The following is a 55,366-nucleotide window of genomic DNA, read 5'->3' on the forward strand; positions in this document are numbered from 1 at the left end:
AAATCCTGACCATCAGCCAGCGGTACGATCTGGTCGTCCTGTCCCCAGACCACAAGCGTGGGGATGGTGATGCGTGTCATCTGCTCATCGAGGAAGGTCGCCGGGTCATTGATGTTATGAAGCAGGCTGTCCTGTGTGTACTGCGTGCCTTCGGCAAGACGGGTTTCGAAAGCGTTTTCCACCACCGCGTCGGTAATCAGGGCATGGTTGTGGAACAGCGTGCCCAGTCCGGTGCGCGTGCCTTCGATGGACAGGGCATGGCTGAAGGGCGGTGTGCCCTTGCTGAATAGACTCCGGTGGCCCGCCGCATCGGTCAGCACCAGCTTTTCGGGGCGGAGCATGGCGGGATTGTTTTCCGCCTCGACGGCATACAGACCCGCAATCCAGCCACCCAGCGATTCACCGGCGAGCATGAAATGCGTGACGTGGCGGGCTTTCAGGAAGCCATCAAGCATATCCACCCATGTCTGCACCCCGTAGGCGATCATGGGCTTGGCCGACTGCCCGAAGCCAAGCTGGTCCATGGCCAGAACATGGTAATGCCGGGCCAGTTCAGGAATGACCTTGCCCCAGTCGAAACGGGCATTGCTGCCCAGACCATGCACCAGAACCAGGTCAGGTCCGTGTCCCGCTTCGATAAAGCGGATCGTCTGCCCATGTACCTGGACGGCCTGCATGACATCAGCTGCCTGCGCGTGTGGCACGGTGCATATCGTGCCGCAGGCCAGCGCAAGGGCTGCCGTCAGGCGGCGGATCATTTTGGGGATCATATCATTCCATCCTTTTTCCTGCACCACGGATGTGCCGTGGCCATGGCCTTACCCGTCAGGAAAATAGGGGATCGGACGCAGGCCGCCCACCAAAATCATACCGGAACGGGAATGACATGGCGACCGCCCTGCCCCGCGCGTTCAGGCGGCATCCCGGCCTATGCCGGGATGGTTGTTTCCTCCTGCGCCAGCCGGACCAGCGCCGTCAGCACCTTGCGTGCCTGCGTGATGCGCTGGACGTTGGTCATTTCGCGTATGATCGCAAGCTTGTGGTCGGGCCGCAGGCGGACATTGGCTTCCTTCTGCTTCGCAATCCATGCCACCAGCCCTGCCGGGTTGGCGAAGGTATTGCCACGGAACTGGATAACCATACCTTTCGGCCCGGCCTCCAGCCGTTCCACTCCGGCCTCGCGGCACATGCGCTTCAGGGTGACGACATCCAGCAGGTTGCGCACCTCATCTGGCAGCGTGCCGAAGCGGTCCACCAGTTCGGCTTCCATCGCCTCGACTTCCGCATCATTGGCCAGCGCCGCGATGCGGCGGTACAGGCCAAGGCGGACCGGCAGGTCGGTGACATAGGTATCGGGGATCAGCACCGGCAGGCCAAGGATGATGTTGGGCGTCCAGTCACGGTCCTGCAGCCTGCGCCGTCCTTTTTCCGTGCGCAGGTCGGCCACCGCGTCTTCCAGCATCTGCTGGTACAGCTCGATCCCCACCTCGCGGATATGGCCCGACTGTTCATCGCCCAGCAGGTTGCCCGCACCGCGCAGGTCAAGGTCGTGGGATGCCAGCGTGAAACCTGCCCCCAGCGTATCCAGCGTCTGCATGACTTCCAGCCGTTTCTGCGCTGCCGCCGACAGCACATGCGTCTGGGGCCACGTAAGATAGGCATAGCCGCGCTGCTTGCCACGTCCCACGCGCCCGCGCAGCTGGTACAGCTGACCCAGACCGAACATATCGGCGCGGTGAATGATCAGCGTGTTGACTGCTGGCATGTCCAGACCGCTTTCCACAATGTTGGTGGACAGCAGGATGTCATATTTCCCGTCACTGAACTCGGTCATCACCCGTTCCAGCTCGGTTGGTGTCAGGCGGCCATGGGCCTGTACCAGCCGGGCATCGGGCACGATTTCATGCAGGCGCGCGGCCATGCGGTCCAGATCCTCGATACGCGGCACGACGCAGAAGACCTGCCCACCACGGAAGCGTTCGCGCTGGATCGCCTCGCGGATCACCACGCTGTCGAACGGCATGATGAAGGTGCGCACCGCCAGCCGGTCGGTGGGCGGAGTGGCGATCAGGCTCATTTCCCGCACGCCGGTAAGCGCCAGCTGCAGTGTGCGCGGCAGTGGCGTTGCGGAGAGTGTCAGCACATGCACGTCCTCACGCAGCGCCTTCAGCTTTTCCTTATGCGCCACGCCGAAATGCTGTTCCTCATCGACGATCAGCAGGCCGAGATCGGCAAATTTCACTGTCTTGGCCAGTAGCGCGTGCGTGCCGATCACGATATTGACCGTGCCATCAGCCAGCCCCTTGCGCACGGCGGTGGCTTCCTTGCCCGTGACCATGCGTGAAAGCTGCGCCACCTTGACCGGCAGCCCGGCGAAGCGGGCGGAGAACGTGCGGTAATGCTGGCGTGCCAGCAGCGTGGTCGGCACCACAACCGCCACCTGTGCACCCGACATGGCGGCAACAAAGGCGGCCCGCAGCGCAACTTCGGTCTTGCCAAAACCCACGTCGCCACAGACCAGCCGGTCCATCGGCCTGCCCGACGCCATGTCATCCAGCACGTCGGCAATGGCGCGGGACTGGTCCTCGGTCTCGACAAAGGGGAAGCGGGCACAGAACTCGTCCCACAGCCCATCCTCGGGCGTAATGGCCGGGGCCTCGCGCAGGGCGCGCGCGGCGGCCGTGCGGATCAGTTCACCCGCCATGTCGCGGATGCGCTGTTTCATCTTCGCCTTGCGCGACTGCCACGACACGCCACCCAGCCTGTCCAGCGCCACATGGGCCTGATCCGAGCCGAAGCGGCTGAGCAGTTCGATATTCTCCACCGGCAGGAACAGCTTTTCATTGCCGTCATAGATCAGGCGCAGGCAGTCATGGGGGGCCGTGCCCACCCCGATCGTCTCCAGTCCGTCATAACGGCCGATGCCGTAATCCTGATGGACGATCAGGTCGCCTTCGGCAATTTCGGAGGCTTCGGAGATGAACTGGTCCGCCTTCTTGCGCCGGCGCGGCGGGCGGGAAATCCGCTCACCCAGCAGGTCCTGCTCGGATACGAAGGCCACGTTATCGGCCACGAAACCGCGTTCCAGCCCCAGTGTCAGCAGGCCCACGGTACCGGGCTTCAGCTTCTGCGCGTCTTTCCATGTGGCGAATGTCTGGACCGGCAGGCGGTATTCACGCAGCAGCACGCCAATCCGCTCGCACGATCCCCGGCTCCAGGCCGTGACATAGGCGCGCCTGCCCGTCTGGGACCATTCCTCCACCTTCGCATGCAGCATGGGAAAGACGTTTTCACGTCCGTCGGTCACGGTTTTGGCGAACATCTGTCCCGGCCTGCCGCCCGCGTCCATGCCGGGCGCGCCATCGGGCTGGGCGAAGGGCATGAACACCACGGCCTTGTGGCCCGCAATCATTGCATCCCAGCCCTTGCGGTCGAGATACATGAGGTGCGGCGGCAGCGGGCGGTATGGTACTTCGCCTTCCCGCGTCGGCTGCCTGCGGGCGTCATAATGGTCCGCGATCATTTCCAGCCGGGTGACCAGCACCTCTTCCGCCTGGTTGGCCAGCGATATGGACACGCCGGGCAGATAGTCCACCAGCGTTTCCATCTGTTCGTGGAACAGGGGTAGCCAGTGCTCCATTCCCGCGTGCCGCCTGCCGTCCGATATGTGCTGGTACAGCGGGTCATTGGCCGCGGCCGGGCCAAACAGGTCGCGCCAGCCGGTGCGAAAGCGTGAGATGCTGGCGGGATCAAGGCTGAAATCCGCCACCGGACGCATGGTCAGGCTATCGATCTTCGCGGTCGAGCGCTGGGTGCCGGGGTCAAAACGGCGGATGTTCTCCACCTCGTCACCAAACAGGTCAAGGCGCACGGGTTCGCTGTCGCCTGCGGGGAAAATATCAAAAATGCCGCCACGGGTCGCGAACTCGCCCTGGTCCATCACCGTGTCGGTGCGGTTGTAGCCATGCGCGATCAGCAGTTCCATCAGGAATGGCGCATCAAGGCTTTCACCCGTCTTGATGGTCATCGACTGCCCGGCAAAGGCGGCGCGTGGTGCGACACGCTGCACGATGCCCATCACCGTGGTCAGCACGATGCGGGGCGCCGTGGTCTTTTCCAGCAGACGGGTCAGCGTTGCCACCCGTTCCGCCACGATGGCGGGATTGGGGGAAACGCGGTCATACGGCAGGCAGTCCCAACCCGGAAAACGCAGGATTTCCGCCTTGGGTGCAATGAAGGCCAGCAGGTCCGCGATGCGCGCCATGGAGGCATCATCGCGGCAGACATGCAGCACGGGGCCGTCATGTTCCCCTACCCTGCGTGCCAGCAGGAAAGCGTCATACCCATCCGGCACGCCCCATACGGGAAGCGGTGCGCCGGGTGCGAGTGAGAAACCTGCCGTATCGTTCATTTTCCGCCCCGGATCGCAGCAAGCCGCGCGGGATCGGTGGCATCGGCCATGATTTCCTTCATCATGGGGGTATTCAGTTCGTCCGGCACCGGGCGACGGCCGCTCAGCCAGTCCGCAAGGTCGGCATCCGGCAGGTCCATCACCGCTTCCAGCGCATCAAGCTGGGCTTCGGTCATGCCTTCCAGCCGGGGGGCGACAAAGCCCCCGATCAGCACGTCGGTTTCGTGTGTGCCGCGATGTGTGGCGCGGTAATATATCTTGCGCCGTCGTGTATCGAGGCGCGAGAGATCAGGCGTTCTGGCTTCCATTGCGTTCCACCCATGATGGTTGTGTTTTGTTCCGTAACGCAGGTGTCCTATAGCCGTCACGCGGGCATCTGTCAGCCCGCATGACAAGCATGCCACCCCGCAGGATGAACCACCGCGTGTCCGATACCGCCTCCCCGTCCGTCAATTCCCTTCTTGCCCCGCTGCTTGCGGGCGTGGAGACGCTGAAGGGCGTGAAGCCCGCCACCGCCAGGCTTCTGGCGCGCGTGGCGGGTGGCGGCCGGGTGATCGACCTTCTGTTCCACCTGCCGGAATCGGTGGTGGACCGGCGGTATCGCCCCACCCTGCGACAGGCCGGGCCGGGACGCGTGTGTACCCTGCATGTCACGATTACGCGCGTTGTGCCGCCCGCACCCGGCGGTGGTCGGGGCAAGCGGCCGTGGCGGGTTGTCGTGACCGACGGCACGGCGGATGCGGACCTGGTGTTCTTTTCCCCTCATCAGGTCCGCAGGCTGGAAGCGGGACAGGAGATATGCGTGTCGGGCACGCTGGAACGCTTTGGCGACCGGCTGAACATGGCTCACCCCGATTACGTGGTGCCTGCCGCCCGTATGGCTGAAATCCCGCTGCTGGACCCGGTATGGCCGCTGACGGCGGGGCTGTTCCCCAGTCAGGTGCGTGCTGCCGTGCGGGCGGCGTTCGATGTCTTTCCCCCCCTGCCCGAATGGCAGGACGCCAGTGTGCTGAAACAGCGCAGGTGGCCGGGGTTCGAGGCGGCGCTGCGCACGCTGCACCGCCCGTGTGACATGCCCGACCTGCTGGAAGGTGACGCGCTGGTGGCCGCGTCCGAACGTGCCCGTGCCCGCCTTGCCTGTGATGACCTGCTGGCGCAGCAGGTATCCATGGCGCACGCGCGCAGGCTGAACCGGCTGCGGCCGGGGCGCGCGGTGGTGGGTGATGGCAGCCTGCGCCGCATTGCCCTGTCGCGCTTCGGCCATGAACCCACTACGGCGCAGATCCGCACGCTGGCGGAAATCGATGCCGACCTTGCTGCCCCCCGGCAGATGACGCGCCTGCTGCAGGGGGATGTGGGCGCGGGCAAGACGCTGGTTGCGCTGCTGGCCATGCTGGCGGCGGTGGAAGCGGGCCACCAGGCGGCCCTGATGGCGCCGACCGAAATACTGGCCCGCCAGCATCTGGCCACTTTCCGCAGACTGTCCCCCGTGCCGGTCGCGTTCCTTAGCGGCAGCGTGAAGGGCAAGGCCCGGCGCGAGGCGCTGGCCATGATCGCCGATGGCACGGCGCGGCTGGTGATCGGCACCCATGCGCTGTTTCAGGACAGCGTGGTGTTCCATGACCTTGCTCTGGCGGTCATTGATGAACAGCACCGTTTTGGCGTGGAGCAGCGCGCGATGCTGGGGGAAAAAGGCCCGCGCACGGATGTGCTGGTCATGACGGCCACCCCTATCCCGCGCAGCCTGCTGCTGACGCAGTGGGGGGACATGCTGGTCAGCCGGCTGGATGTGAAGCCCGCGGGGCGCAAGCCGGTGCGCACGTCGCTGCATGCGCTGTCATCCATGGAGGACCTGCTGGCGGGACTGGAGCGTGCGCTGGCGCGTGGGGCACGTATATTCTGGGTCTGCCCGCTGGTGAGCGAGAGCGAGACGAGTGACATCGCCGCCGCCGAGGCCCGCCACGCCGCCCTGTGCGCCCATTTTGGCGAGGGGGCCGTGGGGCTGGCGCACGGACAGCAGGACATTGCCGTGCGCGAACAGGCCATTGCCGATTTCGCGGCGGGAAAGACCCGTATCCTTGTGGCGACGACCGTGATCGAGGTTGGCGTGGACATACCCGATGCGACGGTCATGGTCATCGAGCACGCCGAACGTTTTGGCCTGGCGCAACTGCACCAGTTGCGCGGGCGCGTGGGGCGTGGGCAGGCGGAATCCTACTGTCTTCTGCTGCATGACACCGCACTGGGACAGACCGCGCGGCGCAGGCTGGCCCTGCTGCGTGAGACGGAGGACGGGTTCCTGATCGCCGATGAGGATTTCCGCCTGCGCGGCGGCGGGGATCTGACGGGGCGGCGTCAGTCCGGACTGCCGGACCTGCGGCTGGCCAGTCCGCTGCATGTGGACATGCTGCTGCGGCTGGCAGCGCAGGATGCACGGCGGATTGTCGATACCCCGCCGGCAGACGCCCCGCCTGCGCTGCGTGCGCGGCTGCCCGCCATCAGGTTGCTGCTTGAACTGTTTTCGCGGGCACAGGCGGTGCGGGCGATACGCGCGGGATAGCGGGCGGCCTGATCCCCAGTTCGACTGCGGCCTGCGCAAGGTAGAAGGTGGCGTACAGGTCCAGCGCCTCGGGCGTCTGTTCCATACGGGCGCGCAGCACCGCGCCTTCCCACCCGATCCAGAAATAACGCGACAGCCGGGTGCAGGCCTGTTTCTGCGTGGTGGAGGGATGCGGGCCACATGCCGCCAGCAGGCAGTCGGTCACGCGCTGTTCCCATCCCTCCAGAATCGTCAGGAGCATGTTGCGGAACGAATCGGGTAGCGTGTCGATTTCCTGCCCCAGGTTGCCAATCAGGCAGCCACGGCGGAAATTGTAGCGGATCATGCCCGCGCGGGCGTCGTGCATGAAGTTGAGCAGGCGCTGCAGCGGCGGCGCTGCAGCGTCCTTCAGCCACAGGTCCAGCTTGGTGTTGAAATACGTGGCATAGCTGTCAATCAGCACGTGCCCGAAATCTTCCTTGCTGCTGAAGCAGTAGTAGAACGACCCCTTGGAGATTCCGGTGGCGTTCAGCACGTCATCCACGCATGTGGAAGAAAATCCTTTTTCCGTCAGCAGTCCGACGCCCGCCCGTACCAGCATGGCCCGCGTGCCTTCGGGCGCACGGGCGATTTTGGGCGGGCGGCCACGACCTCGACGTGGGGGGGATGTATTGGACATGGATCGTTTTCTTACCTGTATGGGGGCATATGAATCAGGGTGTTGGTGCCGATAATGTGCGAATGCGAATGGAAATCAAGAATAATTCCTGAATTTAATCCGCATCTTTTTCACGACTTTTTGCATCCCTGCCCCTCACAAACCGTTCACAGATGAAAATTCGTGTGGAAACCAACGGCGGGAATATGCTTTGGTGTTGTTGATGCCGATGCGATTTATGCTAGGATCACCGTAGGACAGAGGATGTTTTCCTGAGCCGCGCCGCCTAAACAACGGTCAACGACATACAGGCAGTCTCTATTCTGCAAACGTGCTTTCATTCGGTGATGCCCCACAGGGCAGCCACCACCTAGACCTCGGGATTACGACCGTTGAGAAGTAACAGGACCGACCGCAGCTCCCGCTCCCCGCGCCGCGGCGGGTTTGACGATGATTTCATGTCGTCGCCTTCATTTGGTGATCGCGGCGCTCCGCCGCCGCGCCGTTCCTTTGGTGGTGGAGGTGGTGGTCCCCAGATCGTCGCATCCGGCCCGGAAATCAGCGCCACTGTAAAGTGGTTCAACAGCGAAAAGGGCTTCGGCTTTGTCGAGCTGTCGGACGGGTCGGGTGACGTGTTCCTGCACGCCAATGCCCTGAACCCCACCGGGCATGCGACAGTTGCGCCGGGTACCACGCTGGTGGTGCAGATCGGTCAGGGGCCCAAGGGCCGCCAGGTCGCAGGCGTACTGTCCGTCGACGAAAGCACGGCGCAGCCCGAACGCCCCCGCAGCGGCGGCTTTGGCGCAGCGCCTGGCGCGCGCGGTGGCTTCTCGCGCTCCGGTCGTCCTGCCCCTGACCTGTCGCATGCGCAGGATATGCGCGGCACGGTCAAGTGGTACAACGCGACCAAGGGCTTCGGCTTCATTACGCCGGAAAACGGTGGCAAGGACATTTTCGTCCATGCTTCCGCGCTGGAACGCTCGGGCCTGTCCGGCCTGACGGAAGGCCAGACGGCGAACGTGCAGGTTGTCGAAGGCCAGAAAGGCCCCGAAGCAGCAGCGCTGTCGGTGGACTGATCCTCCCTGCCCTGTCCCATCCCGCCACATGGCGGGTGTGGGAATGGTAAACGGATAGAATGAAAACAGGGCCATCCCGGCTGGGGCGGCCCTGTTTTTTTGTTATGTGGTCCTGTCTGGGTGGGCATGCCGGCCAGCGACAGGCAAGCCCGAAGCGCGTGGGGGACGGATCAGTAATCGCTGCCCTTGTTACGGATCAGGCGGGCCTTGTCACGCTGCCAGTCGCGATCAGCTATGGCCTGTCGCTTGTCGGCTTTCTTGCGTCCCTCGCCCACGCCCAGCGTCAGCTTGGCAAGGCCACGGCTGTTGAAATGGATGTCCAGCGGCACAAGGGTCACGCCACTGCGGGCGACTTCCCCCAGCAGCTTGTCCACCTGTTTTTTGTGCAGAAGCAGCTTGCGTGGCGCACGTGGTTCAAACCGCGACAGCACACCGCCCTGATATTCGGGAATATAGCTGTTGATCAGCCATATCTCTCCATTTCGTTCACCGGCGTAGGCTTCGTTGATGGTGGCGCGGCCCATGCGCAGGCTTTTGACCTCGGGGCCCTTGAGCACAATCCCCGCTTCCACCGTTTCCACAATGGTATAGTTGAAACGGCCCTTGCGGTTCTGGGCTGCGATCCCGGTCGAGATCATGCCGCTGCCCTTGTTCCTGGCTGCCATGGGGTTAATCCAGCAGCCCGACGGCGGAGAGGGCATCCTTGACCTTCTGCCTGCTGGCATCGCTCAACGGGGCGAGTGGCAGACGGCATGTCTCCCCCATCAGGCCCAGAACGCTTGCGGCGAACTTGACCGGGACAGGGTTGCTTTCGCAGAACAGTGCGTCATGCAGCGGCAGCAGCCGGTCCTGCAGTTCCATCGCGTCCATCACATGGCCGTCGTTCCAGCTCTGCTGCACCTGTGCGCATAGGGCGGGCGCCACATTGGCGGTCACGCTGATGCAGCCGTCGCCACCGGCGGCCAGGAAGGAAACGGCGGTGCCGTCCTCGCCCGAAATCTGGTTGAACGGCTTTTTCACCGCCCGGCGCACCAGCAGCGGACGCAGCAGGTTGGCAGTGGAATCCTTCACGCCAATGATATTGGGGTGTTGCGCCAGACGCGCCATGGTCTCCACCGAAATGTCGATGACCGAGCGGCCGGGAATATTATACAGGATAAGCGGAATGCTGATGGCATCCGCCACGGCCATGAAGTGGCGGTATACCCCTTCCTGCGTCGGTTTGTTGTAGTAAGGTGTTACCACCAACACGCCCGATGCCCCGGCCTGCTGGGCCTGCTGGGCCATGGCAACGGCTTCCGCCGTGCTGTTGGACCCCGCGCCTGCAATGACGGGCACGCGCCCCGCCACGGATTTTATGGTGAATTCCACCACCTTGGCATGTTCATCATGCGTCAGGGTCGGGCTTTCGCCCGTTGTGCCGACCGGAACCAGGGCGGATGCGCCCTGCTGGACCTGCCAGTCGATGAATCGGCCCATGGAGGGCAGATCCAGCGATCCGTCCTCGTTCATGGGGGTAATAAGGGCGGTAATGGAACCCTTGAACATGGTTGTTTCCACCTGGATCCTGTGTCGTGGCTATGCGTGTGCCGGTGGGTCCGGCACGTTGTTTCCTGTGGCCTGTCCCGGGCATGGGGCAGGCCGGACCGTTATATAGACAATGGCACGGCGGGCAAAACATGCCCGCCATGTCCAGTCCCGTCAGGGTGTATGCCGGAAGGGCGATGCGGGATAGACGCCCAGGATCTCCTGCTGTTCCGAAAAGAACGAAAGTTCATCCAGCGCGCGGGCCAGCGGGGGGGCCTCGGGGTGGCCTTCCACGTCCATGAGGAACTGCGTGGCCGAAAACGATCCTTCCAGCATGTAGCTTTCCAGTCGTGTCATGTTCACGCCTGCCGTGGCAAGGCCGCCCAGCGCCTTGTACAGTGCGCCCGGCTGGTTGTTGACGCGGAACAGCAGCGTCGTCATGAAGCCCGGCCCGGCCGGTGGCAGCGTGTCGGGCCTGCGCGAGGCGATGTAGAAGCGCGTGGTATTATGGGCGGCGTCCTCCACATTGCGACGCAGGATTTCAAGGCCATTGAGCTCTGCAGCAAGCGACGACGCCACGGCCACATCTTCCTTGCGGCCCCATTTGCGCACCATTTCGGCAGCGCCCGCGGTATCGAATTCCACCACCGGGTCCAGCCCCAGTTCACCAATGATGCCCCGAACCTGCGCCATGGCCACGGGATGGGTATGCACCCGCCGCGCATCCGCCAGCGTGCTGCCGGCTATGCCCAGCAGGCAGTGCTCCACGCGCTGGAAATGTTCTCCGACGATAAACAGTCCCGCTTCGGGCAGCAGCGCGTGAATGTCGGGCACACGTCCCGCCAGGCTGTTTTCACATGCCAGCATGGCCAGTTCGGCCTGCCCGTCATGTACGGCGGCAATGGTCTGGGCAAAGGTCTGGCATGGCAGCGTGGTCCAGCCAGGCCGCGCCTGCCGGCAGGCCAGGTCCGAATAGGCGCCCGGCCGTCCCTGAAAGGCGATGATGCGTTCGCCGCTCATGCCATGTTCCCCAGTGTCGCCCGCGCGCGTTCAAGGTCTGCGGGTGTATCAACGCCAAAAGGTGCGGTAGTGATCCGCGCACACCCCATGGTCAGGCCCGCTTCCAGCGCGCGGAGCTGTTCAAGCTTTTCACGTTTTTCCAGACCGCTTTCCGGCAGACTGACAAAGCAGGCCAGTGCCGCGCGGCGGTAGGCGTATATGCCGATATGGTGCCATAGCGGCCCGTCCCCCCATGGAATGGGCAGGCGGGAAAAATACAGCGCGCGCGCCACCTGTGCGTCTGGTGCGAAAGTGCAGGCGACCTTGACCACGGATTGCGCGGCTGCTTCCGCCCCATCGCGCACGGGGGCGACAAGGGTTGCGATGTCGGTTTGCGCATCCGCCAGCGGGCGCAGCACGTCACGCAGGTTCTGCGGGTCTACCCCCGGCAGGTCGCCCTGCAGGTTTATGACCGTGTCATGCAGTCCCTGCGGATCCAGTTGCTGCAGGGCCTGCCATATGCGGTCGGACCCCGAGGGAAGCGCCGGGTCGGTCAGGACCGCCGTGCCGCCAGCGCGTTCCACCACATCGGCGATGTCACGGTCTGCCGTGGCCACGGCCACGGGGCCGATATCGGCTGCACGCGCGCGGTCAAGCACATGGACGATCATGGGACGGCCGGCAATGTCGGCAAGCGGTTTGCCCGGCAGCCGGGTCGAGGCCATCCGGGCCGGAATCAGGACAATGGGGTTCATGGGATCTGGGTCTGGGCCATCCGTAATCTGTGGCGGCGGCGGGGGCCGTCCGCTGCCGTGCGTGCTTCACACAGGGCGCGCAGCAGTCTAGGTAAGGAGCGGTTTTCATGCAACCGTATGGGAAGGACGCCCGATTTCATGGACAGTGTACGCCTAAACCAGATCGGGGCAGCCTGCCTCTTCGCAGCGCTGGCGGTGGGTGCCAGCTGGGGTGTTGCCCGTACCGCCGTGCCCGAACCGGTGCCTGCGAAGCCCGGCGTGGCCATCCCGCATCCCGCAGCCCCGGCGGGTGCGTCGATCGATGATCTGGTCGCCAGGGCCAGCGTGGAAAAGGGGCATGCCATTGCCGACCGGCAGTGCGCGATGTGCCACAGCCTTGCGCCACAGGGGCCTTCCATTATCGGCCCGGCCCTGTTTGGTGTGGTTGGCACGCATGTCGGTGATATTCCGGGGTATGAGTTCTCGGATGCGCTGAAGACCCACAAGGACGAGACATGGAACAACACCACCCTGTCCACCTGGCTGAAATCCCCCGCTGATTATGCGCCGGGCACCAAGATGTCGTTCCCGGGCATTGAATCGGAAACCGAGCGTGCGGACCTGATCGCCTACCTCAACTCCCTCAAGCCGGAGCCGCGGTAATGACCGCCCTGCCCGCTGCCTTCCCGCGCGATGCGGTGCTGGAGGCGGCGATGGCCGCCGCCGACGTGGCGCGCACCGTGGTGCTGCCCTTTTTCCGCCGGGGTGTCCGCGCGGATGAAAAAAGCGATGCCAGCCCCGTCACCATAGCCGACCGCACGGCGGAACGCGCGATTCGGGCCGTACTGTCCGAACGCCTGCCCGGTTTTGGCGTGATGGGGGAGGAATTCGGGCTGGAACGCGGCGAAAGCCCGTATCGCTGGGTGGTGGATCCGGTGGATGGCACGCGGGCCTTCCTGACCGGGCGTCCGACCTTTGGTACGCTGATCGCCCTGCTGCACGACAATGTTCCGGTGCTTGGCGTGATTGACCAGCCCGTGACGGGGGAACGGTGGATCGGACTGCGTGGTGAAACCACGCGGTACATGTCCGCCCTGCCCGGCACGCCTGCCACGCGCGCATGCGCCGATGTGGGACATGCAGAACTGTCATGCACCGCGCCAGAGATCCTTGATGCGCCCCACCGGCCCGGCTTTGACGTACTGGCCGCCGCCGTCAGGCGGACAAGCTGGGGCGGTGACTGTTATGCCTATGGCCTGCTGGCGCTGGGGCAGATCGACATTATTGCCGAATGTACCATGAAGATATGGGACTGGGCAGCGCTGGTGCCGGTGGTGGAAGGGGCCGGCGGCCGCATGACAGACTGGTCGGGTCAGCCGCTTCGCGCGGATGGCGATGGCACGGTTCTGGCGGTAGGGGACGGCGCCCTGCTGCCCCGTGTGACGGGGCTGCTGTCGCGTGGCATTGCCATAAAGTAACGGCGCTAAATGATCTTTCCCCCTAGCGGGGGCACGGGCAATCGGATAGGGACGACCCACCTTGACCGTACAGAAGCGGGAGCACGCGACATGACCAGCCAATCCAACGGACATCTTTCCCTGCCCAAGGACAAGATACGCATCCTGCTGCTTGAAGGCATCCATGACAGTGCCGTCAGGCTGCTGAAGGAAAATGGATACGAAAACGTAACCCGCCTGAAAACGGCGCTGGAGGGCGATGCCCTGCAGAAGGCGCTGGAAGGCGTGCATATCGTCGGGATCCGTTCACGCACGCAGCTGACGCGTGAGGTGATCGAAAAGGCCGACCGCCTGATCGCGATTGGCTGTTTCTGCATCGGTACCAATCAGGTGGACCTGAACGCTGCGCGTGAGGCCGGTATTCCGGTCTTTAACGCGCCGTACAGCAACACGCGTTCGGTCGCCGAACTGGTCATGGGCGAAATCGTGATGCTGATGCGCCGCATCTTCCCCAAGTCGGAGGAATGCAACGCCGGGATCTGGAAAAAGTCCGCCACCAACAGCTGGGAAGTGCGTGGCAAGACGCTGGGGATCGTGGGGTATGGCTCCATCGGTTCGCAGCTGTCCGTCCTGGCCGAAGCCTTCGGCATGCGCGTGTTCTATTACGACGTGATCGACAAGCTGGTGCATGGCAATGCAACGCCGGTCGATACGCTGGAAACCCTGCTGGCGCAGAGCGACGTGGTCAGCCTGCATGTGCCCCAGACGCCGGAAACGGCCGGCATGATCGGTGAGGCCCAGATTCGCGCGATGAAGAAAGGGTCGTTCCTGATCAACAACGCGCGCGGCAACGTGGTGGATCTGGATGCGCTGGCCGCTGCGCTGAAGGACGGCCACCTGCTGGGTGCCGCGATTGACGTGTTCCCCAAGGAACCGAAGGCGGCGGGCGAGGAATTCCAGACCCCGCTGCGTGGTCTGGACAACGTGATCCTGACCCCGCATATCGGCGGTTCCACGGCGGAAGCGCAGGAACGTATTGGCGTGGAAGTGGCGCGCAAGCTGGTGGAATATTCCGATGTTGGTTCCACGCTGGGGGCGGTCAACTTCCCCACCGTGCAACTGCCGGAAAACCCGCACGGGACACGCTTCATGCATGTGCATAAAAACGTGCCGGGCATCATGCTGCAGATCAACGAGATATTCTCCTCCGAAGCCTGCAACATCACCGCGCAGTACCTGCAGACGGCGGGTGAACTGGGTTATGTTGTTGTCGAGGCCGACACCGGCCGCGACGTGGAAAAGGACAACCGTATCCTTGACCGCCTGCGTGAACTGAAGGGCACCCTGCGCGCCCGGCTGCTGTACAAGCAGCAGTAAAATTAACCTATTGATAAAAGTGTAAAAGTTTTTGGGTGCCGCCTTTTTTAAAAGCGGCGTCACCCTGAACGACCGATAAGGGGGCATGCCATTGGGCGCGCCCCCTTATTTTATGGACAAAGTGTCTGGTGGCGGATGTCACCAGTGGTCTTGTCACATCAGCCCGCTGCCTCAATAATAACGGTATCGTTATATATTGGGGGTGCAATGCCTGTCATTTCCCGACGGTCCGTTCTGGGTGGTGTCGCCATGCTGCCATGGGCAGGCGGGCGCGTGGCAGCGGCGCGGCCGGTTCGTCTGCCTCTGGCATCGGCGCTTGCCGCCGATCCATTGCGACCGCAATATCACCTTATTGCTCCCTATGGCTGGATGAATGATCCCTGTGGGCCCGTCTGGGTACGGGGGCGTTATCACATGTTTTATCAGTGGGGGCCGGACAAGGCCGCGTTTGGCGATATTCACTGGGGGCATGCGGTCAGTACGGACCTTGTGCACTGGCGTAACCTGCCTGCCGCACTCACCCCCCAGCCCGGCGGCCCCGATGCGCAGGGCGTGTTCAGTGGCTGCGTGGTGATCGATGGTGCACGGGCGGTGGCGTTCTATACCGGGATCGAGCCATCCGTGCAGTGCATGGCTACGTCCGATCTGGACATGATGCACTGGACGCGCCACCCCGAACCCGTGATCGCGACCCCGCCCGAAGGACTGCAGGTGGAAGGCTTCCGCGATCCGATGGTGTGGAAAGACGGGACGCGGTGGTGCATGGTGCTGGGGGCGAATGTCCATGCTTCCCCCATGGGGCCAGGTGGTGTCGTGCTGCTGTATGACAGCCCCGACCTGCTGACATGGACCTATCGCAGGATCCTGTATGGGCCGACCCACATTGCTGGCGGATATGATGATGCGATGGAGTGTCCGGACTTTTTCGCGCTAGAGGCTTCTCAGGTTCTTGTCTATTCGCTGGGTGATACCGTTTACGCAGCCGTTGGCACGTTCGGGCAGGACAGGTTTCACGTCCGCCATGTTGCGCCGCTGGGCTACGGGTTGTTCTATGCCGCGCGGACCATGCTGGATGCGGATGGCCGACGCGTGGTGTGGGGCTGGATCCCTGAAAAACCGGGACGGGCCAAGACGGCCATGCAGGCGGGCTGGAACGGGGTGATGTCCCTGCCCCGCGTCATGACCATCGGTGAGGATGGTCTTGCGCGGGTGGTCCCCCATCCGGCAATTGCAATGCTGGAAGGGCCGGTCTTCATGCAGGGTGCCGGGCATGAACCGGGGCATACGGACGGACCGAATGCCCGTATCCGCGTATCTTTTTCCGGGCAGGCGCCGGGACGGATCATTTTTGGTGGTCGGGATGCCTTCCTTGATCTGGATTACGATCCCTACCGGCCCGGGCGTGAACTGATTGCCAATGGGGATGCGGCTCCCCTGCCCCTGGCTGATCACAGCACACTTGATATTCTGGTTGATGCATCGGTTATAGAAATCTTCGCATCCAGCGGGATCGGCCTGAGCACCCGCGCCTATGGTGACCCGGCGGGACCATTCGTGCTGAAAATGCAGGGTACGTTCGAAAGCGCATCCATACAGGCGCGGCGCATGACCCCTATTTCCCCCGACCGACTGACGGCGGACCCGGAACCGACAGGCGGCTAGGGGCCGCCAAGGAAGGTCTGGTCGTGCCGCTTCAGGCGGGTATGGCGCTGTATGTCGGTTTCCATCACGCAGGCCATGAGCAGCGCAATTACCCAGCCGATCCCGGTCATGCCCGTAGCGCAGTTCACCACTGCCACCACCGCCGCGTTATGCACACCGCGGCGACATGCAATGAACGTTGGCAGCAGGAACAGCACCATGCTTCCCGCCAGTCCGAAGGCCAGTACCAGAAGGACAGCCGTGCCGATTTCCAGCCCCGTGCCCTGTATGGACTGCCAGCCACGGTAGACCTCGTAAGTGGAGGGAACATGGATATTCATAGCACTTCATGCTAACCCTAAATACAGGCGTGCCGCCACATCATATCGCGCGCTGGGCACCGGCGTGCAGCATGAACATGTCGGTCGGATCCAACTTGTCAGGGTTTTTTTTACAGTGCGCAGTCATGTGTGCCCCGATGGGGACAACCTGTGATCTGGGGTGATTTCCAGGCGGTGATCCAGCTGTCAGCCGGATTGAATGTCGCCATCCTCAGTTTCGTCGATATCAGCCTGCCCGCCATAAAGGAGCGCAGGCGCGTCTTTGCCAAGGCCCGGCAGGAACTGGAACTGCACCGCAGCGGCACAGACCACCAGCACCCCGATGACGCGGAGGAATATGCCACCGCCGTGCAGGAAATGGATCGGAAGCTGTTCCTGTTATGGCAGGAATCCTCCACCTTCATCCGGGAGGAGGAATCCCTCATCCGGTCCACCGGCGTGCTGGGCGTGTTCGGTGCGGTGCTCAGCCTGGGGCTGTTATGGTACTCGGCCGAGCATTACGGCGGAATCATATCGCTGATGGGACGGGTACTGATCATCCTGTCCTTCTGCTCGCTGCTGGGTGCCTTCCTGATAAACTTCATGACCGCGTCGCAGGCGGGCGTGTTTACCAAGAAGTGCAATTCCATCCGTGAGGAAATGCACAAGCGCCTGTAGCCTATCCCCGTGCGGTGCGCGGGCGCATGCGCCACACGATACGCGTGCCCTGCATCATGAATACCGCCACCAGGCCGATCCCGTTGCCGCACCACAGCCCCGATGGTCCCATGCCGTGACGGAAGGCAAGGTAGACCCCGCTGGGGAAACCAATGCCCCAGTACCCGATAACAGCCAGTACCATCGGCACTGCGGTATCACCCTGCCCGCGCAGGATGCCGGTGGTGATGACCTGCACCGCATCTGGAATCTGGAATGCCGCCCCGACCAGCAGAAGGCCCAGCGCCATGCTGACCGCCTGTGTGTTTTCGGGCAGCGACATGTTCAGGTAGAGGCTAATGATGGCATGCCGCCCCAGCGCCATTCCCAGTGTCATGACGGCCGCCACCGCAATGCCCAGCAGCATGGCCGCCCATGCCGCACGCCGCATCATGGCCGGGTCGCCCCGCCCGGTCCAGTAGCCGACACGGATGTTACATGCCTGCCCCAGCGCCATGTACACCACGAAGCACTGGACCCCTATTCCCAGCATGATCTGGAATGCTGCCAGCGCGCTGTTGCCAAGGCGTGCGGCCTCAAGGCTGTTGGCCTGGAAGAGCGAGACCTCCGCCATGGCGGCTGCCAGCATCGGCAGCCCGGTGCGCAGCAGCGCAAGCGTATGTCCCCATTCATGCGCGCGGGGACGCAGCACCGTGCGCAGGTCCGGCCTGCGGGCCACGAAGGCCAGCATGATGAACGGCATGCACCATAATGTCGTGACCGTGGCGATGGCCGATCCATACAGCCCCAGCGCAGGCAGCCCGAACCAGCCATGGATCAGGGTTGCGTTCAGCACCCCGTTGACCACCGTGATGCACGGCATGACGCGCATGAGGATGCCCTGCGCCCCCATGACTGGCAGCGCAGTGGTCACGATCCCCTGCCCCAGCAGGGCGGGCGGCACGGCCCACATCAGGATATGGACGAAATGGACGACGGGCGCGCGGATGGCCTCGGGCTCGTTCATCCATGCCAGTAGCCGGTCAACATGCCACAGGCAGAACAGTTCGGGCATGCACAGGGCCAGCGCCACCGCCAGCATGGATGTCATGATGGTGCCCAGGCTGGCGTGGTCCTGCCGTCCGCGCGCCTGTGAAAGCAGGATGCCGCCCGCCTCGATCATGGCGGCAAGGATGGCATTGAGCGTGAAGAACGTGCTCGTCGCCAGTCCCCCGATCGCCAGCGCCGATGCGCCCAGCCCCCCCAGCAGTACGTCATCGGTCGCGCCCATCAGCATCTGGACAAACTGTGACAGGCCCATCGGTCCCGCGATGGCAAGAATGGAGCGGAATTCCGTCCCGAATGCGTGTGGTGAACGCGTCATGCAATCCTACTGTCAGCCATGCGGCATGGTTATGTCTGCCGTACGGTATCTGTGGGGGGTTTATATCATTCCGTCGCATGCCGCCAGCATATGGGGATCATGATTGACACATCATGCTTTCCACGTCACCCGTACCGCATGGACGGATCGGCAGACGGCATGCGGCAGGCGCGTGGTGGCGGATTTGCGGGGCATATGCATGCATCGTGCTGGCCCATCGCTCCCCTTGGGGCATTGGTGGACTGTCTGGATGCAGGCCGCGTACCGCTCAATCGCGCGCAGCGGGCGCGTTGTCCGGGCACCGTGCCCTATCATGGCGCCAGTGGTGTTGCGGGATATGTGGGCCGGGCGCTGTTTGATGGGCCGCTAGTGCTGCTGGGCGAGGATAGCGCTCCCTTTTTCGATTCCGTGCGTGATGTCGCGTTTTTCCATGATGGCCCGTTATGGGCGGGCAATCATGTGCATGTGCTACGTCCGTGGATAGGGGTGGATGGGCGTTTCCTGGCGCATGCGCTCAATACCCTGTCCTATGCCGCGTATGTGGACGGCACAACCCGCCCCAAGCTGACCCGCGCACGGATGAACAGCCTGCCGGTACCCTGTCCGCCATTGCCGCACCAGCGTGCCATTGCCGAGGCGCTGGACCATCATCTGGACCGGATCGACCGGCAGTTGCGCGAACTGGACGTGCAGGCGATGACGGCCAGTGAATACACGCAGGCGGCCATCCATCATGCGCTCCTGCCCTCTGGCGCGGCATGGCCCGGCCCCGTGCCGGCCGGCGGGACCATCCGGCCCTTGGGCAGCGTGTTTGACATCGTGGGCGGGGGCACGCCCGCCACGGGCAACGCGGCCTGCTGGGGACATGACGTGGCATGGCTGACGCCTGCCGACCTGCCTGCCGGGCCGCCTGCATGGGTGGATCATGGCGCGCGGAGCCTGTCTGCCATGGGGTTGGCTGCCTGTCGTGCCGCGGTGGTGGAAGCGGGCGCACTGGTTGTCTCCACCCGTGCCCCGGTGGGGCGGGTGGGCATGACAGCGGCACCTGTATCCGTAAGCCAGGGATGCAAGGCGCTTGTGCCGCGCGCGGCGGATGTGGACCTGCGTTTTCTTGCCCTGCTGCTGCATGTGGCGGCTCCGGAACTGCGGCGCCGTGCGGGCGGAAGCGTCTTTCCCGAAGTGGATACCCGGACCCTTGCCTCGCTTGAACTATGCCTGCCCCCTCTGCCCCGCCAGCGCGCGGTCGCGCAGAAAGTGTGGGAGATGCTGGACCGGCAGGCCCGCCGGGCGTATGCCCGCGAACAATTGCGCGCCGTGCTGTGTGAATATCGTCCTGCCCTGCGGCAGGCCCATGTCAACGGACAGGCGACGTGAAGAGTGGAATGGGGTGGGAATGAGTACAACGGACGAATGTCGCGCCCGCGCGCCCGGATCCCCCGGTTCGGGAATGGATGTGGAAATTGCCGTCCTGCCGCGTCCGACGCGGGCGGATGAGGACGCGGTGCTGTCCATACTGCGTGATTTCACATGCGGCGTGGTGGGATACATTGACTGCCATGACCTTGTCATCGTGATCCGCGATCGCGTGACGGGGGACATCCAGGGCGGCCTGGTGGCGCAGTCCCGCTGGGGGGAAATGCATATCGACATGCTGGCCGTGGTCCCCCGCCTGCGCGGGCGCGGGATGGGACGCAGGCTGGTGTCGATGGCCGAACACGAAGCCCGCCAGCGGGGCTGCACCCATATGTGGCTTGATACCTATGCGTTTCAGGCGCGGGTTTTTTATGAAAAGGTGGGGTTTGAGGTGTTCGGTCAGCTTGATGGCCCGGCGCCTTTCTTTCCACGTTATTTCATGCGCAGGCTGCTGTCGGGCGCGCAGGCGCGCTGATATATGTTCAGCAGTTGTTAAACCGGGCGCGATAGCGTCCGGGGCGCCGTCCATGCGCATGCCTGGCGCGACATCGATCATGAATATGCACGGGCGCAGGAAAACGCGCGGTCCCGTGCCGTGCGGGTTATGTTACAGTGTCTGACATATACGACGCATCATCATCACATCAGGAATAGATCATACCATATGGATGAAAACCGGAGCCGGACCCAGTATATCGGGACCTTTATATTTGTATGCGCGGTCGTGCTGTTTTCCGCGTGGATCGAACAGTCCTTCCTGTTTGCCTTTGTCTGGGGCGGTATCCTGAGCATCACGACCTATCCGCTGTACCGCCGGCTGGTCGGGCGGGGCATGGGCAACCGTATGGCCGCGGGCCTGATCGCGGCGGGGATCTTCGCGCTGCTGGCCGTGCCCATGATTGCCATGGTGGTGCGGGCGGGCATGGACCTGCCATCCCTTCTGGCATGGGGGCGCGGGGCGTTGCATGATGGTATCCCTGTCTCGCCACAGGTGGCGGACATCCCGCGTATCGGCCCGCGTCTGTCGGCGTTGTGGAGCCGCTACCTGTCCGACCCGGAGGAACTGCGGCACTGGACCAGCGTGGCATCGCGCATGTTCGCAACGGGCGACGGCCGCGCACTGCCGCACCGGGTGATGGACATGACGGAAACCTTCGTCATCGCTACCCTGTCGGTCTATTTCTACCTTGCCGCATCGCATGCGCTGGTAAGCGATATCCGTGCCGTGGGCCGCCGTTTCCTGGGGGAGCGGACAGGTGACGTCATGCGCAACACCGTAGGCGCCGTGCGTGGCACGGTCGCGGGGCTGGTGCTGGTCGGGCTGGGCCAGGGCGTGCTGGTGGGGATCGGCTATTTCATTGCGGGCACCCCTCACCCCGCCCTGCTGACGCTGCTGACGGCGGTGGTCAGCATCATTCCTTTCTGCGGGCCGATCCTGCTCTGCGCCACCACGCTCATGACCTTTGCCGCCAATGGCGTGACGCAGGCCGTGATCGTGGCGGCGCTGGGGACCATCGCCTATGGCGCGGGGGACCATTTCGTCCGCCCCAAGCTGATCAGTGGCAGCACCAGCATCCCGTTCCTTGCGGTGCTGACGGCCATTCTGGGGGGGCTGCACATGTTTGGCCTGCTGGGGCTGTTCATGGGGCCGACGGTCATTGCGGTCGCCCTGTCGCTATGGCGCACGGCGGCGGCGGAAGAACAGGCGCGTTAAGGCTGACGGATGGCTGAGGGCCCCCCCCCTCCGCTGCTGTCGGCTGCCGCCATCTGGCGTGTGGCCGACCTGCTGCGTGGTGGCATGGAACCGGCGGAATACGGGCCGGTCATCCTGGTGTTTACCATGCTGCGGCGGCTGGAACTGTCGCGTGCGCGTCCCGCGCGCTGGCTGGATGCCGTGGCGCGCGCGCCTGACCCGCTGGCGTGCCTTGACCGCCTGACGGGCCGCCTGCCCGCGGCCGTGCGCGATATCATATTGCAGCTGGAGGTCATGCCCCTTGCCCGTCGTCTGGCGCGCACGGGCCTGCTGGGGGCGCTGGCGGCGCATTTCACCGCGCTTGACCTGTCACCCGCCCGGCATGGCACCGAGGCAATGGCGCGGCTGTTTGAGGAACTGGTCCACCATTTCGCCGATCCCCGGCGGACAGGGGCGCATTTCACCCCGCCGGAGGTCACGGACCTGATGGTGGATCTGGTTTTCGCCCCCGATGGTCCGGGTGCGCAGCACAACCTGTATGACCCTGCTGCCGGAACGGGCGCACTGCTGGGACGGGCTGCGGACCGGTTACAGCAGCGCGGCGTTACGGTGGATCTGTTCGGTCAGGAAATCAGCCCCCGCGCCTGTGCCCTGTGTCGTGCGGACATGCTGCTGCGCGGACGCGCCCCGGGGCAGATCGCCTGTGGTGACACCCTGGCCCATGACGGCCATGCAGGCCGCCGTTTTGCCCGCATGCTGTCCAACCCGCCCTTCGGGCTGGACTGGCGTCATATCCGCGCGGCCATACAGGCTGAACATGCGCAGAGGCATGCCGGGCGTTTTGCTCCCGGCCTGCCCCGCGTGGCGGACGGGTCCATGCTGTTCATGCTGCATCTTGTGGCCCATATGCGCAGCCCGCGTGCAGGTGGTGCACGAATTGGAGTGGTGACGCACGGTGCGGCATTGACCGGCGGTGGCGCAGATTCCGGTGAATCCGCCATTCGACGGTATCTGGTGGAACACGACCTGATTGATGCGATCATTGCCCTGCCCACGGACATGTTCGTCAATACCGGTATCGCGACCTATATATGGATACTGGACAACAACAGGTCGGCTGCACACAGGGGCATGGTCCGGCTGGTTGATGCGACAGGGCTGTGGCATCGCGCCCTGTCTGGCGCGGGAGAAAAACGGCGCGAGATGACGCCGCGCCATATCGATGCCGTGCTACGGGCCTGCACACTCGATACGGCAATGGATATACTGTTGCGCGATGGGGCGGAGGGCGCACCCGTCTCGTGGCAGGTGCTGGCGCATGACGCCCCCATGCCGGACGGGGCGGCGGATATGCGTCGGACCCCGTTTTCATGTCTCCTGCCGGGGCGGGAATTCCTGTACCGCAGCCTGACGGTGACGCGTCCCGGCCGTGATGGCGCGCCGGTGCGGACTGCATTCCGGGTGGGGATGGAACATGACCCACAGGCCTGGTTCAGCCAGATGATCCGGCCATACGACCCGGATGCCCGGCTGGATACCACCCGGACTGCTACCGGCTGCGCCATTTCCTTCGCGCGGTATTTCCGCCATCCCGTCCCACCCCGGCCGTTACACGACATCGAGGCCGACCTGCGTCGATCAATGGCGCAGCTTGTGGCGCTTATGCCCGGTGGAGAACCGCCCGAAGACCCATAATGGCGCATTGATGAAGATGGATAAAAGTTTTCGAATGTCGCCCTGGTTTTAAAAGGCGGCGTTTTTACAGCCCCACGAATTCCTGCTCATCCAGATAATACAGGAAATCGTTGATGGCGTGGAACTCGCTCAGGTGATCCAGCACGTGATAGGCGAAGGACAGCGCCCCCGCCCGGCACGTCGCGCGCTGCTGCGGGTCGGCTATGGTGTCGAAATCCGCCGTGTGGGCGTAGCCAATGATGCGGCGGATGATCTCGATCCCGGCAAAGCCGATGGTGTCGCCCAGGATCTCATCCATGAATGCCTGCTGCGCCACGTGCGCCGCCGGTCCATAGGCCAGCGGGCGCAGCGTGCCCGGCGGGGGGGACTCATTTCCGTTCCACAGTCCCATGAACTGTTCATGGAAACTGTTCCAGAATGCCGCGATATCGCGCACGGTGGCCTTCCGTGCCGCCCTGTCCGGTGTCGCGAAATAATGCAGCACCAGATTGCCCACGAACATGCCGCAGTCGAACCCGATGGGACCGTAGATCGCGAATTCCCCGTCAATGACCCGGGTATCGTCCGCCGTGCTCATGATCGAACCGGTATGCAGGTCGCCATGCAGTAGTGCCTGCGGTTGCGACAGGAAACGCCGCCGCAGGTTTTCAACCGCCAGCAGCGTCGCGGCGCTGGAGCGGATGTCCAGCACGATGGGCGTCAGCACGGGGTCATGCCAGTGGTTGCGCGGATGATCACGGTACGGGTCATCCAGCACAAGATCCAGCGTGATGCGTGTCAGGGCGAGATTGGCGGCAAAGGTGCGGCGCGTGGTGAACACCTCTTCGAACGGGCGGGCCAGAAGCGATGTGCCAAATGCGGCGCGAGCGATGAAGGTGCCGATGCGCGGCGCGACACCGGGCCAGTCCGCCCCCTGCATCAGGGCCGTGCGCAGAACGGTATGGCCTGACAGACTTTCGACAATCAGAACATACAGGTCACGGTCGAAATACAGGCATTCCGTCGTCAGTTCCCCCACCAGCGGCAGGACCGCGTGCAGCCATGCGGCTTCGAAAAACGTGCGGTCCAGCGGCATTTTCCATGACGGGTCCACGCGCACATGCGGCAGCGACTGCTTCAGGCAGACTTCCCCCACCGGACCGTTGACAAGAAAGACATTGTTGAGGTTGCCATCACTGACCTCGCGCACCCGCCACTGCGCGGGCGCGCCGCCAAGGCGCGTGGCCACGTCCGGCAGGCCCGCGATCAGGCTGCGTATGCCCTGTGCGTCCAGCGTGTGGTAGGGGGTCTGGGTCATGCGGCTCTCCTCATGCCATGCGCCGCGTGCTGCGGGGCGCGGCAGGGTCGCGCGCAGGCTGCGGTTATGCAATGCTTTTTTATAATTGCACGCGCGGATACCGCGCAGTAACCCATAAGCATAACAGAAGAGGAACGCCGGTATGCCGATCAAGGATCCCAAGGTTATCGAACACCTGAACACGCAGCTGACGAACGAGCTGACGGCCATCAACCAGTATTACTTGCATGCCCGCACGCTGCGCCACTGGGGCGTGACCCTGCTGGGCAAGAAGGAATATGAAGAATCGATCGAGGAAATGCGCCACGCCGACTGGCTGATCGAGCGCATCCTGTATCTGGGTGGCCTGCCCAACGTGCAGCGCTACAACCAGATCCTGGTAGGACAGAACGTGGAGGAAATCCTCAAATGCGACCTGAAGCTTGAGGAAAAGGCCATTGGCGACCTGCGCGAAGGCATCGCCTACTGCGAAAGCGTGCGCGACTTCGTCTCCCGCGACCTGCTGCTCAAGATCCTGGTCAACGAGGAAGAACACGAGGACTTCCTCGACCGCCAGTTCGACCTGATCCGTCAGGTCGGCATCCAGCAGTATATCAAGCTGAACTCGGCCCCTGCCCCCGATCAGGACTGATCCCGCTCCGGTGGGCGCCACAGGCCCCCGTCGTCCCATGGGCGCGGGCGGCTGGCGGTGGCGCCGCCCCTTCCTGCCATGCAAGGATGTCGAGCAGTTCAAGGAACGCGTTTTCCATGAATGCGCAGGCCTGGCGCATGGACAGCCGGGTTGATGGCATGGCGGGTTATCCTGTCATCATACGGCGATGCGCGACCGTTCGGGTCGCGCCCCTCCCCTTGCATATATTTCCTACATTCCGCCCGTCTGCACGGCAGCGGTTACGGCCCTTGGCCACATGACATGGGCGGTTCCCATATCCGCATCATGCCAGCGCATGGTGGCAAGGCTGCCCGCCCCCACGGGTTGCGGCACGTCGGGAACGGCGGTGGCGGAGGACGGGCCGTTCCATTCGGTTTCGGCCTGCGATGTCCAGCGCAGGCGCTGCGCCTGCGGACTGCCACCCCCGCTGCCCCGGCGTGGCAGCCAGTAGCCGGCGCCCGCCATGCATGCGCCAAGCTGCGTGATGGCGGCGGCAAACGGGGACAGCACATGATGGTGCGCGAAAACGGGGCGTAGCGTACGGCGTACCTCCGCCTCGCGCCCTTCCTGCGCTGCGGCGGCGGCAAGAAGAAAGCGGCCTTCCGTGCCCGTCAGATGCGTGGCGCTGCAGATCGCGACATCCACCGGGGCAAGCTGGTAGGTGCGCAGCCGTCCCAGCGCCATGCGGAAGGCATCGGCCACGGCGGCAAAATCGGCCCGGAAGCACGGCAGCGCAAGGCCGGGCATGGAGCCTGCACCCTCGCCGCCACCACTGAGGCGGCGCACGCACCAGACCAGCAGGCGTTCGCTGCACGAAAGATCATTCATGAAAACTGTCGTGTCGGTCATCATCCGCTCGGGCCTTGGCAAAGCCCGCTCCCTAATGTGTCGGTGAGAGTCTGATAATGAGAAAGATTATCATTTGCAATTAAAATCGACGTGCGTGCCGCCTTATCCCTACTGGACCGCAGCGGTCTGTCTGGATTACGTTACATAACGATGAAAGAGCCGAATTCCCCCGATTCTCCTCTGGCGGATCTATGTCGTCAGCGCGGCCTGAAACTGACAGGCCAACGTCGGACGATTGCCTTCGTCCTGTCTGACAGTGATGACCACCCGGATGTGGAGGAACTGTACCGCCGCGCGGTAGAGGTCGATCCGCGCATTTCAATTGCGACGGTGTACCGCACCGTGCGTCTGTTTGAAGAAAACGGCATCCTGCAGCGCCGTGACTTCGGCGGAGGCCGTGCGCGGTACGAGGTGGCGGATGGCGACCATGGCGACCATTATCACCTGATCGATGCCGATACCGGCAAGGTCATCGAATTCGAAAACGCCGAACTCGATGCCCTGCTCGATGGAATCGTGCGGCAGATGGGGTATGACCTGGTGACGACCCGCCTGTCGGTTGTCGGGCGCAGGAAGGCGAAGCCGCGCTCACGCGGGTAATTTTTCCACGCCCTGACGTGTTGTGGTCAGGGCGTGGATTTCGGGGCCATCCATTGTGGATGGCGGCGTTCGATCCATTCCAGCATGCGCGCGGTCAGCCTGCGCAGGGCGGGTACGTCTTCCGCCAGCAGGATCAGGCCCAGCGGCAGCATCCACAACCCCAGAACCGGTAGGAAGCTCAGCACTCCGCCCGCGATCAGCAGGCATCCCAGAATGGCCCGCAGCCATGTCCGGCCCGGTTGCAGCAGCCAGCGCATGGCCTGTTCCCCCCGCGTGGGCAGGCGGCGCAGCAGCCGTTCCAGCCGTTGCCGGCGCAGCTGTTCAGGGTCCATTTCTGGCGGCGCGGGGCTGCCGGTCGGGCTGGTCGTATTCATGACAATATGATGGCGTGGCGGCCCCTGTCCCGCAACCCGTGCGCGGGAACGTGATGGCGGGTAAGGAAACGGAAAAGGTCCGGATTTTGATATAGTTCAATGCCACCAGAACAATCCGCGCGCCAGTGTTCGGCATGATGCAGTCCCTTTCCCATCCCGTGTGCCGTCCCCCGGCCGCCCGACGCCCCTACCCCGTGGGGTGGAGCGGCGGTTTGCGGCTGGACGATGCCCGTACCGGCCTGTAAGGGAATTTGTAGAATATGCGCTTTTTCATATCGTATTTCGGGAGCAGTCAATGCCCAGCATAAGCCCATTTGCCGGCAAGCCGGTCGATCCGGACCGTCTTGTCAATATCGATGCCCTGCTTGACGCCTATTATACCCGCAAGCCCGACCCCGCCATTGCGACACAGCGCGTGGCATTTGGTACATCGGGGCATCGCGGGTCGTCGCTGACCACCAGCTTCAATGAAAACCATATCCTGTCGATCAGTCAGGCGATTGCCGATTACCGCAAGGGCGCGGGCATTACCGGGCCGCTGTTCATTGGCATTGACACCCATGCGCTGTCCCGCCCGGCGCTGAAATCCGCGCTGGAGGTGTTTGCCGCAAACGGCGTGGAGGTCCGTATTGACGCCCATGACGGCTATACCCCCACGCCGGTCATCTCGCACGCGATCCTGACCTATAACCGTGACCGCAGCAGCGGCCTTGCCGATGGCGTGGTGATTACGCCGTCGCACAACCCGCCGGAAGATGGCGGCTACAAGTACAACCCCACCCATGGCGGCCCGGCAGATACCGATATCACCAAGGTGGTGGAAAGTGCGGCCAACGACTACATGGCCAAGAATATGGAAGGCGTGAAGCGCGTTGCGTTCGAGGACGCGCTGAAGGCCCCCACCACAAAACGCCATGATTACATCACGCCGTATGTGAATGACCTGGCGGCCGTGGTGGACATGGACATCATCCGTGAATCCGGCGTGTCCATCGGCATTGACCCGCTGGGTGGGGCGGCGGTGGATTACTGGCAGCCGATCATTGACAAATACGGCATCAACGCCACGATCGTCAGCAAGGAAGTTGACCCGACCTTCCGCTTCATGACCGCTGACTGGGATGGACAGATCCGCATGGACTGTTCCTCCCCCTACGCCATGGCACGTCTGGTGGGCATGAAGGACAAATTCGACATCGCCTTCGCCAATGATACCGATGCCGACCGCCACGGGATCGTGTCGGGTAAGTACGGGCTCATGAACCCCAATCACTATCTTGCTGTCGCGATTGAATACCTGTTCAACAACCGCGAAAACTGGAATGCCAGCGCGGGCGTGGGCAAGACGGTGGTCAGCAGCAGCATGATCGACCGCGTGGCAAAGGAAATCGGCCGCAAGCTGGTGGAAGTGCCGGTCGGGTTCAAATGGTTTGTTGATGGCCTCTACCACGGCACGCTGGGCTTTGGCGGGGAAGAAAGTGCTGGTGCGTCCTTCCTGCGCCGTGCAGGCACGGTGTGGAGCACGGACAAGGACGGCATCATTCTTGGCCTGCTGGCCGCCGAGATCACGGCCCGTACCAAGCGCACACCCGGCGCTGCGTATGAGGACATGACCAAGCGCCTTGGCACGCCGTACTATGCGCGTATCGACGCCCCGGCCGATCCGGAACAGAAGGCCATCCTGAAAACCCTTTCCCCCGAGCAGATCGGCATGACCGAACTGGCGGGTGAGCCGATCGTCAGTACCCTGACCAATGCATCGGGCAACGGGGCGGCCATTGGCGGGCTGAAGGTTTCAGCAGAAAATGGCTGGTTTGCCGCCCGTCCCTCGGGCACGGAAAACGTCTATAAGATCTACGCTGAAAGCTTCAAGAGCGAGGCGCACCTCAAGGCCATCCAGACCGAGGCACAGGACGCGATTTCCGCGCTGTTCGCCAAGGCAGCCCAGAAAAAGGCTGGCTGATTTTATGATATTGCAGCCCATGTGCCGCGATCGGTGCATGGGCTGGTGCCGCCGCCCATTACGGGCAGGCGGCATTTTTTTTAACCTCGCCGCAAAAGCCTGGGTGCAGGATATCCCGCACGCCATGGAAAAGTTTCGGGTGCCGCCATTTCTGGAAATGGGATACCCAAAACTTTTATTTTTTATCAGATGGTTGATCTGAAACATTCCCTGATGCCGAAGGGGGAATGACCGGCGGCCTGCGGTTGTGCCCAGCCGCCTGCCTGCGTGCCCTGACCACAGCCGTGTCCAACGCGGACAGGAAGGTGGAGCGGTCGGCGCGGGTAAAGCCACGGCTGCCCTGCATGATCGCGCCGGTATCACGCAGGTCCGTCATCAGGTTGCGCATGGCCAGCGCCATGCCAATCGCATCCTGATCCAGTATCCGCCCACGTGGTTCCAGCACGCAGGCCCCGTTTGTCACGCAGCGCGCGGCCAGCGGAATATCGGCGGAAATGACAATGTCATGGGTGGTGGCATGTTCGGCGATCCAGTCATCCGCCACATCCATGCCCTGTGTCACCACCACCCGTTCAATCAGTGGCGTGTCGGGTACCGCAATCATGCGGTTTGACACGACATAGGTATGCAGCCCGTAGCGCAGCGCCACGCGATAGGTCTCGTCCCGCACGGGACAGGCATCGGCATCAATGAAAATCCGGGTCAATGGATTGCTCCGTCGTGCCGGGCTGTGTGGGACATGGGCCAGTACGTGGCGTTGTGGCCGGGATGGGGATACGCTGACATGCCCCTTTCCTATGCCCCGGACGACCGTGATGGCAAGTTCGCGGCAGACGGTCTATGTTCCTTTTCCACAACGAAACCGATCCGGCTGTGCCGGAGGAAGGAGTGTCCGATGTCGCCATGCCGTAGGCTGCTGTCCTGTCTGATGCTTGTGGTGGGTCTTGTATCCGGTGCCAGTTCACGACAGGCGCTGGCGGCAGGTTTTGATATTACGGTGCTTGGTGCGCGTGGCGGTCTGGAGGATGGCAATCTGAGCGCCTACATGATTCATCCCATAGGCGACCCGCGGGCGATCCTGTGTGATGCGGGCACCGTGCTGCACGGATTGCAGGTGGCAGATCAGCGTGGGGCGCTGGATGATACCCGCCTGCCTGCGGATGCGACGGAAACCCGGCCGGGGTTCGTGCTGCACCATGGCATTGCGGCCTACCTGATCAGCCACGCGCATCTGGACCATGTGGCCGGGCTGGTGCTGGTCTCGCCAGATGACAGCGCCAAGTCCATCTATGCCCTGCCCTCCGTCACCACGGTCCTTTCGCGCGACCTGTTCAACGGCGCGGTATGGCCCAATAACGGGGATATCGGGACCCCTCCTCGGCTGGGACTTTACCATTATCAGGATCTTGCGGCGGGCCAGCCGGTTACGTTGGCCCATACGGGATTGCGGGTGACGGCCTTCCCGCTCAGTCACGGCAGTGTGGAATCAACAGCCTTCCTGCTTCAGTCCGGCACCGATGCTATGCTTTATTTCGGGGATACGGGGGCGGACGCGGTTGAACATGGCACGCGACTGCAGGCCATATGGCAGGCAGTGGCCCCGCTGGTCCGCGCGCACCGGTTGCGGGGTATCGTGATTGAATGTTCATATGATGATACCCGTCCGGACAGCCAGCTATGGGGGCATCTGTCCCCGCGGTGGCTTTTGCGGGAACTGACGGCATTGCAGGATGCCGCACATACGCCGCTGCGCGGGATGCCGGTGCTGGTGGCACATATCAAGCCGTCCCTGCGCCGGGACGCGGATCCGCTTTCGGTCATCCCTGCTGAACTGCGGGAGGGCAACAGGGATCTCGGTGTGAATTTCATCGTGCCGGAACAGGGCATGCGCCTTCAGTGGCGCTGACGGGGGTATTCCATTCATGTCGGCCAGAGGGGGTGAACGATAGGATTGTGAAGGGAAAATAATGCGTTTTTACTTCCGGCAGGCAAGGAAATGCGTCACTATTCTCCTTATACGCCAGAGGAGGAGGTCGTCATGCGTTACCTCATGGACCATGCCCGCGAAGGATTTGGTGTCGCGTTGTTGCTGTGCATGCTGGCAGTTGAGCGTTTTTTCCGAAAACAGGCAGTTCGTTAAGGGCTGCCCAGACATTACGGGATGCAGCGGATGGAATATCCTTCCTTCCAGTACCGCTACCGTTGCTGCGTGCGTATGCATGACATGACGTGTGTTGCTCTGCTCGTCAGGCGCTGTCCTGTTTTCACACGCAACCGTGGGGCGGTCCGGCGGTTATCCCCGCTTGAAGGTCAGAATGGCTGGAGGGGAGAAAACCAATGCGAAACCTTGCGCGGATGATGATGATGATGGCCGTCCTCGGCTGTCTTGCCGGGTGTGACAAGCCGAAGCCCGCCGGTGGCGGGTCGGATGGCGGGGGTGGTCCCGGTGTCAGTACGCATGGCGGCACCGCGCCGCAGCAGTAAACCCGCATGTCAGGCAATGTGGATGTATCTGTCCCCGCATGGCCTGTCAGTGGGCGTTGAACAGGCAGCCCATTGATGAAATTACCGGATCTGCGGGTGTCACCTTTTTGGAAAGACGCTACCAGAACCATTCGTAAGTGCTTGATTATGGCCGATCGGGCGCGAAAGCGTGCTGTCGCATGATCCATGTCTTTGCTCCGGGGGGATCCGTGCTGTATCAGCACGGTCCCGGAAAGTGAGGACAATAATGGAAGCTGACATGACATGCCCCCAGTGCGGGTGCGAACACGTCTATCCCGACGGAAGCCTGTGGAACTGTCCCGAATGTGGATATGAATGGAACCCCGAGGATGCCGGGATGCCCACGGATGGTAAGGCTGAAGTGCGTGACGCCAACGGCAATGTGCTGGCCGATGGCGACAGTGTTACCGTGATCAAGGACCTGAAGATCAAGGGGGCATCCTCGGTCATCAAGGGCGGGACGAAAGTGCGCGGCATCCGTCTGGTCGATGCAACGGATGGGCACAACATTGCCTGCAAGATCAGCGGTGTGGGGGCGATCAACCTGAAATCGGAATTCGTGAAGAAGGCCTGAACGGCCTTCCCTGCGGTATGGGCAGGGTCCGGCAGTGGCCTGTCCCCTGCCCTGTCCGGTCAGCCTGCCGCCAGCCCTTCCAGTAGGCGGGCCACGGCCTCGGCGCCCGGATCGGGCACGTCGCGTACCTGTGCGCTGGGCACATAGGCGGCACGTCCGGCGCGGGCGCTGGCCATGGTGGTGGTGGAGTTCGCGCCTTCGCGCGCGGCCTGTGCCACGTCGGTCAGGCCGCCGCCGGTGGCAAGGACTTCCAGCGCGGGATACAGCGCGTCGATCATGGTGCGGTCGCCCGGTTTTGCACCGCCGCATGCCATCATATGTTCCAGTCCGTCGCGCAATGCCTGCCGCCATGGTTCCGGGCTGCGCCCGGCGGCGGAAAACATGATGGCGAACAGCACGCCACTCGATCCACCCGCATGCTGGGTCAGGATATTGCCGATGGTGGTCATGAGGTGATGCGGGTCGGCCAGCGGCAGGCGGTCGAGTGCCGCCGTAATCTCCCGCGCCGCACCGGCGAAGGTGGAGCCTGCATCCCCATCCCCGATCCGGCCATCCAGTTCGTTCAGCGCCTTTTCATTGGCGATCAGCACCTGCGCCCCGCGTTCCAGAACACCACGCAGCGCGGGATTGGGCGTGGCGGGATACGGGAAGGCATCGGGCATGGGCGGCATGGGCGCTATCGCGGGACTGCCCAGCGGGGCGATGCCCGGCCATGCGCGCGGCTGTGCCGCGGCCTGCAGCGCCGTGGTGATGGCTTCGTCCAGTTCGATCAGCGTGATTGAAAAGCCGTTCATGTCCAGCGCGGTCATAAGCGGTGCCGGGCCAATGACGTGGGAAACCCGGCGTGCCAGTGGCGTGTGGCTGAAGGCTTCCAGCAGCAGCGCCATCTCCACTTCCGGAACCGCGCCCAGATTGTTCAGCACCAGTGCGAAGCGGGTGTTGCGCACGGTCGTGGGCAGGCTGGCCTCCAGTGTGTCGGCGGCCGTGCGCATCAGGTCATCCGCGCGGGCCATGGTAATGCGCTGGGCGCCGGGTTCGCCATGAATGCCAAGCCCCAGTTCGGCCTGATCGGCGGACAGGCGGCTGGCGCGATCGGGTTCGTAGGGATTGCAGTCCTCCAGCGCCAGGCCAATTGTGCGCATCCGCCTGGCGCCGTCGCGTACGAATTCCGCAACCCGGGTCAGCGGCCAGCCCTGCATCGCGCCATATCCCGCCAGCTTGTGCGCCAGCACCGTGCCCGCGACCCCGCGCGGTGTGGCGGAGTCCGGCAGGGCGATGTCGTCACCCACAATCACCATTTCCACCTGTTTGCCCAGCGCGCGCGCACGTTCTGCGGCCAGGCCGAAATTCAGTCGGTCCCCCGTATAGTTCTTGACCACCAGCAGGCAGCCTGCATCCCCCGTTGTGGCAAGGATGGCTGCCACGATTGCGTCAACACATGGCGAGGCAAACAGCGCGCCGCAGACCGCAGCCGTCAGCATGCCACGGCCAACAAACCCGGCGTGGGCGGGTTCATGTCCGGACCCACCGCCCGAAATGACCGCAACCTGGGTGCGATCGGGTTCGCGCTGCATGACGACGCAGGTATCGGGATAGCCATCCAGCCGGCACAGGTGGCTACCCGCGGCCGAGCGCAGGAACCCGTCCAGGGCTTCGGTGACAATGGTTTCGCGCGTGTTGAAAAACCGCTTCATCAGTTTGCTTTCTCCCTCGGCGGGCCATGCCGGGCATGGCGGCAGGCGACTATGGCCGTTAATGCCACCCAAGCAAAACAACGGAATATGTCATTCGTGGGTTGCGCCAGATGCGGGCCACCCGTCAGGCCGGGCCTGCGCCGGGGGGAATGTGGTCGGGATCATCGGGGTGATTGAGCTTGCGGTGCGGATCATCCAGCCCTGGCACGCGGCCATGATGGCCGAAATTGACCAGTCGTGCTTCCAGCAGGTGCAGCTTGCCCAGAAGGTTCATGCGAATGGCCATGACCGCAAGCGATGCCCCCGCGAAGGGCCCAACCACATAGATCCACAGCCCCGTCCACTGCCCCGCGAACAGAGCGGGCGCCAGTGTGCGCGCGAAATTGACGCTGTTGCCCGACAGCCATGCGGTAATCGGGTTCATGATCAGGAAAAACAGGCCGCCCGACCATGGTGTGATGAACTTCCATTTCGGGTGGGCCGCCAGCCAGTACAGCATGGCGATCAGGGCCGCGGTCACGAACATTTCCGACCACATCGCCCACCAGATCGAAATGTGACCATATGGCACGGTCGCCCCGTAACGTACAGCCACGGCCATATGACCCCACCATGTGATCATCCGGCCTGCCTCATACACCGCAGCCGTGCCAAGGAAGGCGCCAATGACCTGCGCGATCATGTAGTTTAGCGCATCGACCCCCCCGATCCGTCTGGCCAGAGAAAACGCCAGCGTGACGGACGGGTTGATATGCGCCCCGCTGACCTTGCCAAATGGTGTCATGGCCGCCGCTGTGCCCGACAGGCCGAAGCACAGCCCGCATAGTGCGGTCTGTATGTAGGGGTGTTGCATGAGCGGCCATGAAAACGGGCTGCCGGGTGCGGTCAGCAGGATGACGGCGCTCAGGCCGAGCATCATGAGGATGGCGGTGGCGATCGCCTCGCAGAAATACAGTTTCCAGTGAAACGGGTTATGCGGGTGCGGGTCGCCTGCCAGCGGTCGGTCATGCACATGAATATGCAGATAAGGCAGATGCAGATGCGGCAGGCGCATGGCCGGTGTCCTTGTTTATGCAACATGGGGCCGGCGTAAATGGGCATGGGGGAAGGGTCAGCTTCCGGTGCGCGCCGGTGATGGGGGCGACCATAGCAGCCCCCGCACCTGACGGGTCCGGTTTTGGCACAATCCAGTCATGCCATCACGAATTCGAAATCGGGCTACACCTGTTCCTGTGGGATCGAAGCATCAAGGGCGGCCTGTAATATGTAGGCCGCCGCCATCTGGTCCACCACTTCGCCCCGGCGCTGTCGGGTCATGTCGGCTTCCGAAATCAGGAACCGGTTCACGGCAGATGACGACAGCCGTTCATCCCACATCGCGGCCGGCAGTCCCGTCATGTCCGACAGGTTCAGCGTCCAGTCCCGCGCCGCCTGTGCCGCCGGGCCAAAGCTGCCATCCAGCGACAGCGGCAGCCCGACCACCAGTCCCCCCACGTCCTGCGCACGCGCAATCCTGCTGATTTCGGCCGCCACGGCCGACAGTTTTCCGCGTTTCAGCCCCATATGGGGGGATGCCAGCATAAGCCCCACATCCGACAGGGCGATGCCGATCGTCTTCTTTCCGGGGTCAAGGCCAAGCAGGCGCTGATGGGGGCGCAGGGCCGCGCGCAGATCGCATATGTTGAACAGGGGCATGGTCGGGGGTATGTTCCTTCTCGGTCCTGCGCCGCAGGATATTCTTCCCCTGTTACGATGGAAAGTTATTGCTTCATGTCGCTTGATCCCGCGACCGTCCGCCGCATTGCCAGACTGGCACGGATTGGTATTGACGAGTCTGATCTTCCTGCCCTGCAAGGGGAGCTTAACGGGATCCTCGGCTGGGTCGAGCAGTTGAACGAGGTCGATGTCGAAGGGGTCACCCCCATGGTCGGCACGGGGCACGCGGCCCTGCGCACGCGGCCTGACGTGGTGACCGACGGCAACTGCCGCGATGCCGTGCTGTCCAATGCGCCCGATGCCGTTGGCCCCTTCTATACCGTGCCCAAGGTTGTTGAATAAGATGAGCCTGACCGAACTGACAATTGCCGATGCGGCAGCAGGACTGCGCGCGCGCAAATTCAGCGCCGTGGAACTGGTGCGCGCGCATACGGACGCCATTACGGCGCTGAACCCGCGGCTGAACGCCTACATCACCCCCACGGCCGATGCGGCGCTGCAGGCCGCATCCCATGCGGATGAGGCGCTGGCGAAAAATGAGGCCAGGCCCCTGACCGGGATCCCGCTGGGGATCAAGGATCTGTTCTGCACCAGTGGCGTGCGGACCACGGCGGCCAGCAATATCCTGAAGAACTTCGTGCCCCCCTATGAAAGCACGGTGACGGCCAACCTGCTGCGTGATGGCGCGGTGTTTGTCGGCAAGACCAATCTGGACGAATTCGCGATGGGGTCGGCCAACATCACCTCCGCCTTCGGTCCGGTGGAAAATCCGTGGAAGCGCAATGGTGACGCCGAAACCAAACTGGTACCCGGCGGGTCGTCGGGTGGTTCGGCTGCCGCGGTGGCCGCGGGCCTGGCCATGGGTGCGACCGGCACCGATACCGGCGGGTCAATCCGGCAGCCTGCCGCCTATTGCGGCATTGTCGGACTGAAGCCGACCTATGGCCGGTGCAGCCGGTTTGGCACCATTGCCTATGCCTCGTCACTGGATCAGGCGGGTCCCATGGCGCGCAGCGTGCGCGACTGCGCGATCATGCTGCAGTCCATGGCGGGGTTCGACCCTCGTGACAGCACCAGCGTGAACTGCGACGTGCCGGATTATTCCGCAGCTGTTGGCCGCAGCCTGAAGGGGCTGAAGGTCGGTATCCCCGCTGAATACCGTGCCGAGGGCCTGTCCGCCGAGATCGAGGCGGCATGGCAGCAGGGTATCGAATGGCTGAAGGCCGCAGGGTGCGAGATTGTCGATGTCTCCCTGCCCCACACAAAATACGGCCTGGCCACCTATTATATTGTCGCCCCTGCCGAATGTTCGTCCAACCTGGCCCGTTATGATGGCCTGCGCTTTGGCGAACGCGTACCTGGCGATACGCTGGATGCCATGTATGAAGCCACTCGTCGCGCGGGCTTTGGCCCCGAGGTGCGCCGCCGTATCATGATGGGGACATATGTGCTTTCAGCAGGCTACTACGATGCCTACTACCTGAAAGCGCAGAAGGTCCGTAGCCTGATCCGTCGCGACTTTACCGAAAGTTTCCAGAAGGTTGACGTATTGCTGACCCCCACGGCGCCGACGCCGGCGTTCGCGCAGGGGGAAAAGACGGATGATCCGGTCCAGATGTACCTGAACGATATTTTCACCGTGCCGGCATCCATGGCTGGCATGCCCGCCATGTCCGTGCCCGTTGGGCTTGGTGCTACCGGTCTGCCGCTCGGCCTGCAGCTGATCGGTCGTCCGTTTGATGAGGAAACCCTGCTTGCCGCAGGCAGCGCGCTGGAAAATGCGGCGGGCTTCACCCACCGGCCTGCCATCCGTGCGGAGGGCGCGAAATGAGCTACACACTCGAAGGCCGGACCGGCACGTGGGAAATCGTGGTGGGTCTTGAAGTCCACGCGCAGGTCATCAGCCACTCCAAGCTGTTTTCTGGTGCCTCCGCTTCCTATGGCGGGGAACCCAATACCCATGTCAGCCTTGTTGACGCAGGTTTTCCCGGCATGCTGCCGGTCCTGAACCATGAATGCGTGGCGCAGGCCATCCGCACTGGCCTTGGGCTGCGCGCGCGCATCAATCTGGAAAGCCGGTTTGATCGCAAGAACTATTTTTATGCCGATCTGCCGACCGGGTACCAGATCAGCCAGTTCACCCATCCCATCGTGGGGGAAGGCACGGTCGAGATCGAGCTGAGCGACGGCACGGTGCGCCATATCGGCATCACGCGCCTGCATATGGAACAGGATGCAGGCAAGTCCATGCATGATCAGGATCCGACGCGGTCCTTCATTGACCTGAACCGTGCTGGCGTTGCCCTGATGGAAATCGTCAGCGAACCCGATATCCGCAGTCCGGAGGAAGCTGGCGCCTACCTGCGCAAGCTGCGCCAGATCCTGCGTTATCTTGGCACGTGCGATGGGAATATGGAGGAAGGGTCCATGCGTGCTGACGTGAACGTGTCGGTGCGCAAGGCGGGCGAGCCGTTCCGTACGCGCTGCGAGATCAAGAACGTCAACTCCATTCGCTATGTCATGCATGCGATCGAGGTCGAGGCCACGCGCCAGATCGAGGTGTGGGAAGATGGTGGCGAGGTCGATCAGGAAACCCGCCTCTTTGATCCGTCACGCAACGAAACCCGTTCGCTGCGCAGCAAGGAAGACGCGCACGACTACCGCTACTTCCCCGACCCCGACCTGCTGCCGCTGGTGGTGGAGCAGGCATGGGTGGATGAACTGGAGCGTGAGCTGCCCGAACTGCCCGACGACAAGCGTGACCGTTTTATCAGGCAGTATGGTATTCCCCGTTACGACGCCAGCGTGCTGGTGGCCGAGCAGGCTATTGCCGACTACTACGAGGAAGTGGCGAAGGGCCGCGATGCCCGCCTTGCCGCCAACTGGGTCACGGGTGACCTGTTTGGTGCGCTGAACCGCACGGGCCGCAGCATTCAGGACACCCCGATTTCGGCGCAGGCGCTGGGGGGGATGCTGGATCTCATGGCTGACGGGACAATCAATGGCAAGATTGCCAAGGAAGTCTTTGAGGACATGCTGGAAACCGGCGACAGTGCAGCCGATATCGTGGAGCGCAAGGGCCTGAAACAGGTCACCGACACCGGTGCGATTGACGCGGCCGTGGCCGACGTGCTGGCGCGCAATGCGGACAAGGTGGAAGAATATCGTGGCGGCAAGGATCGGCTGTTCGGATTTTTCGTGGGTCAGGTGATGAAAGCCATGGCTGGCAAGGCCAATCCGGCCATTGTGAATGAGGCCCTGAAAAAAGTTCTGTAAAAACGGGCTTTAGCGCATTTTGGGGCTTTGCAGGGTTGCAGCAACACGCTAAAAGCAGCCCTGCAAACGCCGTGTTACTTATAATGCGCGCTCTTCGGCGGAGGGGTGGCCGAGTGGCTGAAGGCGGCGGTTTGCTAAACCGTTATACGATGTCAAGTCGTATCGAGGGTTCGAATCCCTTCCCCTCCGCCAGAACTTCTTGTAAACAAACAAGAAATTGCCAAGCGCCCTCCGGGGCGCTTTGGTCGTTTCAGGATGGTTTTTCAGGCTGGTGTGGGGGAATTTGTGGGGACCCCTGCAAAAATCTGCTCTGCCTGGAACTGGACCCGCTCCTGTTCCATCCTTCCACTGGAAGCCGGATCTGGCTCAAGGCGGACGGGTCAATCTCGATCGCGCCTGCCAGCGGCAAGACCGCGGTCGCGGGTGACCTGACCGCCAGCGGCACCATAACCGGCAATGAGGTCATGGCGCAGGGTATCAAGCTGTTCAGTCATCCTCATGACGGGGTGGAACTTGGAAACAGCAGGTCGGGTCCGCCCCAGTCATCTTGAGACTGGCATCTCGAGAAAGGTAACACGGTTGGGTGCGGAAGTCGGGTTCTGGTCTGTCCACCAGATGCGCCTGTCCCCCCACACGTCAATCGTTTTGCCTCGATAGATCACCCTGCAGACATAATTACTGTTCGTAAGGTCCGCCATCAGGAACGAGCCGGTTGCGGCAGGGGTGCCAGATTTGTCGAAATATCCGACGAATTCGACGACTTCCCCATCATCTTCCGGATCTGGCCGCCCCTTTTCGCCGCTCCAGATACGCATGCGGTACCGGTTGCCCTTTCGCAGCGCATTGCCCGGGAGGCTGTCAGGGTGACGGTTCCGGGTGTGGACTGATTTTTCCAATTTTTTTTCCTTCAGATAGGTTCCGTATGGATATCGCCATTGTCTGGAACGTTCGCGCGGCGCGCGGCGACTGGACTATCGTGTCCAGTGATCTGGCGCTGGACAACCCCCTGAAATCGGCCGTCATGGTCTCGCTTTTCACAGACCGCGTAGCACCACAGCAGCCCACATCGGACAATACGGCCGTGGGCATCCAGTCCCCAACCGGCCCGACGGGTGCAGCTTCGGCCGACCGGCGTGGCTGGTGGGGCGATGCCTTTGCCGACCGGCCCATCGGTTCCCGCCTGTGGCAGCTGCGGCGCGCGGTCAAGGTCGGCACGCGGGCCATCCCGCGCGAGATCGAGGACATCTGCAACGAAGCCCTGCAGTGGCTGGCACCGTGCTGCAGCTGCTGATCCCCGTGATGGTGGAGCGCGCGGTCCCCAATCTCGACCTTGCAGGCGTCGATGCCGCCGTCACGAAGATCGTGGGCGGCGTCAGCGACCTGAAAACCGCGATCGAGGCGAAGCCGACAACAGTGGCCGCCACGGTCGCACCCACAAGGATCGAAGCCCCGCACCCGGTCGTGCCCGGTCAGCCTGTTCGCTGATTTCCCGTCGGCCGCCTGCCGCCTGGCGACAGGCGTCACCGCTTTTTTCCAACGATTTCCTCCAGCGCTGCATTATCCAGCATGGCATCCGCCAGAAGACGTTTCAGGCGGCTGTTTTCATCTTCCAGCGCCTTCAGCCGTTTGGCCTCGGACACTTCAAGATCACCATAGCGTGTCTTCCATTTGTAGAAAGTTGCGTCACTGATCCCGTGTTTTCGGCAAAGATCAGAGACCTTCAGCCCAGTTTCCTGTTCCTTCAGGATCCCTATGATCTTCTCTTCCGTAAAGTGACTGCGTTTCATCCGTCCGTATCTTTCTCGATCGGACTCTACTTTAAAATGGGCACATTTTCGGGGGGCACGTTACCTGCCAGTGCAATTAAGGAACCAATGAAAAAAAATCCATTCATTTTTTTAGCCCTTTGCATGACAGTTATTTCAAGCCGCTATCCTGTCGTGTCCGCGCTTTAATTACGATAAAATCCCGGTTGGCATCGCCTGCGCTGATAGCGCTCAGCACCCTTCGCATGCACCACATCCGTGACTAGGCGCCACCCCTCTATCTGGGCTTCGTTGTAAATGCCCGGTGTCCAGGCACATCCCCCTCACCGGCCCGGCCTCGTGTCATCGGCGGCATGACAATCCGGTTGCAGCATCCCCGATACCGCAATGACAGGGTCATGGTTGGGTGCTTTTCTCGGCATTTGCCGGCTCAAATGAGCCCGGATATCCAGAATGGATCAGCCGGATTGGCTTGCGAATCAAAACGCGGACTAGTAAGGTCTGCGTATGACTTCTCTTTATGGCGCAAGCACCGAATACGTCCTGCACAGCCTGCTCTGGCTGGTCGATAATCCCGAACCCGTCAGCAGCCTCGATCTGGCGGAACTGCAGGATATTCCCGCGGCATTTGTTGCCAAGCAGCTCCCCAAGCTTGAAAAGGAGGGCCTGCTTACTGCCTCCGAAGGATTGAGAGGCGGATACAGGCTGGCGAGGCCAGCTGACGAGATCAGCATCCTGGCGGTTGTGGATGCGGTTGAGGGCGGAAAGAGCCTTTTCAACTGTCAGGAAATCCGCGGTCGCTGCGCCCTTTTCGGTCAACGGCCACCCGAATGGGCGGTGCAGGGTGTCTGCGGCATTCATGCGGTCATGCTGAGGGCCGAACAGGCCATGCGCCGGGAACTGGCCCAGACCTCGTTAGCCGATCTGGCGGCAGCGGTTCGCAACAAGGCCCCCTCGCCCTTCATTGGTGAAGCACATGCGTGGTTTGAAGAGCGTATCCAGACCCGTCGGACAAGCAGGGTCAGGCAGCGGAAGCGTTCACGCACCAGATCACCAGCCGCCTGAAACAGGAAAAGCAAAAATGCGCAAATTCATTGTCGCAATAATAATGGCCACGAGCCTCTGGGGACCATCCGTTCATGCGGCGACCAGCGTCACACCCCTGATAACCCATGATCTGCAAGGCATCCCCGATAAGGAAGGTGCCATGGTGATGGTCGGTTACCCACCAGGCGGGGCTGACCCGGTCCACCGGCACAATGCTTCAGTGTTTGTTTATGTGCTGAAGGGCAGCATCATAATGCAGGTCGAAGGTGGCGCTCGGGTTACCCTGAAGGAAGGACAGACCTTTTTTGAAGGACCGGATGATGTCCATCTCATCGGGCGCAATGCCAGCCAGACGGAACCCGCCCGTTTTCTCGCCTTTTTTGTTAAGGACAGGACCGCGCCCTTTGTCATGCCCGCACATTGAGCCTGGAGATATCAAAGCATGAAGGTTCTTGTTGCCGGTGCCAGCGGCGCATTGGGGCGTCCCCTCATTACACGCCTGCGGGCCGCGGGGCACGAAGTCTGGGGACTGGCCCATCGTTCCGGTAGTCTGGAGGTTATCGAACGGCTGGGCGCGTATCCAGCACAGGGTAATGCGCTTGACCAGAGCAGTATTTTTGAACTTGTCGAGCGGCTCCGGCCGGAGGTGGTGATTGACCAGCTCACCGCTCTGCCCCCCAGTCCTGCTGACCTGCCCGATTACCTGCCTGCGGACCGCAGGCTTCGCCTTGAGGGCGGCGGTCATCTGTTCGAGGCTGCGATGAAATTCCAGGTCCGGCGCTATATCCAGCAGTTGTCGGGGTTTTATCTGGATGGGGGAACGGGTCTGGCAACCGAGGCCGCACCGCTGAGGGTGAACGCACCCGGTACGATTGGTGAAAGTGCGCGCATGTATGCGCAACTGGAAGCGCGGATTTCGGGTGTCGCACCGATGGAAACAGTGGGACTACGCTACGGGTTCTTTTACGGCCCCGGCACATGGTACTGGCCGGGTGGTGCGTTCAGCAGTCATCTTGTAGCCGGAGAAATTGCCCTGATCGGTGCGGGAGATAGCACATTTTCCTTTATTCATGTGGACGATGCCGCGCAGGCGACAGTGGAGGCCTTAACGGCGCCGGCCGGCCTCTATAACGTTGTCGACAGTCAGCCAGCGCGACTGGCAGAATGGCTGCCCGCCTATGCGGACTGGATCGGATGTTCCCTGCCGCTCGGCCTCGACGAGAAAAAAGCATGTAGCCTGATGGGCATGGAAAGCGTGTATTACCAGAACAGCCTGACGGGTGCGGATAATCGGAAAGCCCGGGAAATACTGGGTCTTGATCCACGGCAGCTTCCCTGGCTGAAAGGGTAAATCAGGGCATCGGGCTGTCAGCCGTGACGCGTTCCCGCCCTTCGCGCACACCGTTATTGCCGGTGGCGGATAGGATGGAGGGCCGATCTATTCATGCCAGAAAAGCGGTGCGCGGCGTAAGCGCTTCCAGGCTGGAGAAAGAGCGCGCAATGCCTGACGATGCCGCCTGTCGTTCCATGAAATAAAGGCACTGATAATCGGTGCAAGATCCGGGTGTGTTTTTCTTAAATCGAGAGCAAGTGTTGACGCGACAACGGTATCATTATTTTTGCCAAGCTGCTGCAGCAGTTCCTTGCAGTGTTTCATATATGCCTTGACCGCGCGGGCAGGATAAAGAGCTTCAAGATAGCTGGCCACATAGCGTAATTTTTTGAGGGATTTACGCAGTGTATGTCGTTTCTTGGGTGAGAGATGGCTGATCCGTCGTCCGCGCCGCATGACCTTGCGTTGCAGATGATCGAGCACTGTGGGCGCCACATGGCTTAAAGAAATTTCCTTTCCTCCCTTCCCTTCCGGAAAAAATGCATCCTCGATCCAGAGACTGAGGGAAAGGACCAGTGCAGTCAGGGCTGGTGCCTGCAGTTCGTGCCTGATCTTCTGGTACGCAGCTGCTCTTTTTAGCTGGGCAGCATCAGTCAGCATGCGGACCCGGTCGTCATTTTTATGCGCGGGAAAGGCGGCAGGCAATGTTTCCAGACATAACACATCCCAGTCACGTGCTTCCCCCAGTTCACGTCCAATGCGCTGCAATTCAGTCTGGAACAGCCTGAGAGTAGACCGATCCACATGCCTCCTTTCGACAATCTGAAGCACGGCGCGCAACTGCCGTATGGCCACGCGCATCTGGTGTACCCCTTCAGGGTTCCCTGCCTCGGCTGCCGACTGGTTGTCGATTAATGCGTTCAGACCAGAGCGGATCAGGATGCGAAAGCCCTCAGCCAGGGTCATGTTTCCGGTTAGTGGAGGCTTGCGGCCCTGCACCGGGAGAGCTTGCGCACCTGTATGAAGACGGTACCCGCGCTCGGCCTTTGTCAGAACGCCCAGACGTAGGGGAGCGATCGCCTGCAATGCCAGGGCCAGGCCATACATTGCCCGTACCGGGCCATCCTTGAGTTCAAGTTCGAGTTCCCTTACCGGATCGCGCGCATTTCCTGACTGGACATAACCTTCGTCAATGGCAGCCTCCACCATCGCGCCGTTGTATGGAAGCGTATGCGTGGTGCGGTCTATGTGCGAAACCCAGACCGGCTTCAGCCTGGTAGCCAGCGCCGTTATCAGTGCTCCGTACGGTATATCCGACAGCACGTCCATATCGGGGTGATCGTGACGGATGCTCCATTCCCATTCCCCGCGATGTATGGCCAGTTGGCCTTCTTCCCTATCGGTTTTCAGGGTCTGGATACGCAGGCTACCCGAACGCCTGATACGCAGGGACAGTCCTGCCTGTCTCAATTGCAGGTCCGGAGTATCGTAATAAGTCGTTATCAGGCGCTTTTTCTGGCTACGTCCCAGAGTTATGGCGGCCAGATGGTGGCTGATTACTGTTTGTGCTTCAGGCTCTAAAAGCAGCTTCAGCTCGATTTCCTGTGGTGGAAGGAGGTGGTTTTCAGACATTTTTCTTTCATACGATCCGCCAAGAGACCGGTCCTCCCTGTTCTGGTGTATCGCGGGCAGTTGCGCGGAATGCCTTGATAGGACCAATGCATGGGCATGGTCGTGCGAGATGAAGTATTTTGAGGAAAATAAAGTTTAAAATTTTTCAAATAATTACTTACGTTTTTATATCGACAAAGGCATGCTGCTGGATGATCGCCATGAAAATTCAGCCAGTTCCTCAATAGGGTCCGGGCAGGGAGCAAATTCGACGATCCGCCGTTTGATCCGGTGCGGATGTTTGGTGTCCCCAGGGGGCCGGACGCTGAACAGGCCATTCCGATGCATTGCCAGCAGGAATTCCCTCCAGCGCGATAACCCGCCGCTTCCCGCTTTCCTTGAAAGACATGCGCCTGAACAGGGCAGGCAAGATGTGTTACCCAAGGTATATCAAGTCATTTCATGACGCCGGGAGTGTTTTTATACTCATATCTGGCCCTGACGGGAAGACGAGCCCATGACCGATGTATCAAGACGTGATTTCGTAACAGCAGGGGTCGTGTTTGCCGGTGTCACCGCCGCCATGGGGGCCGGTGCATGGCAGGCCCACGCCGCAGGGGACGGGCACGGCTTCATGGCGGCATCGTCCGGCGGTCCGAATGGCCCCGGTCCCCATAAACTTGCCAATCCGGGCCTTCAGGGTATCTGCGCCCTGTGCGAGGTCACCGGTGGGAGGAGAAGGTTTACGGCATCGCAGTGGAATACGATGTTGCGAATGACCCAGCCAGTCTGGCGCCGGATACCTACACGGCGGCTGTTTTTCCTGCTGCCAGCGGGTTCTTTGCCGGCATGCCGCAAGAAGCCGACAAGAATGACACGATGACGAAAGCAAGGCCACGCCCTGTCGCGGCCCTTTATACCAATGACGCCCCGGCGCTTCGCCCTGACCGCAAAAATGTTCCCGGCCGGTATGTCATTGCCGAGTTCGTCCATGACCCGGACCTCAGCGTACCCACCACCGATAGCGACAGGGTTAAGCTGACACAGGACAAGGTCGTCAGAACCATGGGCGGCGTGGTCTATGCCGCCAGCAAGACCTGATGGAGCAATACGGGGCATCACGGCAACCGGGTCGCGATCCGCGGGGTTGATGCGTGGGAGCAGAATCACTGGTGGTAGGACGATACGCGTTCCGCATGGCTTACAGCTTTTACCTGCCGAAATCCTTTCTGGCCGAAGGCGGCGGGAACCGGGCCTATCCCCTTGTGCTGGCCATAACCCATTCCGGCACCAGCTCCGATGGCACCTGCGCCCAGACGCTGACCGAACAGTGTATTGCCAGTATCTGGAGCCTGCCCGAAGAACAGGATTGGCATGAATGCGTGGTCATTACCCCACGCTACGAGCGCACGACCATGAACGATTACTGGGAACATACATCAGACGTGGAGAATACCTTCCGGCTGGTTGAATCTCTGCTCGGCAATACGTGGAATTATGGCAACCCCAACCGGGCGGACCGACGTGACAAGGTCCTGAAGATCGACCCGAAACGGGTTTACTGCACCGGCTGGTCCATGGGGGCGATGACATCGCTATGGCTGATGGCCAGGCATCTGGAAACCTTTGCCGCCGGGCTGATCATCGCGGGCCAGCAGCGGCCAGCCGATGTCGTGCCCCTTGCCAGACAGAAGATCCTGATCATCACCGGTTCGGAAGATGACAAGGCCACACCATGGAACGAGAAATGCGTGCTGGTATGGGAAAAGGCGGGAGGCACGGTCGTGCGCCCGAAAGAACAGCTTGACCCTGCCCTCATCTTCCCTGTTGATCGCCAGCAGACGCTGACGGATCAGGTCAACGGCTACCTTGCAAAAGACGCCAATGTCACGTTCCTGACATTTGACGGTGTTGACCACATGGGCTCGGCACGCAAGTTCTTTTACATCCGGGCCGCACGCGACTGGATGTTCAGGCAATCAAAGGCATGAGTGCGGCCTCTTGCGGGCCAATGGCGGTATAATTCGCCACCGGGCCCCGGCCGCATCTGGACCGTATCGTATCAGTCCTGCCCCGTAATATCCTGCAGGACATCAAAACCCTCGAAGATCGGGGGGCCGATCGTCAGGACCTTGCCCTGCCCAGTCTGGGCATGCGCCTGCCGGAACTGCTCTGACTGCGTCCATGCGCCAAATGCGGCATGGGAAGCCCATACCGTATGGGATGCGAACAGGACGTGATCTTCACGTGCAGGCCCACGCAGGAACTGAAAGCTGACAAAACCGGGCACGGTTTTCAGCAGGACATCACGTTCCAGCCAGCGCTGTTCGAATTCTCCCGTGCATTCCGGTCTGACCCGGAAGCGGTTCATGGCGATGTACATCTGTCTGTTTCCTCGTCAATATTGTCATGGGGAAGGATGAAGGGTCTGGCCGTTTTTTCGTGGCGGTGGACGCAGCCGTGTCGCAACCCGAAAATGTCGCAGGCCAGATCCTGCGTCAGGACGGTTTCTGGCGGCCCCTGCGCATGGATTGTTCCCCGGTGCACCACAACCAGCCAGTCGGCACAGGCCGCAGCCCAGTTCAGGTCATGCAACACGATCGCCACACCACCGCCCCGGCGCGCATGCTGGCGGGCCAGTTGCAGCACAAGCGCCTGATGCGCCGGGTCCTGGGCTGAAATCGGTTCATCCAGCAGTAGGAAGCCGGGTAGCGTGCCATCCGTCATGGCAACTTCCAGTTGCATCAGGACACGGGCCAGATGGGCGCGCTGGCGTTCACCGCCGGACAGCGTCATCATCTGCCGTTTGGCAAATCCTTCCAGTCCCACCCGTCTTACCAGCGCATCGGCCAGCAGTCCCTGTTGCACAATGTCCAGCGTGTGGGCTGCCATCCCGGCCCCCATCATGACCATCTGGCGTACCAGAAATTGCCCGGCTGCCTCGCTTTCCTGCGTCAGCATGGCCCGGTGTCTGGCCAGCTTCCGGGCAGGCAGGGTTGCAATCGACCGACCATCCAGCATGACTCTCCCCCCGGTTGGTGTGGAAAGGCCGCTGGCAATGCGCAGCAGGGAACTCTTGCCCGCGCCGTTGGGACCAATGATTGCCGTGATATTTCCCCTGGCAAAAGGCAGGGTAATGTCATGCAGAATATCGCAGCCGCCCTGCCGCCATGTGATGTCGCGTAATTCCAGTGTCATCACGCAATGCCCGTGCGATGGCTGCGCGCCAGAAGCCAGACGAAAGCGGGCGTGCCCAGCAGCGCGGTGACGATGCCGACAGGCACCTCTGCCGGGCTGGCCAGCGTGCGGGCCATGGTGTCCGCGCCGGTCAGCAGGATCGCGCCCAGCATGGCGCTCGCTGGCAGCACGATCCTGTGGTCAGGCCCCGCCACAAGCCGCACCAGATGCGGCACGACCACCCCCACGAACCCAATCGCCCCCACCAGGGACACGGCTGGCCCCGTAGCGCAGGCCACGGCCAGCATCGACAGGCTTTTGATCCGTTCGACCGGGTAGCCCATCAGGTGTGCATTATGTTCATTGAGCAGCATGGCGTTCAGTGGCGCGGCCAGATAGGCCGCAAGGCCACCGGCGACCAGCAGGAACGGCAGCAGCAGGCCAATGCCGCCCCACGTTGCCCCTGAAAAGCTGCCCATCGTCCAGAATGTCAGATCCCGCAGGGCCGCATCGTTCGCCCGGAAGATCAGGACGCCGGTCAGCGCGCCGGAAAAGGCGCCAAAGGCCACACCGGCCAGCAGCATTGCGGTCATGGATGTGACGCCACCACGCGTGGCAAAAAGGTAGAGCAGCCCCATGCCCGTGAAGCTGCCGACAATACCCGCGCAGGGAATGGCCCACCTGCCCAGCCAAGACACCCATGACCCTGAACCACCCAGCACGATGATGCAGGCGGTGGCGAGCGCCGCGGCGGATGATACCCCCGCCAGCCCCGGATCGGCCAGCGGGTTGCGGAACAGCCCCTGCATGATCGTGCCCGCAATTGCCAGCGCCGCCCCGGTCAGGCAGGCCATGACAATGCGGGGCGCGCGGATGTCCCGCAGTACAAGTTGCGCCGCCTGTCCCGTTACATCAGTGGCGGGCTGCCACAGATCGTGCAGGTGGACCGCCGTTGCCCCTGTATCAAGGGCGAACAGCACGGTCATCACCAGCAGGGTGGCCAGCAGCGCCAAAAGCCAGGGTGCGCGTGATATGTCCCGTGTCATGTGGACGTGTCCAGGCGGCGAGCCAGTTCCAGTGCCGCATCGGGCGTGCGGGGGCCAAAGCCAAGCAGGCGTTCGCCCTCCATGGCGATGATTTCCTGATTTCTGCCTGCCGGTGTCAGCCTGAAACCCGCATTGCCCAGCAGGCCTGCGCGGATCTGCGGGGCATCCTGTTCCATTGTTAGTACTACATCGGGTCGCAGGCCGATCAGGGCTTCCTGATCCAGTATCCTGTAGCCTCCGAATGCAGCAGGATTGCTGCCACCAGCAAGGCGGATCACTGCATCTGCCGCCGTGCCAGTGCCCGCGACCATCGGGCGGTTATTGCTCATGCGCATGACGAACAGCACCCGCTTTGTCGTCGAGTGTGCGGCGCGCCATCGTGTCAGCATGTCAAAATGCTGCGATATGTCCGCACATAGCTGTGCCGCTGCCGTTTGTGCATCCAGCAGACTGGCCAGAAAACGTGTGCGTGCGACAATGGCATCTTCGGACGGTGTGGCATCAACAAACACAACCGGCACGGCGGACGCCATCAACTGGTCCAGAACCTGTGGCGGCCCGCAATCGTTCATGGCCAGGATCAGGTCCGGTTGAAGCGACAGGATACCCTCGGCGGACAGGGCGCGCATGTACCCCATGGACTTCTTCTCATGCAGGGCCCGTTCGGGCCATGTGGAGGTGATATCGACCGCGATGATGCGGTCCTGCGCCCCCAGCGCGTAAATCGTTTCGGTAATAGTACCGCCGATACTGGCAATGCGCCTTGCGGGGCCAATTTTTACTTGCCGGCCCCGGCAGTCCGTCACCGTGCCCTCTTCAGCGCTCCACCCGGGGCGTGGCATGGTCAGCATGCTGCCCGCCAGCAGGCAGGCAAACATCCGGCGCCCCATTTCCATCCGGCTGTGGCCTGCGGGTTCATTCACCATCAGAATTCGATCCTTGCAGTTACCTTGAAGGAGCGGCCGGGTTGCGTGTAGTACCGCTCCGAAAGCGAACTGGACGACTGCCCGTATGGGAGCGAGGCGGCATTGTAATATGCCTTGTTGAATATGTTGTACATGCCCGCCTGTATGCGCAGCGGACGGTAGAATCTGGGGCTGTACCAGCCTGTCAGGTCAAAAATAACATAGCCCGGCGTTTTCCACTGGTCCTTTAGCGATCCGGTGGTGGTCAGGTATTTGGCATCATCACGTGAAGTGGCGAATGTGCCCGACAGGTCGCTGCCCCAGTTATCCCGCTTGTAGCCAAAGCCGATGATGCCACGGAAAGGTGCGACCGAACTGAGATGAAAGTTCATGTCCGTATCGCGTCCGTCGGCATAGGCAAACGAACCCCATGCATGCCAGTGCCGATCAAACGCCCAGTTGACGCTCGCCTCCACCCCATAGATGCGCACATGCGCCAGGTTCGTGTAGCCGTAACACAGGTAATACCCCGAACAGCCGCTGACCCCCTCCATATCGATGAAGTTGTTGTAGTGGTTATCATAGAACGAGATATTGGCACCGCGTTCGGAATTGCCGTATTTCATGCCGACTTCCCACCCCCTGCTGCTTTCAGGTTTGAGGTTCGGGTTGCCGCTGACCTGATAGAATGGCGGGGTGCTGTAGTTCAGGTATTCTTCCGTAGCCGATGGCGCGCGGTAGGCTTCGGAATATTGTCCGTATAGCGTCAGGTCATGGGCTACGCGCGCTTCCACCAGCACCTTGGGCGAGAAATGGGAGCCATGGGCCCCGTGTGGCAGGCCGCCATAACCCGCATTGGCCATGTAGGATGTGGTATTGTGCGGGTCGCGCTGGAAGTAATCGAAGCGGAATCCCGGCGTGATATGCAACCATTCGCTGCGGCCAATGCCGATGCGGTCCTGAACAATGGCCCCCATATCCGTGCCATGGACCTTGGGCATGTCAGAAAAATTGTCATGTAAATACGGGCTGGAAACCGCCTGCTGGCCGGTCTGGGTCTGGTAGGTATCGGTCAGGAAGACTTCGCCGCCATAAGTAATCTTGTGGTGTAGCGGTCCGGTAAAGATGTTGTTTGTTGCCGAACCTGTAACACCATAGGACTGCACGGGCAGGCTGAGATGTTCGTGGGTGTAGGTGGATGCGTTGGCGGAATCCCGGTTGGTGATGTCGGTATCGGTCTTGATGCTCTGCCAGTAGGCCAGAAAATGCGCCTCACTGAACAGTGCGGTCGGGCTGTCGGCCTGATAGTCGTAATTGGCGGAAACGCGGGAGCGCTGGTTTTCGCTGCGGGTGTAGTAGCGGTCAGTTGCCGTGGTTTCGGATGTCTTGGTTTCCTCATTATAATTGCGGTCATACCACTCCCCGGTCAGGCCGATCCGGTGGCCGCCTGCAAAATAATGCCGGACCTTGCCCAGGAAATTGCCGACCTGATAGGAGGCCGGGTTCTGCATGGTCCGGGTCCGGCCATAACCGCCCGTATCGCCACGGTTGCCGGTTTCGCTGCCATTCTGGTAGCCGCCCTGAAGCAGGAATACCGTGTTCTTGTAGCGTGCGGCAAAAGCCTGATTGAGGAGTGCAGCCTCGCTTGCGCCATTATAGGTCAGTTTGGTCAGGCCACCGAAATTCTTTCCGGGTTTGAGAATGTCTTCCGGGTCCAGCGTACGCAGGGCAATCACGCCGCCAAGTGACCCGGTGCCAAAAAAGCTGGAATCAGCGCTTTTGACGACATCAATCGCCCCCAGCGAATTGAAGTCAAAGTCCCCTACCCCGCCCTGTGCGGTATTGAAGCTGCCGGCATAGGCACCATCATTGGCCCATGGCATGCGCACGCCATCAATCGTTGTCAGGATCCGGTTCTGGTCCAGACCACGAATATTGATGCTGGAATTTCCGTTACTGTAATTGACGGCGGCGTCCACGCGCCGCGAGTAATCCTCCAGACTGTCAATCTGTCGGTCACGGAAGGTCTTGTAGGTTGTGGTGGTCGTCAGGACTGCTGGTTTGCCCACTTCGCTATGATCCTTGTCCGGATCGAATTTCATCAGGTCGATGATGTCCGTGCTGCCCTGCACCTTGACCGGAGAAAGCTTGATGGGACCAGCGGGGGACAGAGATACCTGTGCTGGCGTGGAAGCCGTTTTTTTCGCCGTTTTGCCAGGGATTTTCGCCTGGATTTCCTGTGATGCGGCAAAAGCGGGGGTCAGCCAGATACAGGCAAGGGCCGTAGTGGCCAGCATGCGGCAACGGCATGCCGGCCGTCGCGCGAGGGGGGACTTGTTCATCATTCACCACTGATAATGAGAATCATTATCGTCACGATAATGCCACAAACGGGGCGGCGGCAAGGAATTTGTTGCACCTGATTCTTAGTTGCATTATCCGTAAAAAGTGCCAGATTACGGCGGCCGGTTCATGTCAAAAACAGGAATCAGGCCAATATCTGTTAAGTATAAAATTGTAACAGGGATAAAAATATGACCCTTCTGAATGATGGAAACGTCCGTACGCCTCTTTCATCCCAGGTACGTGAAGCGACCCACCAGATCCATGATGATCTCAATCGTATCGTCATGTCCCGTGGCATGTTTACGGATGCTGCGGGCTATCGGAACTTTGTGTTGATGCAGTATCTTTTTCATCGGGATATGGACCCGCTTTACAGCCGTGATGATCTTGCCTGTATCGTGCCCGATCTGGCGGCAAGAAACAGGTTCCGGCAGGTGAGTGCGGATATGGAGGATCTGGGTATCGGCTTCCCTGCCCCGCGCATGTCTGTAGCTATTCCCGATCCCTCGACCGCCCTCGGATGGCTTTATGTAGCGGAAGGTTCCAAGCTCGGGGCCAACATCCTGATCAGGCTCGTTGATAAAATGGGGTATGGTGTCAGTTTCGGCGCGCAGCATCTGGCTCCGGATCCGATGGGACGCGGGAGTTCCTGGACGGCCTTTCGTGATGCAATTGACAATGCGCGACTGGATGCCGGACGCTTTATTCATGGCGCGCGCGAAAGTTACGCCCATATGAAATCGTTTGTTCCTGCATCACAAGATAAAATCAGGACTGCCACGACATCTCTCTGAGTGCATATGGACACGTGCCTGACAGCGGCCTGGTTGCGTCCCTGCCGCTGACGTGCTCACGTGGATCAGGTATGAATGGTGCGCCAACGCTTCCGGCGGCTGCCTGCACAGTGACCCTGCCAATTCGTGGCTCTGTTCTGTTGCTACGGCAAGACGTCGGTAGCGTTTGGGTGCGTGGTTGAAACGGTAATGGACGCGCCCTGCACGGCCAGCCCGTATTGGGCAGCCAGTTGTCGCAGCAGACTGGCAATCCCGGGGGCGTTACAGGGAATTGTCCGTCCCGTGTCTGCTTCGACAAAGGTGATTGCAATCCTGCCTGTGCGGGCGGGGGCAATACGGTAACGCAGGACACGGTCGGAAGACACGTCGCGTCGCACGATACCATGCGCAACAAACAGGTTCAGGTTACGCTGAATGGAAGCCAGGCTGGGCGCGCGATCCTGCATCATTCGCCCCAGCGTGCGCCATATTTCGGTGGCCGTCATGCCCGGACCGGCCTCGACGATCCCATGTAGCAGGACACGACGCAGGCTGGTCATCCTGACGCATGCTTTCTGGCAGCGCGCTTCGAGCCGCCGGACTGCGTTAGGGTTCGCGCCCATGCCAGGGCGAATTCCATTGACATCAGGTCCAGCGCGGCGACGGTTCAAGAATACGGGCATCTGCTAGCCCCCTCTTGTTATCCATTAATGATCAGTTGTGGTGGAGATAGAATTCCACCGGAACCGTGAGTGTGATGAGTTCGCCTGCGACACTGTCCGGCGGGATGGGTAGCGGTTGGGCGCGTTTGGGCAGCGCTATGGCTTCCTGATCCAGCAGCGCATGGCCGGAGCTGCTGGCGAGTGTGACCGAGAGCACATGGCCCTTGCGGTCCATGGAAAAGGTCACGGTCGGCACGCCTTCCTGATGGTCGGCCATGGCGTCGGACGGGTAGCGCTTGAACTTTTCAAGCTGCGCCAGCAGCGCGCCCTGCCAGGTCACCGGGTCATGCGACGCATGGGCCGATGACGAACCGGGCGCAGGGGCCGCCTGCGTGGGCGCCGGTGGCGCTTCCGAGGACGGCGGGGCGGTTGTGGCCTCGGCGGGTGGCGTCCTGTCCGGGACTGGCTTTTTCAACTGCGGTACTGGCTTGCTCTTCTTGACGATCTTGCGTGGTTTCTCAGGCTTGGGCACCGGGACTGGCGGATTGGGTGCTGGTGATGGTGGCGCTGTGATCTTCGGTGGCTCGACCGGGGCCGGATCGGGGATGGACTGGGTCTGTTTGGGGCCGATCGGCGCATCCGTTGGTGGCGTCGGCGTCGAGACGGGTTCGGGAGCCATGTCGATGGCAATGGCCGCAGGCGGTGATTCGGGCACGGCCATGACCGGTGGCGGCAGGCGCATGATCCACCAGACCGCCCCGCCATTGACCGCGAGCACGGCGAGGAAGGACAGGCCCCAGCGGAGTGCATCGTGGCGCCGGGCCAGATGGGCCTGCCTTTTCTGCCACTCGGCAAAGGATGGCGGGACCGTCTCTTGTGTCATGCCAGCAGGATGCGTTGTACCCGCCATGTCAGCCGTGCCGCTCACGGCGTGCCTCCTGCAACGGTAGCCGTGGCAGGAGCACTACCGGAGGTTGTGGAACTGGTCGGCACCGTTGTCGTGCCAGCTTCGCTGCCCTCTTCCTGTCCCTGCAGATTCACAAGGGCGACCTTGAGGTAGCCAGCGGAACGTAGCTTATCCATCACGCCCATCAGCGTGCCGTAATCGACCGTCTTGTCGGCGCGCAGGAAGATTCGTTCGTCCTTGTTACCCTTGGTGGCACTCTCCAGCGCACCCACCAGACCATCCATGGCGATGTCATCTTCTCCCAATGCCAGGCCATGGTCGGCCTTGACGGTGAGGAACACCGGGTCATCGGGGCGTGGCGTGGGCTTCTCGGTCGAGGAGGGCAGGTCCACCGGCACGTTCACCGTGGTCAGCGGAGCGGTGACCATGAAGATCACCAGCAGCACCAGCATCACGTCGATGAACGGGGTGACGTTGATCTCGCTGGCTTCGTGCAGGCTTTCATCGGTGTGGCGCATGCGGATCATGGCGGATCACTCCGCCGCTGCCGTGAGGACATCACGCGCCTGCGGGCCAAGCCGTACGATGTTGCCCTGCGCCATGAGCATCTGTGTGCGGCCGAGATCGCGCGACACCAGACGCATGACCAGCGCTGTGAGGTCGGCCACCTGCGCGCGGCAGGACGCTGTCTGACGGGCAAGATGGTTGTAGA

Annotated in this window: 56 protein-coding genes, 1 tRNA gene and 2 pseudogenes (2 of these 59 running past the window's edge); 29 read left to right on the top strand and 30 right to left on the bottom strand. The window is 62.0% G+C overall.

The window, feature by feature from the left end; translation table 11 throughout:
• From HNO79_RS06410 to HNO79_RS06420, 3 genes are all read right to left on the bottom strand, one after another.
• Positions 1 to 770, bottom strand: partial view of an alpha/beta fold hydrolase gene (locus HNO79_RS06410; protein WP_214164914.1) — the 5' portion only. 124 nt of this gene lie to the left of the window's left edge; the window shows 770 of its 894 coding nt (coding positions 1-770); the start codon lies at positions 768 to 770; the stop codon falls past the left edge of the window.
• Between the two features lie 158 nt (positions 771 to 928).
• The gene (gene mfd / locus HNO79_RS06415; protein WP_214164913.1) at positions 929 to 4,411 is read right to left on the bottom strand and encodes a transcription-repair coupling factor; all 3,483 of its coding nucleotides are present in this window, start codon (positions 4,409 to 4,411) and stop codon (positions 929 to 931) included.
• Positions 4,408 to 4,719, bottom strand: a complete 312-nt coding sequence (locus HNO79_RS06420) for an FAD assembly factor SdhE (protein ID WP_010507900.1) — start codon at positions 4,717 to 4,719, stop codon at positions 4,408 to 4,410. The genes mfd and HNO79_RS06420 overlap by 4 nt, the downstream gene beginning before the upstream one ends.
• Positions 4,720 to 4,823: 104 nt before the next feature.
• Between HNO79_RS06420 and recG the strand changes: the two genes are divergently transcribed.
• Entirely contained in the window at positions 4,824 to 6,971 is a 2,148-nt protein-coding gene (recG, locus tag HNO79_RS06425) for an ATP-dependent DNA helicase RecG (RefSeq protein WP_214164965.1), read from the top strand.
• On the opposite strand, the gene acuR is transcribed toward recG, so the two are convergent.
• Positions 6,910 to 7,629 (bottom strand): acrylate utilization transcriptional regulator AcuR, encoded by a 720-nt coding sequence (gene acuR, locus HNO79_RS06430; protein ID WP_232275585.1) that lies wholly within the window; start codon positions 7,627 to 7,629, stop codon positions 6,910 to 6,912. The two genes, recG and acuR, sit on opposite strands and share 62 nt — an antisense overlap.
• 371 nt (positions 7,630 to 8,000) lie before the next feature.
• Here acuR and HNO79_RS17385 point away from each other — a divergent pair, with 371 nt between their 5' ends.
• Positions 8,001 to 8,684 carry a cold-shock protein gene (locus HNO79_RS17385; protein ID WP_029329294.1) on the top strand — a complete coding sequence of 228 codons (684 nt, stop codon included), beginning with the start codon at positions 8,001 to 8,003 and terminating at the stop codon, positions 8,682 to 8,684.
• A 170-nt stretch (positions 8,685 to 8,854) separates the two neighbouring features.
• Here the strand turns inward: HNO79_RS17385 and smpB are convergent, their stop codons facing one another.
• The 4 genes from smpB to HNO79_RS06455 all read right to left on the bottom strand — a co-directional run bounded on the left by smpB (position 8,855) and on the right by HNO79_RS06455 (position 11,965).
• Positions 8,855 to 9,349, bottom strand: a complete 495-nt coding sequence (smpB, locus tag HNO79_RS06440) for an SsrA-binding protein SmpB (RefSeq protein WP_214164912.1) — start codon at positions 9,347 to 9,349, stop codon at positions 8,855 to 8,857.
• A gap of 4 nt (positions 9,350 to 9,353) precedes the next feature.
• A complete protein-coding gene (gene dapA / locus HNO79_RS06445) occupies positions 9,354 to 10,232 on the bottom strand; it encodes a 4-hydroxy-tetrahydrodipicolinate synthase (RefSeq protein ID WP_010513427.1) in 879 nt (292 codons plus the stop codon).
• A 153-nt stretch (positions 10,233 to 10,385) separates the two neighbouring features.
• Positions 10,386 to 11,231, bottom strand: coding sequence for a prephenate dehydratase (locus tag HNO79_RS06450; protein ID WP_214164911.1), 846 nt, complete (start codon positions 11,229 to 11,231; stop codon positions 10,386 to 10,388).
• The gene (locus HNO79_RS06455; protein WP_214164910.1) at positions 11,228 to 11,965 is read right to left on the bottom strand and encodes a 3-deoxy-manno-octulosonate cytidylyltransferase; all 738 of its coding nucleotides are present in this window, start codon (positions 11,963 to 11,965) and stop codon (positions 11,228 to 11,230) included. The genes HNO79_RS06450 and HNO79_RS06455 overlap by 4 nt, the downstream gene beginning before the upstream one ends.
• Positions 11,966 to 12,103: 138 nt before the next feature.
• Here HNO79_RS06455 and HNO79_RS06460 point away from each other — a divergent pair, with 138 nt between their 5' ends.
• The 4 genes from HNO79_RS06460 to HNO79_RS06475 all read left to right on the top strand — a co-directional run bounded on the left by HNO79_RS06460 (position 12,104) and on the right by HNO79_RS06475 (position 16,440).
• Positions 12,104 to 12,607 carry a c-type cytochrome gene (locus HNO79_RS06460; protein WP_214164909.1) on the top strand — a complete coding sequence of 168 codons (504 nt, stop codon included), beginning with the start codon at positions 12,104 to 12,106 and terminating at the stop codon, positions 12,605 to 12,607.
• Entirely contained in the window at positions 12,607 to 13,422 is an 816-nt protein-coding gene (locus HNO79_RS06465) for an inositol monophosphatase family protein (protein ID WP_048856335.1), read from the top strand. The genes HNO79_RS06460 and HNO79_RS06465 overlap by 1 nt, the downstream gene beginning before the upstream one ends.
• A gap of 90 nt (positions 13,423 to 13,512) precedes the next feature.
• Positions 13,513 to 14,778: a phosphoglycerate dehydrogenase gene (gene serA, locus HNO79_RS06470; protein WP_010513422.1), complete on the top strand. Its 1,266-nt coding sequence runs from the start codon at positions 13,513 to 13,515 to the stop codon at positions 14,776 to 14,778.
• A 207-nt stretch (positions 14,779 to 14,985) separates the two neighbouring features.
• Entirely contained in the window at positions 14,986 to 16,440 is a 1,455-nt protein-coding gene (locus HNO79_RS06475; RefSeq protein WP_214164908.1) for a glycoside hydrolase family 32 protein, read from the top strand.
• On the opposite strand, the gene HNO79_RS06480 is transcribed toward HNO79_RS06475, so the two are convergent.
• Positions 16,437 to 16,760, bottom strand: a complete 324-nt coding sequence (locus tag HNO79_RS06480; RefSeq protein WP_214164907.1) for a superinfection immunity protein — start codon at positions 16,758 to 16,760, stop codon at positions 16,437 to 16,439. The genes HNO79_RS06475 and HNO79_RS06480 overlap by 4 nt on opposite strands.
• Before the next feature lie 150 nt (positions 16,761 to 16,910).
• Between HNO79_RS06480 and HNO79_RS06485 the strand changes: the two genes are divergently transcribed.
• Complete coding sequence (locus HNO79_RS06485; RefSeq protein ID WP_214164906.1) at positions 16,911 to 17,417, top strand: hypothetical protein; 507 nt, start codon at positions 16,911 to 16,913, stop codon at positions 17,415 to 17,417.
• Between the two features lies 1 nt (position 17,418).
• Here HNO79_RS06485 and HNO79_RS06490 read toward each other — a convergent pair whose 3' ends face one another.
• Positions 17,419 to 18,780, bottom strand: coding sequence for an MATE family efflux transporter (locus HNO79_RS06490; protein ID WP_214164905.1), 1,362 nt, complete (start codon positions 18,778 to 18,780; stop codon positions 17,419 to 17,421).
• Between the two features lie 99 nt (positions 18,781 to 18,879).
• On the opposite strand from HNO79_RS06490, the gene HNO79_RS06495 reads away from it, so the two are divergent.
• The 4 genes from HNO79_RS06495 (at position 18,880) to HNO79_RS06510 (ending at position 23,581) form a co-directional block, all read left to right on the top strand.
• Positions 18,880 to 20,154: a restriction endonuclease subunit S gene (locus HNO79_RS06495; RefSeq protein ID WP_244987442.1), complete on the top strand. Its 1,275-nt coding sequence runs from the start codon at positions 18,880 to 18,882 to the stop codon at positions 20,152 to 20,154.
• 19 nt (positions 20,155 to 20,173) lie between these two features.
• Positions 20,174 to 20,668 (top strand): GNAT family N-acetyltransferase, encoded by a 495-nt coding sequence (locus tag HNO79_RS06500; RefSeq protein WP_048856331.1) that lies wholly within the window; start codon positions 20,174 to 20,176, stop codon positions 20,666 to 20,668.
• Between the two features lie 189 nt (positions 20,669 to 20,857).
• Positions 20,858 to 21,907, top strand: coding sequence for an AI-2E family transporter (locus HNO79_RS06505; protein WP_214164904.1), 1,050 nt, complete (start codon positions 20,858 to 20,860; stop codon positions 21,905 to 21,907).
• Positions 21,908 to 21,916: 9 nt separating this feature from the next.
• Entirely contained in the window at positions 21,917 to 23,581 is a 1,665-nt protein-coding gene (locus HNO79_RS06510; protein ID WP_214164903.1) for a class I SAM-dependent DNA methyltransferase, read from the top strand.
• 64 nt (positions 23,582 to 23,645) lie between these two features.
• Here the strand turns inward: HNO79_RS06510 and mtnK are convergent, their stop codons facing one another.
• Entirely contained in the window at positions 23,646 to 24,878 is a 1,233-nt protein-coding gene (mtnK, locus tag HNO79_RS06515) for an S-methyl-5-thioribose kinase (protein WP_214164902.1), read from the bottom strand.
• A 142-nt stretch (positions 24,879 to 25,020) separates the two neighbouring features.
• On the opposite strand from mtnK, the gene bfr reads away from it, so the two are divergent.
• A complete protein-coding gene (gene bfr / locus HNO79_RS06520; protein WP_214164901.1) occupies positions 25,021 to 25,509 on the top strand; it encodes a bacterioferritin in 489 nt (162 codons plus the stop codon).
• Here bfr and HNO79_RS06525 read toward each other — a convergent pair.
• Complete coding sequence (locus HNO79_RS06525) at positions 25,472 to 25,669, bottom strand: hypothetical protein (protein ID WP_157132898.1); 198 nt, start codon at positions 25,667 to 25,669, stop codon at positions 25,472 to 25,474. The two genes, bfr and HNO79_RS06525, sit on opposite strands and share 38 nt — an antisense overlap.
• A 71-nt stretch (positions 25,670 to 25,740) precedes the next feature.
• Entirely contained in the window at positions 25,741 to 26,358 is a 618-nt protein-coding gene (locus HNO79_RS06530) for a hypothetical protein (protein WP_244987443.1), read from the bottom strand.
• 171 nt (positions 26,359 to 26,529) lie between these two features.
• On the opposite strand from HNO79_RS06530, the gene HNO79_RS06535 reads away from it, so the two are divergent.
• Positions 26,530 to 26,979: a Fur family transcriptional regulator gene (locus HNO79_RS06535; protein WP_010513409.1), complete on the top strand. Its 450-nt coding sequence runs from the start codon at positions 26,530 to 26,532 to the stop codon at positions 26,977 to 26,979.
• Positions 26,980 to 27,005: 26 nt separating this feature from the next.
• Here HNO79_RS06535 and HNO79_RS06540 read toward each other — a convergent pair whose 3' ends face one another.
• Positions 27,006 to 27,353 (bottom strand): hypothetical protein, encoded by a 348-nt coding sequence (locus tag HNO79_RS06540; RefSeq protein WP_244987444.1) that lies wholly within the window; start codon positions 27,351 to 27,353, stop codon positions 27,006 to 27,008.
• A 295-nt stretch (positions 27,354 to 27,648) separates the two neighbouring features.
• On the opposite strand from HNO79_RS06540, the gene pgm reads away from it, so the two are divergent.
• Positions 27,649 to 29,316 carry a phosphoglucomutase (alpha-D-glucose-1,6-bisphosphate-dependent) gene (pgm, locus tag HNO79_RS06545; protein ID WP_214164899.1) on the top strand — a complete coding sequence of 556 codons (1,668 nt, stop codon included), beginning with the start codon at positions 27,649 to 27,651 and terminating at the stop codon, positions 29,314 to 29,316.
• A gap of 175 nt (positions 29,317 to 29,491) precedes the next feature.
• Here the strand turns inward: pgm and HNO79_RS06550 are convergent, their stop codons facing one another.
• Positions 29,492 to 30,022, bottom strand: coding sequence for a YaiI/YqxD family protein (locus HNO79_RS06550; protein ID WP_214164898.1), 531 nt, complete (start codon positions 30,020 to 30,022; stop codon positions 29,492 to 29,494).
• 189 nt (positions 30,023 to 30,211) lie between these two features.
• Here HNO79_RS06550 and HNO79_RS06555 point away from each other — a divergent pair, with 189 nt between their 5' ends.
• The 3 genes from HNO79_RS06555 to HNO79_RS06565 all read left to right on the top strand — a co-directional run bounded on the left by HNO79_RS06555 (position 30,212) and on the right by HNO79_RS06565 (position 32,395).
• A complete protein-coding gene (locus HNO79_RS06555; protein WP_214164897.1) occupies positions 30,212 to 31,222 on the top strand; it encodes an MBL fold metallo-hydrolase in 1,011 nt (336 codons plus the stop codon).
• A gap of 431 nt (positions 31,223 to 31,653) precedes the next feature.
• Entirely contained in the window at positions 31,654 to 31,800 is a 147-nt protein-coding gene (locus tag HNO79_RS06560; RefSeq protein ID WP_214164896.1) for a hypothetical protein, read from the top strand.
• 247 nt (positions 31,801 to 32,047) lie between these two features.
• On the top strand, positions 32,048 to 32,395 hold the full coding sequence (locus HNO79_RS06565) for a zinc ribbon domain-containing protein YjdM (RefSeq protein WP_214164895.1): 348 nt from the start codon (positions 32,048 to 32,050) through the stop codon (positions 32,393 to 32,395).
• 59 nt (positions 32,396 to 32,454) lie between these two features.
• On the opposite strand, the gene HNO79_RS06570 is transcribed toward HNO79_RS06565, so the two are convergent.
• From HNO79_RS06570 to ruvX, 3 genes are all read right to left on the bottom strand, one after another.
• A complete protein-coding gene (locus HNO79_RS06570; RefSeq protein WP_214164894.1) occupies positions 32,455 to 34,089 on the bottom strand; it encodes a dihydroxyacetone kinase subunit DhaK in 1,635 nt (544 codons plus the stop codon).
• A gap of 124 nt (positions 34,090 to 34,213) precedes the next feature.
• Positions 34,214 to 35,143 carry an MIP/aquaporin family protein gene (locus HNO79_RS06575; protein WP_214164893.1) on the bottom strand — a complete coding sequence of 310 codons (930 nt, stop codon included), beginning with the start codon at positions 35,141 to 35,143 and terminating at the stop codon, positions 34,214 to 34,216.
• 164 nt (positions 35,144 to 35,307) lie between these two features.
• Positions 35,308 to 35,784 (bottom strand): Holliday junction resolvase RuvX, encoded by a 477-nt coding sequence (ruvX, locus tag HNO79_RS06580; protein ID WP_214164892.1) that lies wholly within the window; start codon positions 35,782 to 35,784, stop codon positions 35,308 to 35,310.
• Positions 35,785 to 35,859: 75 nt separating this feature from the next.
• On the opposite strand from ruvX, the gene gatC reads away from it, so the two are divergent.
• The 5 genes from gatC (at position 35,860) to HNO79_RS17490 (ending at position 39,632) form a co-directional block, all read left to right on the top strand.
• Complete coding sequence (gene gatC / locus HNO79_RS06585) at positions 35,860 to 36,147, top strand: Asp-tRNA(Asn)/Glu-tRNA(Gln) amidotransferase subunit GatC (protein ID WP_010513396.1); 288 nt, start codon at positions 35,860 to 35,862, stop codon at positions 36,145 to 36,147.
• A gap of 1 nt (position 36,148) precedes the next feature.
• Entirely contained in the window at positions 36,149 to 37,636 is a 1,488-nt protein-coding gene (gene gatA, locus HNO79_RS06590; protein WP_048856397.1) for an Asp-tRNA(Asn)/Glu-tRNA(Gln) amidotransferase subunit GatA, read from the top strand.
• Positions 37,633 to 39,081 (top strand): Asp-tRNA(Asn)/Glu-tRNA(Gln) amidotransferase subunit GatB, encoded by a 1,449-nt coding sequence (gatB, locus tag HNO79_RS06595; RefSeq protein WP_010513393.1) that lies wholly within the window; start codon positions 37,633 to 37,635, stop codon positions 39,079 to 39,081. Before gatA ends, gatB begins: the two co-directional genes overlap by 4 nt.
• A 99-nt stretch (positions 39,082 to 39,180) precedes the next feature.
• Positions 39,181 to 39,273, top strand: a tRNA-Ser gene (locus HNO79_RS06600).
• A 272-nt stretch (positions 39,274 to 39,545) separates the two neighbouring features.
• Positions 39,546 to 39,632 carry a hypothetical protein gene (locus HNO79_RS17490; protein ID WP_346348590.1) on the top strand — a complete coding sequence of 29 codons (87 nt, stop codon included), beginning with the start codon at positions 39,546 to 39,548 and terminating at the stop codon, positions 39,630 to 39,632.
• On the opposite strand, the gene HNO79_RS06605 is transcribed toward HNO79_RS17490, so the two are convergent.
• Positions 39,624 to 39,896, bottom strand: coding sequence for a hypothetical protein (locus HNO79_RS06605; RefSeq protein WP_048856398.1), 273 nt, complete (start codon positions 39,894 to 39,896; stop codon positions 39,624 to 39,626). The two genes, HNO79_RS17490 and HNO79_RS06605, sit on opposite strands and share 9 nt — an antisense overlap.
• Before the next feature lie 107 nt (positions 39,897 to 40,003).
• On the opposite strand from HNO79_RS06605, the gene HNO79_RS06610 reads away from it, so the two are divergent.
• The gene (locus HNO79_RS06610; RefSeq protein WP_214164891.1) at positions 40,004 to 40,372 is read left to right on the top strand and encodes a phage GP46 family protein; all 369 of its coding nucleotides are present in this window, start codon (positions 40,004 to 40,006) and stop codon (positions 40,370 to 40,372) included.
• Positions 40,345 to 40,566: a hypothetical protein gene (locus HNO79_RS06615; protein WP_244987445.1), complete on the top strand. Its 222-nt coding sequence runs from the start codon at positions 40,345 to 40,347 to the stop codon at positions 40,564 to 40,566. The genes HNO79_RS06610 and HNO79_RS06615 overlap by 28 nt, the downstream gene beginning before the upstream one ends.
• Before the next feature lie 12 nt (positions 40,567 to 40,578).
• Here HNO79_RS06615 and HNO79_RS06620 read toward each other — a convergent pair.
• Positions 40,579 to 40,868 (bottom strand): annotated as a pseudogene (locus tag HNO79_RS06620) (transposase); the annotation flags it as partial.
• 486 nt (positions 40,869 to 41,354) lie between these two features.
• On the opposite strand from HNO79_RS06620, the gene HNO79_RS06625 reads away from it, so the two are divergent.
• Genes HNO79_RS06625 through HNO79_RS06635 form a run of 3 tightly spaced genes read left to right on the top strand, consistent with a single transcriptional unit; the run spans position 41,355 to position 43,245 of the window.
• On the top strand, positions 41,355 to 41,912 hold the full coding sequence (locus tag HNO79_RS06625) for an RrF2 family transcriptional regulator (protein ID WP_214164890.1): 558 nt from the start codon (positions 41,355 to 41,357) through the stop codon (positions 41,910 to 41,912).
• A complete protein-coding gene (locus HNO79_RS06630; RefSeq protein WP_244987446.1) occupies positions 41,824 to 42,318 on the top strand; it encodes a cupin domain-containing protein in 495 nt (164 codons plus the stop codon). Before HNO79_RS06625 ends, HNO79_RS06630 begins: the two co-directional genes overlap by 89 nt.
• 18 nt (positions 42,319 to 42,336) lie before the next feature.
• Positions 42,337 to 43,245 (top strand): NAD-dependent epimerase/dehydratase family protein, encoded by a 909-nt coding sequence (locus HNO79_RS06635; protein ID WP_214164889.1) that lies wholly within the window; start codon positions 42,337 to 42,339, stop codon positions 43,243 to 43,245.
• 87 nt (positions 43,246 to 43,332) lie between these two features.
• Here the strand turns inward: HNO79_RS06635 and HNO79_RS06640 are convergent, their stop codons facing one another.
• Positions 43,333 to 44,859 carry a CYTH and CHAD domain-containing protein gene (locus tag HNO79_RS06640; protein WP_214164888.1) on the bottom strand — a complete coding sequence of 509 codons (1,527 nt, stop codon included), beginning with the start codon at positions 44,857 to 44,859 and terminating at the stop codon, positions 43,333 to 43,335.
• 496 nt (positions 44,860 to 45,355) lie between these two features.
• Between HNO79_RS06640 and HNO79_RS06645 the strand changes: the two are divergent.
• Positions 45,356 to 46,829 (top strand): annotated as a pseudogene (locus HNO79_RS06645) (peptidase).
• Positions 46,830 to 46,900: 71 nt separating this feature from the next.
• Here the strand turns inward: HNO79_RS06645 and HNO79_RS06650 are convergent.
• Genes HNO79_RS06650 through HNO79_RS06670 form a run of 5 tightly spaced genes read right to left on the bottom strand, consistent with a single transcriptional unit; the run spans position 46,901 to position 52,263 of the window.
• Positions 46,901 to 47,221 (bottom strand): antibiotic biosynthesis monooxygenase family protein, encoded by a 321-nt coding sequence (locus tag HNO79_RS06650; RefSeq protein ID WP_214164887.1) that lies wholly within the window; start codon positions 47,219 to 47,221, stop codon positions 46,901 to 46,903.
• Positions 47,206 to 48,036 carry an ATP-binding cassette domain-containing protein gene (locus HNO79_RS06655; protein ID WP_214164886.1) on the bottom strand — a complete coding sequence of 277 codons (831 nt, stop codon included), beginning with the start codon at positions 48,034 to 48,036 and terminating at the stop codon, positions 47,206 to 47,208. The genes HNO79_RS06650 and HNO79_RS06655 overlap by 16 nt, the downstream gene beginning before the upstream one ends.
• Positions 48,036 to 49,061: a FecCD family ABC transporter permease gene (locus HNO79_RS06660; protein WP_214164885.1), complete on the bottom strand. Its 1,026-nt coding sequence runs from the start codon at positions 49,059 to 49,061 to the stop codon at positions 48,036 to 48,038. Before HNO79_RS06660 ends, HNO79_RS06655 begins: the two co-directional genes overlap by 1 nt.
• Complete coding sequence (locus HNO79_RS06665; RefSeq protein ID WP_244987447.1) at positions 49,058 to 49,987, bottom strand: heme/hemin ABC transporter substrate-binding protein; 930 nt, start codon at positions 49,985 to 49,987, stop codon at positions 49,058 to 49,060. Before HNO79_RS06665 ends, HNO79_RS06660 begins: the two co-directional genes overlap by 4 nt.
• Positions 49,987 to 52,263 (bottom strand): TonB-dependent hemoglobin/transferrin/lactoferrin family receptor, encoded by a 2,277-nt coding sequence (locus tag HNO79_RS06670; RefSeq protein WP_214164884.1) that lies wholly within the window; start codon positions 52,261 to 52,263, stop codon positions 49,987 to 49,989. Before HNO79_RS06670 ends, HNO79_RS06665 begins: the two co-directional genes overlap by 1 nt.
• Positions 52,264 to 52,500: 237 nt before the next feature.
• Between HNO79_RS06670 and HNO79_RS06675 the strand changes: the two genes are divergently transcribed.
• Positions 52,501 to 53,106, top strand: coding sequence for a biliverdin-producing heme oxygenase (locus HNO79_RS06675; protein WP_214164883.1), 606 nt, complete (start codon positions 52,501 to 52,503; stop codon positions 53,104 to 53,106).
• Positions 53,107 to 53,249: 143 nt separating this feature from the next.
• On the opposite strand, the gene HNO79_RS06680 is transcribed toward HNO79_RS06675, so the two are convergent.
• From HNO79_RS06680 to exbB, 4 genes are all read right to left on the bottom strand, one after another.
• Positions 53,250 to 53,645 (bottom strand): Fur family transcriptional regulator, encoded by a 396-nt coding sequence (locus HNO79_RS06680; RefSeq protein ID WP_234448215.1) that lies wholly within the window; start codon positions 53,643 to 53,645, stop codon positions 53,250 to 53,252.
• Between the two features lie 154 nt (positions 53,646 to 53,799).
• Entirely contained in the window at positions 53,800 to 54,675 is an 876-nt protein-coding gene (locus tag HNO79_RS06685) for an energy transducer TonB (protein WP_408885681.1), read from the bottom strand.
• Complete coding sequence (gene exbD / locus HNO79_RS06690) at positions 54,672 to 55,181, bottom strand: TonB system transport protein ExbD (protein WP_214164882.1); 510 nt, start codon at positions 55,179 to 55,181, stop codon at positions 54,672 to 54,674. The genes HNO79_RS06685 and exbD overlap by 4 nt, the downstream gene beginning before the upstream one ends.
• Before the next feature lie 6 nt (positions 55,182 to 55,187).
• Positions 55,188 to 55,366, bottom strand: the end of a protein-coding gene (gene exbB, locus HNO79_RS06695; RefSeq protein WP_214164881.1) for a tonB-system energizer ExbB. Its footprint extends 565 nt past the window's final position; only the last 179 of its 744 coding nucleotides appear in the window; its start codon lies off the right edge, out of view — the gene reads right to left on this strand; it ends in the stop codon at positions 55,188 to 55,190.

It is taken from the genome of Komagataeibacter oboediens (assembly GCF_018491655.1).
Lineage (GTDB): Bacteria > Pseudomonadota > Alphaproteobacteria > Acetobacterales > Acetobacteraceae > Komagataeibacter > Komagataeibacter oboediens.

Coding starts and splice junctions, on each gene's coding strand:
- mfd (WP_214164913.1), bottom strand. CDS start 4,411: ATGAACGATACGGCAGGTTTCTCACTCGCACCCGGCGCACCGCTTCCC.
- HNO79_RS06420 (WP_010507900.1), bottom strand. CDS start 4,719: ATGGAAGCCAGAACGCCTGATCTCTCGCGCCTCGATACACGACGGCGC.
- recG (WP_214164965.1), top strand. CDS start 4,824: ATGAACCACCGCGTGTCCGATACCGCCTCCCCGTCCGTCAATTCCCTT.
- acuR (WP_232275585.1), bottom strand. CDS start 7,629: ATGTCCAATACATCCCCCCCACGTCGAGGTCGTGGCCGCCCGCCCAAA.
- smpB (WP_214164912.1), bottom strand. CDS start 9,349: ATGGCAGCCAGGAACAAGGGCAGCGGCATGATCTCGACCGGGATCGCA.
- dapA (WP_010513427.1), bottom strand. CDS start 10,232: ATGTTCAAGGGTTCCATTACCGCCCTTATTACCCCCATGAACGAGGAC.
- HNO79_RS06450 (WP_214164911.1), bottom strand. CDS start 11,231: ATGAGCGGCGAACGCATCATCGCCTTTCAGGGACGGCCGGGCGCCTAT.
- HNO79_RS06455 (WP_214164910.1), bottom strand. CDS start 11,965: ATGAACCCCATTGTCCTGATTCCGGCCCGGATGGCCTCGACCCGGCTG.
- HNO79_RS06460 (WP_214164909.1), top strand. CDS start 12,104: ATGGACAGTGTACGCCTAAACCAGATCGGGGCAGCCTGCCTCTTCGCA.
- HNO79_RS06465 (WP_048856335.1), top strand. CDS start 12,607: ATGACCGCCCTGCCCGCTGCCTTCCCGCGCGATGCGGTGCTGGAGGCG.
- serA (WP_010513422.1), top strand. CDS start 13,513: ATGACCAGCCAATCCAACGGACATCTTTCCCTGCCCAAGGACAAGATA.
- HNO79_RS06475 (WP_214164908.1), top strand. CDS start 14,986: ATGCCTGTCATTTCCCGACGGTCCGTTCTGGGTGGTGTCGCCATGCTG.
- HNO79_RS06480 (WP_214164907.1), bottom strand. CDS start 16,760: ATGAATATCCATGTTCCCTCCACTTACGAGGTCTACCGTGGCTGGCAG.
- HNO79_RS06490 (WP_214164905.1), bottom strand. CDS start 18,780: ATGACGCGTTCACCACACGCATTCGGGACGGAATTCCGCTCCATTCTT.
- HNO79_RS06495 (WP_244987442.1), top strand. CDS start 18,880: ATGATTGACACATCATGCTTTCCACGTCACCCGTACCGCATGGACGGA.
- HNO79_RS06500 (WP_048856331.1), top strand. CDS start 20,174: ATGAGTACAACGGACGAATGTCGCGCCCGCGCGCCCGGATCCCCCGGT.
- HNO79_RS06505 (WP_214164904.1), top strand. CDS start 20,858: ATGGATGAAAACCGGAGCCGGACCCAGTATATCGGGACCTTTATATTT.
- HNO79_RS06510 (WP_214164903.1), top strand. CDS start 21,917: ATGGCTGAGGGCCCCCCCCCTCCGCTGCTGTCGGCTGCCGCCATCTGG.
- mtnK (WP_214164902.1), bottom strand. CDS start 24,878: ATGACCCAGACCCCCTACCACACGCTGGACGCACAGGGCATACGCAGC.
- bfr (WP_214164901.1), top strand. CDS start 25,021: ATGCCGATCAAGGATCCCAAGGTTATCGAACACCTGAACACGCAGCTG.
- HNO79_RS06525 (WP_157132898.1), bottom strand. CDS start 25,669: ATGCCATCAACCCGGCTGTCCATGCGCCAGGCCTGCGCATTCATGGAA.
- HNO79_RS06530 (WP_244987443.1), bottom strand. CDS start 26,358: ATGAATGATCTTTCGTGCAGCGAACGCCTGCTGGTCTGGTGCGTGCGC.
- HNO79_RS06535 (WP_010513409.1), top strand. CDS start 26,530: ATGAAAGAGCCGAATTCCCCCGATTCTCCTCTGGCGGATCTATGTCGT.
- HNO79_RS06540 (WP_244987444.1), bottom strand. CDS start 27,353: ATGAATACGACCAGCCCGACCGGCAGCCCCGCGCCGCCAGAAATGGAC.
- pgm (WP_214164899.1), top strand. CDS start 27,649: ATGCCCAGCATAAGCCCATTTGCCGGCAAGCCGGTCGATCCGGACCGT.
- HNO79_RS06555 (WP_214164897.1), top strand. CDS start 30,212: ATGTCGCCATGCCGTAGGCTGCTGTCCTGTCTGATGCTTGTGGTGGGT.
- HNO79_RS06560 (WP_214164896.1), top strand. CDS start 31,654: ATGCGAAACCTTGCGCGGATGATGATGATGATGGCCGTCCTCGGCTGT.
- HNO79_RS06565 (WP_214164895.1), top strand. CDS start 32,048: ATGGAAGCTGACATGACATGCCCCCAGTGCGGGTGCGAACACGTCTAT.
- HNO79_RS06570 (WP_214164894.1), bottom strand. CDS start 34,089: ATGAAGCGGTTTTTCAACACGCGCGAAACCATTGTCACCGAAGCCCTG.
- HNO79_RS06575 (WP_214164893.1), bottom strand. CDS start 35,143: ATGCGCCTGCCGCATCTGCATCTGCCTTATCTGCATATTCATGTGCAT.
- ruvX (WP_214164892.1), bottom strand. CDS start 35,784: ATGCCCCTGTTCAACATATGCGATCTGCGCGCGGCCCTGCGCCCCCAT.
- gatC (WP_010513396.1), top strand. CDS start 35,860: ATGTCGCTTGATCCCGCGACCGTCCGCCGCATTGCCAGACTGGCACGG.
- gatA (WP_048856397.1), top strand. CDS start 36,149: ATGAGCCTGACCGAACTGACAATTGCCGATGCGGCAGCAGGACTGCGC.
- gatB (WP_010513393.1), top strand. CDS start 37,633: ATGAGCTACACACTCGAAGGCCGGACCGGCACGTGGGAAATCGTGGTG.
- HNO79_RS17490 (WP_346348590.1), top strand. CDS start 39,546: ATGGCGCAGGGTATCAAGCTGTTCAGTCATCCTCATGACGGGGTGGAA.
- HNO79_RS06605 (WP_048856398.1), bottom strand. CDS start 39,896: ATGCGTATCTGGAGCGGCGAAAAGGGGCGGCCAGATCCGGAAGATGAT.
- HNO79_RS06610 (WP_214164891.1), top strand. CDS start 40,004: ATGGATATCGCCATTGTCTGGAACGTTCGCGCGGCGCGCGGCGACTGG.
- HNO79_RS06625 (WP_214164890.1), top strand. CDS start 41,355: ATGACTTCTCTTTATGGCGCAAGCACCGAATACGTCCTGCACAGCCTG.
- HNO79_RS06630 (WP_244987446.1), top strand. CDS start 41,824: ATGCGTGGTTTGAAGAGCGTATCCAGACCCGTCGGACAAGCAGGGTCA.
- HNO79_RS06635 (WP_214164889.1), top strand. CDS start 42,337: ATGAAGGTTCTTGTTGCCGGTGCCAGCGGCGCATTGGGGCGTCCCCTC.
- HNO79_RS06640 (WP_214164888.1), bottom strand. CDS start 44,859: ATGTCTGAAAACCACCTCCTTCCACCACAGGAAATCGAGCTGAAGCTG.
- HNO79_RS06650 (WP_214164887.1), bottom strand. CDS start 47,221: ATGTACATCGCCATGAACCGCTTCCGGGTCAGACCGGAATGCACGGGA.
- HNO79_RS06655 (WP_214164886.1), bottom strand. CDS start 48,036: ATGACACTGGAATTACGCGACATCACATGGCGGCAGGGCGGCTGCGAT.
- HNO79_RS06660 (WP_214164885.1), bottom strand. CDS start 49,061: ATGACACGGGACATATCACGCGCACCCTGGCTTTTGGCGCTGCTGGCC.
- HNO79_RS06665 (WP_244987447.1), bottom strand. CDS start 49,987: ATGGTGAATGAACCCGCAGGCCACAGCCGGATGGAAATGGGGCGCCGG.
- HNO79_RS06670 (WP_214164884.1), bottom strand. CDS start 52,263: ATGCTGGCCACTACGGCCCTTGCCTGTATCTGGCTGACCCCCGCTTTT.
- HNO79_RS06675 (WP_214164883.1), top strand. CDS start 52,501: ATGACCCTTCTGAATGATGGAAACGTCCGTACGCCTCTTTCATCCCAG.
- HNO79_RS06680 (WP_234448215.1), bottom strand. CDS start 53,645: ATGACCAGCCTGCGTCGTGTCCTGCTACATGGGATCGTCGAGGCCGGT.
- exbD (WP_214164882.1), bottom strand. CDS start 55,181: ATGATCCGCATGCGCCACACCGATGAAAGCCTGCACGAAGCCAGCGAG.